The organism is Bradyrhizobium sp. McL0615 (assembly GCF_049993905.1).
Lineage (GTDB): Bacteria > Pseudomonadota > Alphaproteobacteria > Rhizobiales > Xanthobacteraceae > Bradyrhizobium.
The window spans coordinates 795,018-849,876 of sequence record NZ_CP188254.1; the positions used below are offsets into that span (position 1 = coordinate 795,018).

The following is a 54,859-nucleotide window of genomic DNA, read 5'->3' on the forward strand; positions in this document are numbered from 1 at the left end:
ATGGCGTATTCGAGCGGCGAAAGCTTCAACGTTTCGAAATAGGGATAAAACGCCTCGAAATTCTGCAACTGCAGGATTCTGATCAGGAATCCCGGGGTCTGCCGTAGCGCAGTAAGGTCGAGCGCCCGGCTCGCGTTCGGCTCGGCCGGTCGCGCTCCCCCGTTGCCCTTGCGCGTCGAAACTTTGGCGATTCTCCCCATGCCGATAGCTCGCACGGCATTACGTGAATTGACAATCCTCAAAGTAACTTGGAAGTGGTTACGATGGCGGCCTGTTCCGCGGCGACAGGAAATCGATCGTCGCTGTCCGCCGTTTATGTTGCCGAGGCAACTAATTTGTGCGAGCCTTCGCTGCAACAGGCGGCCGATGCAGAGCACAGAGATTGCCGGGTCGCGCAGGGAGAAACGGATGTTCTGGCGTGTCGGATTGCCACGACATGGTGCGGTACTGCGTACGCCGCGTGGCGGTGGCAGCGTCGATCAGCGCGGCACGGCCCGCGCCTTCCGCTCAATCCCGATCGTCGACTTCGCCCGCGCCTTTCACGGCGTCGAGATTGCCGTGCACCCGCAGCAGCAGGCCGATCAGGGTTTCCCGCTCCGGTTTGCTCAGGCAGGACAGCAGTCGGCGTTCACGCTCGAGCGCGACCGCGATGACCTGGTCGTGGGTGGTATGTCCCTTCGCTGTCAGCGAGATCGAATGGGTTCGCCCGTCCTGCCGGTCGGCCCGGATGCTGACCAGCCCGTGCTCCTCCATGCCGGCCAGCGTCCGGCTCACCGGTCCCTTGTCGAACCCGATCACGTGGCAGATGCGGGCCGCCGAAATTTCCGGCTCGATCGCCAGCAGCGACAGGATCCGCCATTCCGTGACGTTGACGCCAAAGCGCTTCTGATAGACCGCGGTCGCGCTGCGCGACAATTTGTTGGCAATGAAGGTGATGAGGGCCGGAACGTACCGATCGAGGTCGAGCACCTGTTCGGCCCGCCCGCTCCTGCCTGCCGCACCCGTGCGGGGGGCGCGCGCCTGTCTGTTCCTGCTCATGCTCTTCCGAAATCGCTCCAGCGTTCCAGACATAGAGACAGCACATACCGCTCCGCAAGAACATTATGCAGGAGACCCACATGAGCGCGATGTCCCGAACAGATCCTGTAGCCCCGGATCATGGTGCGCCCGTCGGTGTACCGAGGCTCGACGTCGATCCGTTTTCGATCGAATATTTCGACGATCTGCATCCCAGCCAGGAGCGGCTCCGCGAGGCCGGGCCGCTGGTCTATCTCGACAAGTGGAAGGTCTATGGGGTCGCACGTTACGCCGAGGTGCATGCGGTGCTGAACGATCCCGCCACGTTCTGTTCGAGCCGCGGCGTCGGCTTGAGCGACTTCTCGAAGGAGAAGCCGTGGCGCCCGCCAAGCATCATTCTCGAGGCCGATCCGCCCGAGCACACCCGCACCCGCACGGTGCTCAGCCAGGTGCTGTCGCCGACCGCCTTGAAGCAGGTCCGCGATCGTTTCGCCGCCGCGGCTGCAGCCAAGGTCGACGAATTGCTGGAGCGGCGGAGTTTTGACGCCGTTGCCGATCTGGCGGAAGCCTATCCGCTGGCGATCTTCCCCGATGCGCTCGGCCTGAAGCAGGAAGGGCGCGAGCATTTGCTGCCCTATGCGGGCGTTGTCTTCAACGCATTCGGACCGCCCAACCAGCTGCGCCAGGATGCCATCGAACGTTCGGCGCCGCATCAGGCCTATGTCGCCGAACAGTGCCAGCGCGAAAATCTCGCGCCCGGCGGCTTCGGCGCCTGCATCCATGCCCGCGTGGATGCCGGCGACATCACTGCTGCCGAGGCGCCGCTGCTGGTGCGCTCGCTGCTGTCGGCGGGGCTGGATACGACCGTCAACGGCATCGGCGCCGCGGTCTATTGCCTGGCACGTTATCCCGACCAATTGGCGCGGCTGCGACAGGATCCGTCATTGGCGCGCAATGCGTTCGAGGAGGCCGTACGATTCGAGAGCCCGGTGCAGACCTTCTTCCGCACCACGACGCGGGAGGTCGAGATCGGCGGCCATCGCGTCGGCGAAGGCGAAAAAGTCCTGATGTTTTTGGGCGCAGCCAACCGTGATCCGCGCCGGTGGGAGAATCCCGACAGCTACGACATCACGCGTCGGACCAGTGGTCATGTCGGCTATGGCTCGGGCATCCATATGTGCGTCGGCCAGCTCGTGGCCCGCCTGGAGGGCGAGACCATGCTGGCGGCGCTGGCGCGCAAGGTCAGCTCCATCGAGATCACGGGGCCGGTGAAGCGCCGCTACAACAATACGCTGCGCGGGCTTGAGAGCCTGCCGGTTGCCATCGCGCCGGTCTGATGCCGCCGCGGCGAACTGCGCCTTGCAAGCACAAAAAGAATCCGAGGGGAGAAATGGTATGAGGAGTTTTGGCAATCATCTGGCGCTGGCTTTATCCAGCGCTTTGTCGCTGGCCGCCGCAAGCGCCGCGCGCGCGGAGATTTCTGACCACGTCGTGCGCGTCGGCGTGCTCAACGATATCTCCGGCATCTTCCAGGACACCAACGGTATGGGCTCGGTGGAAGCCGCACGGATGGCGGCGGAAGATTTCAACGGCGGCGGAAAGGGTATCAAGGTCGAGATCGTCTACGCCGATCACCAGAACAAGGCCGACGTCGGACAGGCGATCGCCCGCAAATGGCTCGATGTCGAAGGAGTGGATGCCATCGTCGACGTACCGAATTCGGCCGTCGGTCTTTCCATCAATTCGCTGCTGCGGGATTCGCGGATGACATTCCTGGCGTCGTCCACCGCCAGTTCCGATCTCACCGGCAAGGCCTGTTCGCCCAACACCATTCAATGGGTCAACGACGCCTGGGCGACCGGTAACACGACAGCGGCGGCGATGATGGCGCGCGGCGGCAAGGACTGGTACTTCGTCACGGTCGACTACGCGCTCGGCAAGGGCATCGAGGCGGAAGCCACCAACTACATCGAGAAGCACGGCGGCAAGGTGCTGGGTTCGAGCAAGCATCCGCTCGGCACCTCGGATTTCGCCTCGTTCCTGCTGCAGGCGCAAAATTCCAAGTCCAAGGTGATCGGCCTGGCCAATGCCGGCGGCGACACCATCAACGCGGTCAAGCAGGCCAATGAGTTCGGTATCCAGCAGAGCGGCCAGACCATGGTGGCGTTCCTGCTGTTCGTCAACGACGTCCACGGCATGGGTCTCAAGGTCGCGCAGGGCCTGCAGCTTCTCGAAGCCTTCTATTGGGACATGGACGATGATACCCGCGCGTTTGCAAAACGCTTCGCGGCGCGGCCGGGCATGAACGGCAAGATGCCGAGCGGCAACCAGGCCGGCGTCTACGCTTCCACACTGGCCTACCTCAACGCGGTGGCGGCCACCGGCAGCGACCACGCCAAGGATGCCGTGGCGCAGATGAAGAAGTTCAAGGGCAAGGACAAATTGTTCGGCGACGTCACCATCCGCCAGGACGGCCGCGTCATTCACCCGATGTACCTGTTCGAGGTGAAGAAGCCGGAAGAGTCGAAATATCCTTACGATTACTACAAGCTGGTTTCGACCATTCCCGCTGACCAGGCGTTTCGTCCGATCGCGGATGGCGGCTGTTCGCTGGTGAAGTGAGGCCCCGACCCTCATGGTGAGGAGGCGCGCACGCGCCGTCTCGAACCCTGAGGCCTCGGTGCCCGCGGCCATCCTTCGAGACGCGGCCTGACGGCCGCTCCTCCAGCGATAACGGCGAAGCCGTTACGCAGGGATGAGGTCGCGTATGTAGCGGCGGCTGCCAATTCATGGCGCGCAGTAAAAGCTCGCCGCGAGATTGACCGGTCCCGATTTGTAATGCGGCCACGCCGGCCAGCGGCACAATGGCAGCGAACGCAGCGTTTCGAATGCCGGCGCTTCGACCTTCTGCTCGGTCACATCGAGATCGCCGGGCGCCTTGCCGTTCTCGACCCAGTCGACGAGCACGCCGAGCATATCGACATTGGCGGGCGCGCCAGAGCCGACATGATCGACGCCCGGCGCCGTATAGAGACGGGCGAATTCCGCCGTCTTCTCAGTCCCGAGCTTGCGCTGCACGTTTTCGAAGTAGCGAATTCCCGCGTACGGGCTCTGCGCGTAGTCGGCCATGTGCTCGAGAATCACGAGCTTGCCGCCGCGTTCGCTGAAGCGGCTGAGGTCGGGATTGGTCGAATCCATCAGCTTGGAAACCTGGAGCACGCGCTCCCTGTGGTCTTCGGGTTTGTATTTCGTGACGTCGAGCTGTGGGTCGCGCGCAAAGACGTATTGAATGCCGCCCGCACCATAGATCCAGGCGATGCCGTTGGTGGGCGAGGGCGGCTGCGTCGGTGCCGCCTTGCCGAGCCACCACGAGATCCAGCCGCCGGTCGGGCCGAAGGCGGCGGTGTTTTCGCCCGACACGCCCCAGCCCGGATAATCATCAAGACCGTTTTCCATGGCGAACGGAAACTTGTACGTCGAATGCAGTGTCTTGATCGCCGTGATCTGGGCGTCGGTCAGACACTGGTCGCCGCTTTGGCCCGCCGCGCAGCGCAGGGATTCCGGCTGGAATTTTGCCTTGCAGCCGACCGGATCCTGTACCAGCTGGTCGTCCGAACCGTCGGCCGTGTCGCAGGCCTGCAGGACTGCCTTCGCGACGAGTTCGACTTGGGCGGGACGGATCCAGCCGTCGCCCATCGTCGCCAGTCCCGACCGCGTTCCGGCATGCTGCAAGCCGACCCAATTGATGACAGGCACGCGCGCGAAAATGCCGTCGAAATCTTCCGGATAGCGCTGCGCCATCGTCAGCGCCTCGCGGCCGCCTTCCGACGATCCCATGATGTAAAGTTTGGAAGGCGGATTGCCGTAGGCGCGCACCATCAAGGCAACGGCAGCGTCCCGCACGCGCTTGTAGGATCGATATGAAAAATTCTCGAAGGCTTCGTCGTTGAGCGCAAACACCTGCGGCGACTCGCCCGGCTTGGTCTCATGGCCGGAATCCGTGCCATAGGTGACGAAGCCCTGCGCCAGTGGAGAAGGCGTGCCGAAAGGATAGGCCGGCGGAAGGGCGAGGCCGGTGATGAGCACGCCGTTGAAGCCGCCGCCGCCATATTGCAGCGAGCGGCCGTTCCATTCCACGGGAAGATTCACCTGGAATTTGATCGGCGGCGCCTTGGGATCGGACGGCGCGATCTGGCCAAGCACCTTGCAAAATTCCGGATTGGCCGGGGTGACGCGTGCTGACGGCGTCGGCCCCCGTTCGGCGACGGCGAGTGGTGCAGGGGCAACGATAGCGGCGGAGTCGATCCGGACGGCATTGTCGGCCGGTCGGATAAGGTCGCCGCATGTCGTGGCCGGATCGCCGGTCATCTTCGCGGCGGTTGCCTCGGCGGCAAGCAATGAGGTCACGGTGACCAGCGAAGCCACGCAAGCCCACGCGCCCGCGTTGATTTTGAGCCCTTGCATCGTTCCCTCACGCCCGTGTTGTGCCCCGCGTATTTGGCTCGCGGTCGCGCTACAATGGCCGGGCTGGCGTGGGCGTCAACTCAAATCAATCCATGCGCCGCCTGCCGTGCCGCAGGGGCTGTACCGGCGGGCAAGCCTATCCCGTGACCTTGCTCGAGCCCTGCGTGATCAGCCGCGCGGCGCGCTGGTCGCGGGCATGAATCCACAGCCAGCTCAGCGCCACGCTGAGCCGGTTGCGCAGGCCGATCAGGAAGTAGATGTGGGCAAGGCCCCAGATCCACCAGGCGAGGTGGCCGCGCATCTTCATCCAGCCGAAATCGATCACGGCCTTCTTCTTGCCGATCTGCGCGAGACTGCCGGCATGCTTGTAGCGGAACGGTGGCAGCGTGGTGCCGCCCAGCCGCGCCTTGATCAGCGCCGCCACATAGCGTCCCTGCTGTTTGGCGGCCGGCGCGATGCCCGGCACCGGATTGCCGTCGGGGCCTGCGATCGTCACGGTGTCGCCAACGGCAAAGATGTCGGGATGGCCGGGCACGGTCAGGTCGGGCTCGACCTTCAAGCGGTAGGCGCGGTCGGCGGGCGCATTCAGCCATTCCGCCGCGCGCGAGGCGCGTACGCCGGCGGCCCAGACGATGGTTCGGGCCTCCAGCTTGTTGCCGCCATAGACGACGCCATCGATGGCGCATTCGGTGACGGGTTGCCCCAACACCACCTCGACGCCAATCTCCTCCAGCGAGCGTTGCGCGTAGGTGGAGAGGTCCTCGGGAAAGCCTGCGAGCACGCGCGGGCCGGCCTCGATCAGGACGACGCGGGTCTTGTGGGTGTCGATGTTGCGAAAATCCGGCGGCAGCGTGTCCTTAGCGAGGTCGGCGATGGTCCCGGCCATTTCGACGCCGGTCGGGCCGGCGCCGATGATGACGAAGGTCAACAGCGCCGCGCGCCGCACCGGGTCGGTCTCGCGCTCGGCGCGTTCGAAGGCGACGAGGATGCGCCGCCTAAGCGTGGTGGCATCCTCCAGCGTTTTCAGGCCCGGCGCGAACGGCTCCCATTCGTCGTGGCCGAAATAGGCGTGGCGGGCGCCGGTGGCGAGCACCAGCGTATCATAGGCCAGCGCGTCGCCGTCCTCGAGCAGCACGCGCTTGCCCGCCGCATCGACACCGCTGACATTTGCGAACAGCGTCGTCACCTCCTTGCGCCCGCGCAGGAGGTAGCGGATCGGCCAGGCGATCTCCGACGTCGCCAGCGAGGCGGTCGCGACCTGGTAGAGCAGCGGCTGGAACAGATGATGGTTGCGGCGGTCGATCAGCGTGATCCTGACCGGCGCGCCGGCGAGGCCAAAGGCCGTTTCGAGGCCGCCGAAACCGGCGCCGACGATGACGATGTGATGGGGCTGTTTCAGCGCTGTTGTCATGGCATGCAACCCCGGTTTCGGATATCTCGACACACTGGATTATGTAATCATTTGCGCCGCCGGTCCAAGGCGCGTTTTCCGATCGGTCGATAGCGAAAGCGTATGATGCCGTCGCCCCGGCGCGAGGCCGGGACGACGACGAAAAAAAATTGCCTTCAGCCGCATCCTTTGGCCGATCCCAAACGTCCTTGGGGTCGAAGCGCTGCCTTCGCAGCCGCCAGGGAGGAGAGGGCAATGAAACGGACCGTGATAAGGTACAAAACCAAGCCTGATATGGCCGACAGGAATGCCGGACTGGTGGCTGCGGTGTTTGCGGAACTGAAGGCGGCGCGGCCGGAAGGTTTGCGCTATATGTCGCTGCGGCTGGAGGACGACACCTTCATCCATTTTGTCGAGACCGCTGCGGAGGATGGCGCCAGCGCCTTGCCCAAGCTGGCGGCGTTTGCCGCGTTCCAGAGCGGCATTCGGGAGCGTTGCGCCGAACCGCCGGTGGCCAAAGGCGCCACCATCGTCGGCAACTATCGCATGTTGAGTGAGAATTGATCCGCTTGCCGGAGGCCAAATGAGCGTGGTGCCCGAGCCGTCCGCCGCCTTCGACATCGAACGCCTGCTGGTGGCGATGCGGCCAAAACTGCATCGCTACTGCGCGCGCATGACAGGCTCGGTCATCGACGGCGAGGACGTGCTGCAAGACGCCCTGATCAAGGCGGTGGAGGCGCAGGCTGGCGCCGGCGCAATCGGCAATCCCGAAGGCTGGCTGTTCCGGATCGCGCACAACACCGCGCTGGATTTCCTGCGCCGGCGCAACCGCCAGGAGGCGCTCCGTTCGGCCGAGGAGGTGGACATGATCGTGGATCAGCTCGATGCCGTGGAGAGCCGCCAGATCGCCGCCACCTCGTTGCGCACCTTCATGCGCCTGCCGGTGGCGCAGCGTTCCAGCGTGATCCTGATGGACGTGCTCGGCTGTTCGCTCAAGGAAATCTGCGAGGTGATGGATTGCAGCCTGCCGGCCGCCAAGGCCGCACTGCATCGCGGCCGCGCCCAGTTGCGCGAAATCGCCGGCGAACCGGAGGACACGCCGCAACAGCGATTATCGGACGCCGATCGCGCGCGGCTTGGCGCCTATGTCGCTCATTTCAACGCGCGCGATTTCGACGCGATCCGCGCCCTGATCGCGGACGATGTCCGGCTGGATCTCGTCAGCAAGACCCAGATGAGCGGCAAGGCCGAGGTGTCGCGCTATTTCAGCAATTATTCCAAGGTGAACGATTGGCATCTGGTCCCGGGCCTGGTGGAGGGACATCCCGCCATCCTGGTATTCGATCCGAACGCGCCGGATTCAAAGCCGAAATATTTCGTGCTGCTCCGCTGGTCGGCCGACAAGGTCGCGACCATCCGGGATTTTCGCTACGCGCCTTACGTCATCGATGGCGCGGAATATCTGGTCTAAAGGGCAAAGCCCTTAAACTGCGCGGCGGCCGAATTCGCCATTGGCGACCCGCGCGACACGTGACGCGGTCGTGGCCGCGGGACTGCGCGACGGCAGATCGGGCATCCGGAACGACCCGCCGGATGGCGTCGCCGAATGGTCCTGCTCGCTGCTTGGCCAAAACAGCAAGGCGAGAAAGAGCGCGAGGTTGACGAGCGCGCCGACGATCGTTCCATGCTGCCCACCGAGTGCGATGGCCGGGATCTTGCTGGCAACGAGTCCATCGATGATCGCTACCGCGATCCATCCCGGAATCACGCAAACCGGATCCCACCCAATATCCCTGATCCGCATCGCGTGCAGCGTGAAGCTCAGCCAGATGAACAGGATGGCGGCGGTGATGACCTGCCACGAGGTCAGGTTGGGGATCATTCCCTGCGGCGCGTTTTGGAGCGCATGTCTGGCGATGGCGAAAGAGATCACCGTCATCAGGACAGCGGTCGCAATCGTTGCGAGGAAAAAATGCAATCGTCCGAGGCGCGCATTGAAGCCGAACAGGAAACCCAGCATGGCAGCCACCCTTTTCAGGGCACTTGGCCACAGATTGCTTTCCGGGCTGTGAACCGGGCGGGGTGCACGCGGAGGTCGGTTTCCAGCGGCTTCACGCAATCGGTAAAACCCGAACGGCTGCCCAGGGTGCGACAATTGTTGCCTGAGCAACCGGAACTATAATTCTTGCCATCGACAGCATCTGCGAACTATGGTGCAGGCCGCTGGGGTATGAGCCAAAGGTCCAAAGCGGGGCCGGCGGTTCATGCTTGCCGCTGACCGGCGATTTCGCGCACAAAATACCTCACCTGATAATGAGGCGCGCGACACGCGGGTCGCCCGGTTGATCCGGGTCTGGTTCGATAACGAGGAGGGGAGTGATTATGAAAAAGGCATTCTGGCTGGCAGGCGCGGCAATTCTGGCGCTGGCGCAGCCCGCATCCGCTGGCGACACCATCAAGATCGGCTTTGTCTCGACCTTCAGCGGCCCGACCGCTGTAATAGGCAACGACATGCGCAACTCGTTCGAGCTGGCGCTGGACCATCTCGGCCGCAAGATGGGTGGCAAGCCGGTCGAGGTGATCTATGAGGACGACGGCCAGAAGCCCGATGTCGGCAAGCAGAAGACGGAGAAGCTGATCCAGTCCGACAAGGTCGATTTCATCGCCGGCTATATCTGGTCGAACGTGCTGCTGGCCTCGCTGAAGACCGCGGTCGATTCCAAAACCTTCCTGATCTCGGCCAATGCCGGGCCCTCGCAGCTCGCCGGCGAACTCTGTTCGCCTTACGTGTTCTCGACCTCCTGGCAGAACGACCAGACCCCGCAGGCCATGGGCCAATACATGAACCAGAAGGGCGTCAAGTCGGTGTTCCTGATCGGCCCGAACTATGCGGCCGGCAAGGACATGCTGGCGGGCCTGAAGAGCACCTTCAAGGGCGAGGTGGTCGGCGAGGAATATACGGTGTGGCCGAGCCAGCTCGATTTCTCGGCCGAACTCACCAAGGCCAAGAACTCCAAGGCCGAGTCGATCTTCGTGTTCTATCCCGGCGCTGCCGGCGTGCAGTTCCTCAACCAATATGCCCAGGCCGGCCTCAAGGCGCAGATGCCGCTCTATACGGCCTTTACCGTCGACGAATTGTCGCTACCGCTGCAGAAGGACAACGCGATCGGTATTCCCGGCGCCCAGGAATGGGTCAACGATCTGCCGAACGCGGAGAACAAGAAGTTCGTCGAGGACTACCGCAAGAAGTATACCGGCCTGCGTCCGACCTATTACGGCGCGCAGTCCTACGACGCCGCGCAGCTCATCAACAGCGCGGTGGTCGCCACAAAGGGCGACACCTCGAAGAAGGACGAGATGAAGGCCGAGATGGAAAAGGCCAACTTCAAGTCGGTGCGCGGCCCGTTCAAATACGGCAAGAACCATATTCCGATCCAGAATTTCTACCTGCAGGACGTGGTCAAGGACGCCGACGGTCAGCTCTCGCTCAAGACGGTGGCCACCATCGTCAAGGACGACCAGGACCGCTTCCACGACAAATGCCCGATGAAGTGATGGTTGGCATGGCCGGTGCATGATCGGCCAAGGGGCTTGTCGAAAAATTACTTTATGTTTAAAGTAATTTCAAAGACCCGATGGCCTGCTTCGGAGGCGTGGATGTGTAAGCGGTTTGGCAAATGATCATGCGCCAATAAAAATAAGCGGCGGCGCCGACGCGCTGCCGCTGTTTTGTTTCGCGTTGAGGGGCACGATCTGAAAAGGGGAAACCGGTTTTCCCTCGCGACGAACGCGTGGCGTCGGCGTGGAGATCACGATCTGAGAGGGGTCTGGGTTGGTTCTCGTCGAACAATCGCTGAACGGCCTGCAGTTCGGGCTGCTGCTGTTTTTGCTGGCGGCCGGCCTGACGCTGGTGTTCGGCATCATGGACTTCGTCAATCTGGCGCACGGCTCGCTCTACATGATGGGCGCGTATTTCGCGGCGACCTTCGTGGCGTGGACCAACAGTTTTGTGCTCGGCATCGTGCTGGCGCTCGGCGCCACGTTGTTGTTGGGCATCGCGCTCGAATTCATCGCGCTCCGGCATCTTTACGGCCGCGACCATCTCGACCAGGTGCTGGCGACCTTCGGGCTGATCCTGTTTTTCAATGACGCGGTGCGGCTGATCTGGGGCCCGGCTGGCCTGTCGCTGCCGCTGCCGGCATGGCTGACCGTGCCGGTGCAGATCGTCCCCGGCGTGTCCTATCCGGCCTATCGGCTGTCGATCATCGTGGTGGCGCTCGCGGTCGCCGCACTTCTTTATCTCGTCGTCATGCGCACCCGCATCGGCATGCTGATCCGCGCCGGCGCCTCCAACCGCGAAATGATCGGCGCGCTCGGTATCAACATCAAGCTGCTGTTCACGCTGGTGTTCGGGCTTGGCGCCGCGCTCGCCGGCCTTGCCGGGCTGATGCAGGCGCCGATCCTCACCGTGCAGATCGGCATGGGCGAGAACATTCTCATCCTTGCCTTCGTCATCATCGTGATCGGCGGCATCGGCTCGATCCGCGGCGCGTTCCTGGCCGCGATCTTCGTCGGCATGATCGATACGCTCGGCCGCGCCTTCCTGCCTGACCTGCTGCGCATGGTGTTGAGTTCTTCCGCAGCCTCCACCGCGGCGCCCGCATTGTCCTCGATGCTGATCTATCTGCTGATGGCGATTGTGCTTGTCGTGCGGCCGGAGGGGCTGTTTCCGGCCGCCAAGCGATGAAATCTCACATCAACGTCCGCAACGCCGTCGTGGCGCTCGTCGTGCTTGGCCTCACGCTGCTGCCGGTCTATTCCGCGCTATCAGGCAACATCTTCATCCTGACGCTGTTCACCCGCATCGTCATCTTTGCGCTTGCCGCCGCCAGCCTCAACCTCATCATGGGCTATGGCGGCATGATGAGTTTTGGCCATGCCGCCTATCTCGGCATCGGCGGCTATGCGGTGGGCATCCTTGCTTTCGAAGGTATCGGCTCCGGCTTCATCCAGTGGCCGGTGGCGCTGCTGGCATCGGCGCTGTATGCGCTCGTCATCGGCGCGCTGTCGCTCCGCACCCGCGGCGTCTATTTCATCATGATCACGCTCGCCTTTGCGCAGATGGCCTATTACGTCACCTCGGGCATGTCGCGGTATGGCGGCGACGACGGGCTGACGATCTACAAGCGCAGCACTTTCGGTGGCCTGATCGACCTGTCGAACCGCGTGCAGTTCTACTATCTCTGCCTCGGCTGCCTGTTCGGCGGCATCTACCTGATCTGGCGCATCATCAATTCGCGGTTCGGCATGGTGGTGCAGGGCGTGCGTTCCAACGAGCAGCGCATGCAGGCGATCGGCTATCATGCCAACCGGTATCGTCTCGTCTGTTTCGTCATTGCGGGCACTATCTGCGGCCTTGCCGGCGCGCTATTGGCGAACAATACCGACTTCGTCAGCCCGGCCGGCATGTACTGGACGCGCTCCGGCGAACTCATGGTGATGGTGGTGTTCGGCGGCATGGGTTCGCTGTTCGGGCCGGTCGTCGGCACCATCGTGTTTCTGCTGCTGGAAGAGCTGTTGTCGCAGTTTACCGAATACTGGGCGCTGATCATGGGCCCGCTGTTGCTGCTGATCGTGCTGTTTGCGCGCGGCGGCATCATGGGGCTGCTGGGGAGGTTTAGCCGTGCCTGATCCCATGCTCCGCGTCGAAAACCTGGTGCGCAGTTTTGGTGGCATCAAGGCCACCGACAATCTGTCGCTCGATGTAGCCAGGGGCGAACTGCACGCCATCATCGGCCCCAACGGCGCCGGCAAGACCACGCTGATCAGCCAGTTGACCGGGCAGTTGATGCCGAATTCCGGCGCCATTCACTTTGCCGGCCGCGACGTCACGTGGCTGCCGTCCTATCAGCGCAGTCGGCTCGGCCTCGCGCGCTCGTTCCAGATCACCTGCCTGCTGCCGAATTTCACGGCCGCGGACAATGTCGCGCTCGCCGCGCAAGCCCATGACGGCCACTCGTTCCGCTTCTGGGGCGCTGCCCGCAAGGAGAAGCATCTGCGCGAGGCGGCGCAGGCCGCGCTGACGCGGGTCGGGCTTGCGAAACGCGCCGACGTGCCGGTGTCCGAATTGAGCCACGGCGAGCAGCGCGAGCTGGAGCTCGCGGTAGCGCTCGCGACAAAGCCGCAATTGCTGCTCCTCGACGAGCCAATGGCCGGCCTCGGCGTCACCGAATCCGCGCGCATGGTGGCGTTGCTGAAGGAATTGCGGAAGGAAGTGACGATCGTGCTGGTCGAGCACGACATGGAAGCAGTGTTCGCGCTCGCCGACCGCATCACCGTGCTGGTCTATGGCCGCGTGATCGCGTCAGGCGATCCCGACGCCATCAGGAACAACGAGGAAGTTAAGCGCGCCTATCTCGGCGAACAGCATGCGGTGACCAGCCATGGTTGAAACCAAAAGGGCTGAAACCTTGCTGGAAATCGACGGGATCGAGACCTGCTACGGCCTCAGCCAGGTGCTGTTCGGGCTTTCGTTGAAGGTCCAATCGGGCGAGATGGTCGCCCTGATGGGCCGCAACGGCATGGGCAAGACCACGACCATCCGCTCCGTCATGGGCATGACGCCGGCCCGATCAGGCACCATCCGCTTTGCCGGCGAGAAGGTGCGCAGCCTGCCGTCGTATAAAATTGCAAAACTCGGCATCGGCCTGGTGCCGGAAGGCCGCCAGATCTTTCCCAATCTCACCGTGTACGAAAATCTGGTCGCGGCTTCCGGCAATCGTCTCGGCAATCCCGATCCCTGGACCATCGACAAGATCCACGCACTGTTTCCGCGGCTCGCCGAGCGCAACAGCAACATGGGCGTCACGCTGTCCGGCGGCGAGCAGCAGATGCTGGCGATCGGCCGCGCGCTGATGACCAACCCAAAACTGTTGATCCTCGACGAAGCCACCGAAGGCCTCGCACCCCTGATCCGCGAGGAAATCTGGAATTGCTTGTCGATGCTGAAGGGCCGCGGTCAATCGGTGCTCGTCATCGACAAGAACGTCGCCAACCTCTCCAAGATCGCTGACCGTCACTACATCATCGAGCGCGGTCGCACGGTGTGGACGGGCACGAGCGAGCAGTTGGTATCAGAGCCCGATCTGCAGCACCGGTATCTGGGGATTTGAGTGCGTAGGGTGGGCAGAGGAGCGAAGCGACGTGCCCACCATCTATCACCGAGCGCGCTGGGGAATGGTGGGCACGCTTCGCTTTGCCCACCCTACGATTCCGGAATTTTGACGGCAGTCCGTCAGCCGTCATTGCGAGCGTGGCGAAGCAATCCATTCATCGGCTTGCTGAGGCATGGATTGCTTCGTCGCTGCGCTCCTCGCAATGACGACGAGAGAGCTGCGCCCCCTCAAAACATCTCGAAATATTCGCGATGCTCCCAGTCCGACACCTCGGCCTGGAAACGCTCGATCTCCGCATTCTTGATGTGGACGTAGTAGTCCACGAACTCCGCGCCCAGCGCCTGCCGAAAGAACGGATCGTCCTGCAGCGCGAACACCGCCTCGCGCAGGCTCTTCGGCAGCAGCGAGGCCTTGGTCTCGTACGGCGTATCCGCCGACGGTCCCGGATCGAGCTTGCGGTCGACGCCGTCGAGGCCGGAAAGAATCTGCGAGGCCATGTAGAGATAGGGATTGGCGGCAGGCTCGCCGATCCGGTTTTCCAGCCGCGTGGCGGCGTCGCCCGGCCCGCCGAGCACGCGGATCATGACGCCGCGGTTATCGCGGCCCCAGATCGCGCGATCTGGCGCCAGCGAATAGGAGCGGTAGCGCTTGTAGCCATTGATGGTCGGCGTCGTGAACACGGTGGAGGCGCGGGCGTGCTCCAGCAGTCCAGCGAGATAGGCTTTCGCGAACGGGCTTAGCGGTTCGCCGCCATCTTTCGCCATGAATACGTTCTCGCCGCTCGCGCGCGAAACGATCGATTGATGCAGGTGCCAGCCGGAGGCGAACACGTTCGGCAGTTTCGGCCGGCACATGAAGGTGGCGTGATAGCCGTGGCGGCGGGCGATCTGTTTTACGGCGCTACGAAACAGCACCATGTTGTCGGCGGGCGTCAGTCCCTTGGTCGGCGCAAAAGTGAACTCGCACTGGCTCGGGCCGAACTCGACCTCGACCGACCGCAGCGGCAGGCCGAGCGCCAGCACGTCGCGGCGGATGATTTCCAGCGCCGGCTCCATCTGGTCGTAGCGCTGCTCGGTCAGGTATTGATAGCCGTGCGACAGCAGGCTGACCGAAGGCGGACGTCCGGGCTGGCCGGCGTCTTCCGGCGCCATGTGCGGGTCTTCGAGCTTGAAGAGGTGGAATTCGACCTCCAGCCCTGCGACGAAATCGTAGCCGCGGCTTCCCAGTTGATCGAGCACCTTGCGATAGAGATGCCGTGTGGCGAACGGCACCGGGCGGCCGTCGCTGAAATGGAGGTCGCACAGCAGCCAGCCCGTGGTTGGCGCCCAGGGCAGCACGCGAAAGGTGGTTGGGTCTGCCACCATCAGCACGTCAGCGGCGCCTTCCATCTCCTTCATGCCGAAGCCGCCGCCGGCCGTGAACACCGGGAACACCGTCTTGTGCGAGGTGTCCTTGGCCAGCATCGTCGTGGTGATGGAGCAGCCACTCTCCAGCGAAGCCAGCGCTTCGGATGCGACCAGCGTTTTGCCGCGCAAAATGCCGTGCTGATCGGGAAATGAGAGCCTGATGACTTCGAGGTTTTTCTCTTCGACGATCTTGCGCAGGCGGCTGGCCGCCTCCTGCTGCTCTTTCGACCACAGCCCGTGACGTTCGACGAAACTCAACGCGTCAGCTCCCGGTTCGAGACTGGGGCGCAGTAGCCTCCCTCGCCCCGCACTTGCGGGGAGAGGGTTGGGGTGAGGAGCTCTCTCCGCGCAGTTGGTGTCAGTTGATAGACCTGTACCCCCTCACCCGGATAGCAAGTGCGATCCGACCTCTCCCCGCAAGCGGGGAGAGGTGACACGAACACCGGTGCTCGGGAAAGCATCATCACTCCGCCGCCGACAAATGCCGGATCTTGCCGGCGATCTCCTGCGGCACGGGCGCTGCCCACGGCGCGCCGCGGCGGCGCTTGACGTCGACTTCCATCCAGTAGATTTCCCAGCCGCGTGTCGGGCCAATGCCGTCCATGGTCGCCGGGCCCTGAATGCTGCGCGCATGCGCGGCGTCGAGGAACATGAACGGCTTCTCGCCTCCGGAAACCTTTTCGATCTCCTGCCGCAGCAGGCGACGATACTGCACGATCGCCTTGTCCGAGGTGCCCAGATGCTCGTTGGTGCGGTCCTGGATCGCGCCCATCGATTCCACGGCCCACTGGTCGTGCACGTTGATGTCGGTCCCCATGCCGGTATAGGTCTCGGTCGCCTGTTCATGCGGATCGAAGCCGTAATCGTTGCTCTTGTTCTTGCGCGATGTGTAATCCGGCAGTTCGTACAATTCGAGCCGCTGGTCGCGCATCTTCTGCTTGTCGACCGGCGCCGCGTAGCTGGTGAAGATCGCATACCAGTAGCAGTTCTCGTCATCGACCGGCACGTGCCACTGCGTGATTGTCATCTCCTGGCTCATCGGGATCACGAAGCCGTGCGGGAAGAGCTGGTTGGTGACGCGCACATGGGTGCGCTCCTCGTCGATTTCGCGCAGCGCGATCAGGCGCATCCCGTATTCGGTGTGCTCGACATTGATGATCGGGTTATCGTATTCGCGCAGGATTTTCGTCATCGGCATGTCGGAGCCCGCAGAAGCGCCGCGGAACTGCTTGCCGTAGGCCGTTGACGTATCCTCGTCCTCGAAGAAGCGATGCAGGAACGAGGCATGCGCCGGATCGATGCCGACTTCGAGCGCCTGCAACCAGTTGCAATTGATGTGGCCCTTGAACGCGAAGGTATGGCTGTCGGGCGCGACAAAGCAGTCGATCTCCGGAAACGCGGGCGGTTCGCCTTCGCCGAGATAGGCCCAGAGGATGCCGCTCTTCTCCACCACAGGGTAGGAGCGCTGCTTGATGCCCTGGCACAGCTTCGAGTCCTTTGGCTCGGCCGGCGTCTCCAGGCATTGGCCGCTGACATTGAACAGCCAGCCATGGAAAGCGCAACGCAGCCCACCATTTTCGAGGCGGCCAAAGGCGAGGTCGGCGCCGCGATGCGCGCAGTGGCGGTCGATCAGGCCGTAGCGGCCTTCCTCGTCGCGAAACAGAACGAGGTTCTCGCCGAGCAGTTTGACGGGGCGCACCGGCCGCGGCCCCTGTAACTCGTCGACCAGTGCCGCCGGCTGCCAATACATCCGCATCAGCTTGCCGCAGGGGTCTTTGCGCCCGGTACGGGTGATCAGGTCGTTGGCTTCCTGGCTCATCATGGCGAGAGGTCTCCGCGAGATTTGTTCGCCTATTGAACTTCTGTGCGATTTTAACGTAGGCTGGATCTTAGGCAAGCGGATTTTGGAGGTAGCGATGCCGAAGCTTAAGCGCCCGGACGACGGCGGCAACCGTAGCGGCACTGATTTCATCGAAAGCCTCGACCGTGGCCTGCGCGTGCTGGAGGTGTTCGGCGCCAGCCAACAGCCGATGACGCTGAGCGATCTCGCCAAGGCGGCCGACCTGCCGCGCGCGACCGCGCGGCGGATTCTCTTCACGCTTGAACGCGCCGGCTTCGTCGCCACCGACGGCAAGCTGTTCCGCCTGATGCCGCGCGTACTGGTGCTGGCGTCAGCCTATCTCGCTTCCAACCATGTCGTCTCGGTGCTGCAGCCGGCGCTCGACCGGCTGTCGGGCGAGGCGCAGGAAATTTCCTCAATGGCGATCCTCGACGGCAACGACGTCGTCTTCATCGCCCGCGCCAGCCCGACGCGGATATTTTCCTCAGGCATCGATATCGGCTACCGCTTGCCGGCGTTCTGCACCTCGGTTGGCCGTGTGCTGCTGTCGCGGCTGCCCGACGACGAACTGGCGAAAGCGCTTGGCAGGATGGACCTCGCGCCGCTGACGCCGCTCACCGTCACCGACAAGAAGCTGCTGCAAAAGACGATCATCGCCGATCGCGCCCAAGGCTATTCGCTGGTCGATCGCGAGGCCGAACCGGGCTTCCGCTCGATCTCGGTGCCGATCCGCCGCTATGACGGCACGATCGTCGCCGCCATCAACATGGGCGCGCATGTCGACCGCGTGTCAACGGCCGAGATGATCGAACGCTTCCTGCCACCCCTGCGCGAGGCGGCCGCCTCGGTGAAGTCGATGCTGGTGTGATTGCTCCATCAGCCGTCGTTGCGAGCGCAGCGAAGCAATCCATCTATCCCCGAGTCGAGAAATGGATTGCTTCGCTGCGCTCGCAATGACGGGAGATAGGGCGAGCGTATTGTCCGGCTTTAACGGTCGAGCCCGAAATGGCCAATGATCTTCCGCGCCGTCACATCAGCCGGATTGATGCTCGTATCCAGCCTCAAGCAATCGGGCCGCGGCACGGCGGTGAGGTCGTAGCGGTCGAGCTCCCGGATCAGGTGCTCTCCTGAGCTTATCTTGCGGCGCTCCACCCGGTCCGGATTGCCGACCCTGCGCAAGGCTTCTTCGCGCGAACAGTGCAGGAAGACCGGAAGCAATTTTGCGCCGTGACGCCGCATGATCTCCTCGATCTGTCCGAATTGCTCCCGGTCTTCAGGCTCGGCATAGCAGAAGGTCGTGACCAGCAGCGGCACGCGGTGTTCGGCGGCGGCGTTGAGGGCCGAACGCCTGACGTCATGGACGAGCTCCCAGAATCCGGGCGCGCCGAACTCGAAGACCGTCAGCGCCAGATCGATGGCGGCGTGATTATCCATCAGCCGCCCCGGCACCATCCGGAGCAGCGCCTTGGCGACCGTGAGCTTGCCGGCGGCCGGCGCGCCATGGAGGAAAAGCAGTTTCATGGGCCATCAATATCGTGACTGAGCGCAAAGTGCGAGGGGCGGGAACCGGGCCACGTGGCGGCGCGAGAACAGGCCGCATCTGATCGCGCCAAAACGCTTTCTCATCTTCCACGAGGAAGTCTGTCGCATCGGCCGATATGTGATCAGGCACGCCAGAGCGTTTTCAAGCGAAGTGGCGACCGGTTCGCGCCAAGAAAACGCGTCAAATCAAAATCTGGATCCGTTCCGATTCCATCGGAACGGATCTATGGCGCGGGCAAGCGCTTGAGCGCGGCTTCGATCGCCTCGAACTTGGCGACGACCTGCGGGGTCACGACATAGCGAAGGATGCCGGCGACCGACAGGCCGACGATCATCGTGACGATCGTGTACTGCGCCATCAACGCCAGCAATATCGAACGCAGACGGCGCCGCCGCGGTTTCGGCGTGCCGGCCACGGCAAGGATGGCCGCGTCTTCACCTTCAACTGCGCTCATGCGATCTAGCGTTCGGTCAGAAACTGATCGAGGCGCGACTGGAGCTGCCGGTTTGCCCGTTCGGTCGCGCGCAGCTTGCGCGCCAGGTCCAGCGGAATGACGTCGCTCGTCTCCCGGACGGTTTCCTGCACATGTGAAAACGCTAGGCCGGCCACGTTGCGGTCGCGCCAGACGAGGTGGGCCCGGCACGAGAGGCCCCTGCGCGCGATCTCGAAATCGACCCGATCGGGCAACATGGCCGAATTCTCGAATTCGATCTTGGCTCCGCGTCGGCTGAAATTGCGCACGACGCAGGCGAGCGTCGAATTGCGCGCGTTGAACGCGACCGTTCCGCCGTAATAGACGCGGTTTCTGGGATGCTGACGCCGGTCCAGCATGATGTGTCCTCCATACGATTAACGAATTGGTAACACACTTTGAGGGTGTATTGCAGCGGGCGCTCGCATGTAACTTGCGCGGTGGTTAACGGTGGTTTTTGTCCCCGGCCGCAACCGCACGGCCCGACCTGGCCCGGACTCCGGTGTTGCAGGTGGTCGTTCCGCCAAAATATTCAGGAGACCGCGCTGCGCAGCCCGAACGCGTGCTCGTCGGGCAGCACCGGCGCCACCGCATCCACAAAGATGCGTGGCGGCGGCAGTGGCGCATCACATCGCAGCGGAGCCTTCGGCCGTCGTCGGCGCGATCTGTCCTCCGCGGCGCACGCGCCGGCCGTTGAGCACCGTGCCGATGAAGCTGTAGCGTACCAGAAACTGGTAGCTGGCAAGCATCAGAGGCAGCGCGATCAGCAGAATCGTCCCGAATTTGACCGGCCATGGCCAGTCCAGGTTGGAGACCGCAACCTGCAGCGCCATCAGAATCGGCAAATGAATGAGATAGAGCCAATAAGACGCGTCGGCGAGGTAGCGGCGCGTGGCACTGTAGCCGGACAGGAAACGCAGGGCAGCGCCGATCGCGGCAAAAGTCGTGGTCCAAATCGCGAGTGCATAGCAGGCCGCACCTGCGAGCTTGATGGCGCTATAGCCGATCGGCTGGGGTTGCATCACGGTCGCGACGGCGAGGAAGAAACTCGCGGTGATCAGAACGATTGCCAGCACTAGATTGAGCAACCAGCGTTGCTCCAGAATTTTGATCAAATCGATCTGGCGATGCAGCAGCCAACCAAAGCCGAACGCCGTGCCGAAACCGATTAGGGCTTGTGGATTGGTGACGAGGGAGGAGTCCGGCGTTCGCACCCCGAGCCAGCCGAGCCATGTTGGATCGAGGCAAAGGGCGATTCCGATCGGCAGCGCCATGATCGCAGGAGCGAACCGGCTCAGCATCACCAGACCGACCACGCGATCGAGACGATCGCGGACACGTCCGTCCTGGTCGAGCCACGCTACGCCAGCGCGCAGTACCAGCAAGCCGGCGTAGAGCTCCAACAGCACATAGAGAAACCAGAGATGCGTAAGCGGAAATCTTGGTAGTACCGGCGGCCACCTTGGCTGGCCGAGCAGAGGCCCGCCATTGGGAAAGCCGGCGGCCCAGATCACGACCATCCCCATCGCCGTGAACAGAATTGGCCACCCGACCACCAGCGGCAGCGCGATTCGCTGTAGGCGATCCTTGATGAAGCCCCAAGTACCGCGGCGATGGAAGCTCAGATGGGCAAAGAAACCGGCGATCAGGAAGAAGGTCGTCATCCGGAAGACGTGGATGGCGAAGAACAGCACGCCAAGCGTTATGCTGGGATGGCTGTCCTGGATGATCCAGATCCGGGTTGGTGACGGGAGGAATGACACTGTTGCATGCAAGACAATGCCGAGCAGCAAGGCATAGCCCCTGACCGCATCGAGGGCATGCAGACGTTCCGGCTTTTGCTCGACATGCGTCATGGGACCCCCAACAGCGGAAACGAAGGAATCGGTCATCCAACCTACCGCACCGGGCCAATCCGTTCTCGCCGGATCGAGAAATCGGCTAGCCGATTTCTCGATCCGGTTGGTCGATTTGAGAAGTGTCGCCGCTTTTGGATGCACTCGCTAGCGATTCCGCCAGGGCGTCGCGCCGGAATTCGGTCGGCGTCAGCCCGGTATCGGCCTTGAAGGCGCGATTGAACGGGCCGATCGACTGGAAGCCGGCGTCCATGGCGATGGTCAGCACCGGGACGTCGCGTTGGCTCAAGTCGGAAAGTGCGGCCTTGGCCTCGTCGATCCGGTAGCGATTGAGAAACGCATTGAAGTTGCGGTGGCCGAGGCCCTCGTTGATCGCCTGCCGGAGCCGATGTTCCGGCAGATCGAGCTTGGCCGCAAGCGCGGCGATGGTGAGGCCTTCCTGCCGATAGATGCGCTCAACGGACATCAGATGGTCGAGCCGGCGCAGCAAGGCGGGTGCAACCGAATCCCGGCCGCCATCGGCACGAGGCTCGGTTCGGGCGATGCTGGTGGTGTCGCTGGATGGATTGATCGCCGTCGCTATGATCGCGGGCGTGGTCGGCGGTGGATAAAACAGGCTCCAGCTGGCCATGACCGCCAGGGGTAACAGACCAATCGAGCTGAGAAGGCTCCCGGAAATGCCGACACTCGCAGATGAGATCGACATCAGGTCTGAGCCGGCGAGAAGGCAGATGAACAGCACCGATAACGCCACGATCGCCAGTCGCAGCCGGCGCCGGCCGGCAACCAGATCGGCGCTCCATGTCCTGACCGTTTGCGCAATGGCCGACAGTGCCAGGATCACCGCCACCAGCGACAGCAATCGACCGCCGGTTCGGGCCAGGGACGGCCAGGCTGTCCATCCAAGAGACACCGCGAACCCGATGCAGACAACGATCAGCCATAGAGCGCCATGCCGGCGCCGAACCACGAAATCGTCATCGAACGTGGCCCGCGCCCAAAGCCAGACAACAACCGGATTGCCGGCCAGAATCGGCCAGGTCCACCACAGCGTCGATTTGGGCACGAACGGCGCGGTTGCGATCGTGTAGGCCGCGCCCGCGGCGGCCATGGCTGCGGCTAGAAGCTTGATCGCATCAAGGGGCCGAGCCCGCACTAATATGACCAGCATCGCCATCAGGAACAGAGCTGCGGTCGCGCCGCGAAGGCCGAGGTCGAGCGCGATGATGCCCATGCCGGTCACAGGTCACACAATATCTGCTGGGCGCAGCAGTTCTCTCGCGATCGTCGGTTTGCCGGTTGCGGGCGAGCCGCGGAAGGAAACTGACTTCATCATGATTAAGGTGTAATCCGCCCTACGGGCTCAGACCTCTTCGTCAACAACTGTAATTTGAGCGAGCTTCATGAACAGAGCGACAATTATTCCAACGAAAAACAACATGCTGAGCGCAAATGTCGTCCATGAAAAACTAAAGTAGAGTGGAACAAGGAAGATTGGCCAGCTGATGAACATCACAATAGCTTCTATCTGATAGAACCCAGAAACTTTTAGACGGGAGTTGCAGTTCGTACAGCTCAGTTCCTTGGTCCGTTTTAGAAATATCCTCGATATTGAAACGTTCATTCCGCATCTGTGGCATTTCATCGACAGACCTCGATAAATGGGAAGCTTACTTACGATTATGCATATCGCGAATGGACGGAGCGCGCGAGGTGCGAAAATCGGATGATAGGAGATATTATGACACCGCGCTGCGCAGGCTGAATGCGTGCTCGTCCCGCAGCACCGGCGCAACCGCATCAACAAGACGCGTGGCTGCCGCGTCGACCGAAAGCCCCGCGGTATCGACCACGGCGGAAGCGCGGGCGTAGAGCGGTTCGCGGCTGACCAGGATGTTGCGCAGCTCGGCCATCGCCGAACGATCGTCCGCCATCGGGCGCAAATCGCCCTGGCCGCGGACGCGGGCCATGTGCTCTTCCGGCTCGGCCTTGAGCCAGATGGTGTAGAACGAGGACAGGATCAGGTCGAAGGTCAAAGGCTCGGAAACGATGCCGCCGCCGGTCGCCAGCACCATCAATTCCTTTCGCGCCAGCAACTGGCTCAGCGCCGCCTGCTCCATGCGGCGAAAGCCTTCCTGGCCGTAGAGCGCGATGATCTCGGCGACCGACAATCCGTTCTGCGCCTCGACCTCCTTGTTGAGCTCAACGAACTTCCAGCCGATCTGCTTCGCCAGCATCCTGCCAAGCGTGGATTTGCCGGCGCCGCGCAGGCCGATCAGGGCGATGCCGGCGAACGAGATCCGTCGCTGCGCCGACATGCCTCCGCCGGCGAGCGCGTCCTTGGCCTGCGCGATCTGGGCGGGCGTCGCCTTGCGCAGGAGATCGCGGATGACCGCCCAATCCGGCGCCGGCTCGGAAGGAATCAGGTCTTCGAGATGCGCGCCCATCGCGTTCGATACGCGCCGCAGCAGCACGATCGAGACATTGCCCTTGCCGCTTTCGAGCTGCGCGATATAGCGCTCGGAAATTCCCGACACTTTGGCGAGCACCTTGCGCGACATGCCGCGCAGCGCCCGCATGGTGCGCACACGCTGGCCGAGCTGCTCGAGAAAGCCCGTTTCGGGATCGCTGGCCTCGGTCAATTTGCCTCGTTCGGCTCTGCCGGCAGTTGGACGGTTTTCGGAAACATAATGCCGATGAGGATTGACAGCAAGCGTAGCAGGTGTCTTTGTATGAATTATAATTCTTAAAACCTGGGGAGAAGCGTCGTGGGCGGCACGTCCGGTTCGTATAATGCGGTGACCTGGCTGCTCGATCGCAATATCGACGAGGGCCGAGGCGCAAAACTCGCCTTCACCGATACCGTCTCCGACCTCAGCTATGGCGATCTGCAGAAGCAGAGCCGTCGTGTCGCCAACATGCTGCGCCGGCTCGGCGTTCGCCGCGAAGAGCGCGTGGCGATGATCATGTTGGACACCGTGGATTTCCCGTGTGTGTTCCTCGGCGCGATCCGCGCCGGCATCGTGCCGGTGCCGCTCAACACACTCCTGACTTCTGATCAATATGCCTATGTGCTGGCCGACAGTCGTGCCCGCGTCCTGTTCGTGTCCGAGGCGCTCTATCCCGTCGTCAAGGACATCGTCGGCGGCATGCCGGACCTCGAACATGTCGTCGTGTCGGGCAGCAACGCGTTCGGCCACAAGAAACTCTCCGACGAGCTCGCAAAGGAAACCGATTCCTTTGCGACCGTGCCGACCCACGCCGAGGAGCCGGCATTCTGGCTCTATTCCTCCGGCTCCACCGGCATGCCCAAGGGCGTACGGCACCAGCATTCCAATCTGCAGGCGACGGCCGAGACCTACGGCAAGCAAGTGCTCGGCATCAAGGAGGGCGACGTCTGCCTCTCCGCGGCCAAACTGTTTTTCGCCTACGGGCTCGGCAACGCCATGACCTTCCCGATGTCGGTCGGCGCCAGCACGGTGCTGAATGCGGAACGGCCGACGCCGGCGCGGATGTACGAACTTCTGAACAAGTACAACCCGACCATTTTCTACGGCGCACCGACGCTGTTCGCCTCCATGCTGAATGACGAGGCGGCGAAGAACGCGCGTGCCGGCACGCGGCTGCGCATCTGCACCTCCGCCGGCGAAGCGCTGCCGGAGTCCGTCGGCAGTGCCTGGAAGGCGCGCTTCGGTGTCGACATTCTCGACGGCGTCGGCTCGACCGAGCTGCTGCACATCTTCCTGTCGAACGCGCCCGGCGACATCAAGTACGGCGCCTCCGGCCGACCGGTGCCCGGCTACAAGGTGCGGCTGGTGAACGAGGCGGGCGAGGAAGTGCCAGATGGCGAGGTGGGCGAGCTCCTGGTCGAGGCGCCCTCGGCTGCTGAAGGCTACTGGAATCAACGCAGCAAAACCCGGCAGACATTCCAGGGCCCATGGACCTACACCGGCGACAAATACACCCGCGATGCTGACGGCCGTTACACGTTCTGCGGCCGTGCCGATGACATGTTCAAGGTCTCCGGCATCTGGGTCTCCCCGTTCGAGGTCGAGAGCGCGCTGATCGCCCACCCCGCGGTGCTGCAGGCGGCCGTGGTGCCGGAAGCCGATTCAGATGGGTTGTTGAAACCGAAGGCCTTCGTGGTGTTGCGCCCGGATTGCGGGACTGACGGTCTGTTTGAATCGCTGAAGGAGCACGTCAAGCAGAAGATCGGCCCGTGGAAATATCCGCGCTGGATCGACGTGGTGGATTCCTTGCCGATGACCGCGACCGGAAAGATTCAAAGGTTCAAGTTGCGAGAGCATAATTGACGTCGTCATTCCGGGGCGCGCGATAGCGCGAACCCGGAATCTCGAGATTCCGGATCAGCTCGCTTCGCGATCTGTCCGGAATGACGGAGTGAGATGATCGCATGACCACCCTTTCGCCCTCGGGCTTCCTCACCGTCGGCGCCTCCCGTCTCGAATACCGCATGATCGGCCCGTCGCCCGAGAACGCGCCTGTTATCGTGATGCTGCATGAAGGCCTCGGATCGGCCGGACTGTGGGGCGACTTTCCCGAAAAACTTCAGGCCGCGACCGGCGCCGGCGTGTTCGCCTATTCGCGTGCGGGTTATGGCAATTCGACGCCCGTAAAGTTGCCGCGGCCGCTGGACTACATGCATGTCGAGGCGCTCGACGTGCTGCCAAAACTGCTCGAAAAGATCGGCTTTCGCCGCGGCCTTTTGCTCGGCCATTCCGATGGCGCCTCGATCGCGGCGATCTATACAGGCTCCCATCAGGATCACCGCGTCGAGGGCCTCGTGCTGATCGCCCCGCATTTCATCGTCGAGGATATTTCGGTGGCCTCGATTGCGCAGATCCGAAACGCCTACGCCACCACGAACCTGAAGGAGAAGCTTTCGCGCTGGCACAAGGATGTCGACAACGCCTTCTATGGCTGGAACGACGCCTGGCTCGATCCTGATTTTCGCCGCTGGGATATTTCCGAATACCTCGCCTATATCCGCGTACCGGTGGCGATCCTGCAGGGAGTGGACGATCAGTACGGGACCATGCGGCAGGTCGAGATCGCCAGGGAAGAATGCTATTGTCCTGTCGATGTGACGGTCATCCCGGGAGCGGGGCACCAGCCGCATCGTGAAGCACCGGGGCCGACGCTCGATGCGATTTCGGAATTCGCAAACGCGGTGTTGCACGCCGACGATGGCTCGCAAGGGCGGGCCGCGTAACGTATTTGGTCATCCGCTTCGCTTGCCATTTCTCCTGGCGACGTCCCGATGACCACACCACCCGCAGGCGCCGGCAATCTGCCGCTGCCGCGATGGGCCTATGTGCCGGGCGAGTCCGAGAAATCCAGCGCCGATTACCAAACGCTGGCGCAGATCACAGCTTTGGTGCCGCCACGATTTGGCGGCTACGTGCCGGCACGCCACCCCGCGCTGCGCTACGGCCTCACGCTCAACGACCGCGGCTATTTCTGGGCAGCGCAGGAGATCCTCGAAGCGGTGTGGGCGGCGGCGCCGCAGGGCGGCCGGGAGCGGATTCTGTTGCGTGCCTGCATCCTGATTGCGACCGCGAATTTGCGGCTGCGCATGCAGAAGCCGCATGTCACGGCGCGCCTGCTCGGCGAGGCGCTCGGCGAACTCGAGGCGCTGGGCATGCGCAGTGCGGGCCGCGATGGCTTCGCCGATTGCTTTCCGGTCGCGGCGCTAGCGGCGCTCATCAAGGCCAAACTAGCCCAGCCGCAGCTCGGAAAGGCCGATGGGGTGGCCTTCGCAGCTGCCGGCTGAACATGAAACAAAATGCATGTTCCTGCGTTTTGGGATAGACTTGCTCGAAAACATGCATTATTGTGCATCTAACGAACCAAGCAAATCTTGAGAAAACGACAGAGGGTGGCTCATGGCCGGTGAAGATCGCGTCCTTGCGGGGGGAGCGAAATACATCGATTTTCAAACCGATCCACAGCGCTACCGGCACTGGAAGCTGGGCGTGGAAGGTGATGTCGCAACGCTCACCATGGACGTCGATGAGAACGCCGGCCTGTTCGAAGGCTATCAGCTCAAGCTGAACTCCTACGATCTCGGCGTCGACATCGAGCTTGCGGATGCCGTGCAGCGGCTGCGCTTCGAGCATCCGGAAGTGAAAGCGGTGGTGGTCCGCTCCGGCAAGAACCGCGTGTTCTGCGCCGGCGCCAATATCCGCATGCTGGCGGGCGCCACCCACGCGCACAAAGTCAACTTCTGCAAATTCACCAATGAGACCCGCAACGGCCTGGAAGATTCATCGGAGAATTCCGGGCAGCGCTTCATCACCGTCGTCAACGGCACCGCGGCCGGCGGCGGCTATGAGCTGGCGCTGGCGACCGATCACATCATGCTGGCCGACGACGGCGCCGCCGCGGTGTCGCTGCCGGAAGTGCCGCTGCTCGCGGTGCTGCCGGGCACCGGCGGCCTGACCCGCGTGGTCGACAAGCGCAAGGTGCGCCGCGACCATGCCGACTTCTTCTGCACCATCGAGGAAGGCATCAAGGGCAAGCGCGCCGTCGCGTGGCGGCTTGTCGACGAGATCGTCCCCAACAGCAAGTTAGAGGCCAAAGTCGCCGATCGCGCCAAGGAATTTGCCGCCGCCTCGAAGCGCAACGGCAACGGCAAGGGCATCACGCTCTCGCCGCTCAACCGCACCATCGACGACAGCGGCATCCGCTACGGTTTTGTCAATGTCGACATCGACCGCTCGCAGCGGATCGCCACCATCTCGATCAAGGCGCCGGAAGCTGCGCCGCCGGCCGATATCGACGGCCTGATCGCGCAAGGCGCGTCGTTCTGGCCGCTGCAGGTCGCGCGCGAGCTCGATGACGCGATCCTTCATCTGCGCATCAACGAACTTGAGACCGCGATGCTGCTGTTCAAGTCGCATGGCGATGCCGCCAATGTAGTGGCGTGCGATGCCTTCCTCGACGCCAACAAGGCCCACTGGCTGGTCAACGAGATCAGGCACTATTGGAAGCGGGTGTTGAAGCGCATCGACGTCACCTCGCGCACGCTGGTGACGCTGGTCGAGCCCGGCTCCTGCTTCGCCGGCACGCTGGCCGAACTCGTGTTCGCCGCCGACCGCTCCTACATGCTGATCGGCTCGCGGCAGGGCGACAACCGCCAGCCCCCGGCGATCCAGTTGACCGCGATGAATTTCGGCCCCTATCCGATGTGCCACGGGCTGACGCGGCTGCAGTCGCGCTTCCAGGCCGATCCGTCCGATCTGGAGCGCGCGGAAGCCACCATCGGCACGACCCTTGATGCCGAAGAGGCCGAAGAACTCGGCCTCGTTACCTTCGCGCTCGACGATATCGATTGGGACGACGAGGTGCGGGTATTCCTGGAGGAACGCACGTCGTTCTCGCCTGATGGTCTTACCGGCATGGAAGCGAATCTGCGCTTCGTTGGCCCTGAGACCATGGAATCGAAAATCTTCTCGCGCCTCACGGCGTGGCAGAACTGGATCTTCCAGCGTCCGAACGCGGTCGGCGAAGACGGCGCGCTGCGCCGCTACGGCACCGGCCAGAAGGCGCAATTCGATATGACGCGGGTTTAAGGAGCACGCCATGAACTTCATGAATGTCGACTACTCCACCAAGATCCCCAACAACGTGAACCTCAGCGAGGATCGCCAGGTGCTGAAAGCGCTGGAGGGCTGGCATCCCGGTTACATGGACTGGTGGGGCGACATGGGGCCGGAAGGTTTCCAGCAGTCGCTGGTTTACCTGCGCACTGCCTATTCGGTCGATCCGCGCGGCTGGGCCAAGTTCGACTACGTCAAGATGCCGGACTATCGCTGGGGCATTCTTCTTGCGCCGCAGGAAGAAAACCGCGTCATTCCCTTCGGCGAGAATTACGGCAAGCCGGCCTGGCAGGAAGTCCCCGGTGAGCACCGCGCCACGCTGCGCCGCCTGATCGTGATCCAGGGCGACACCGAGCCCGCTTCCGTCGAACAGCAGCGCCATCTCGGCAAGACCGCACCCTCGCTCTACGACTTGCGCAATTTGTTCCAGGTCAATGTCGAGGAAGGCCGCCATCTCTGGGCCATGGTCTATCTGCTGCAGAAATATTTCGGCCGCGACGGCCGCGAGGAGGCGGACGATTTGTTGCGCCGCCGCTCGGGCGACGCGGATAGCCCACGCATGCTCGGCGCCTTCAACGAGGCGACGCCGGACTGGCTGTCATTCTTCATGTTCACCTACTTCACCGACCGCGACGGCAAGATGCAGCTGCACAGCCTCGCGCAGTCCGGCTTCGATCCGCTGTCGCGCACCTGCCGCTTCATGCTGACCGAAGAGGCGCACCACATGTTCGTCGGCGAGACCGGCATCAGCCGTGTCGTGCAGCGCACCTGCGAGGCGATGAAGGAAGCCGGCATCACCGATCCCACCGATATCGCCAAGGTGCGCGCGCTCGGGGTGATCGACCTGCCGACCATCCAGAAGAAGCTGCATTTGCATTATTCGCTGTCGCTTGATCTGTTCGGCTCGGAAGTCTCGACCAACGCGGCGAATGCCTTCAACGCCGGCATCAAGGGCCGCTACAAGGAAACCCAGATCGACGACGACCATCAGCTCAAGAACGCGACCTATCCGGTGCTCAAGCTGGTCGACGGCGTGATCAAGCGCGTCGACGAGCCGGCGCTGACCGCGCTCAACATGCGGCTGCGCGACGACTACACGCAGGATTGCGTCAAGGGCATGCTGCGCTGGAACAAGGTCATTTCGCTCGCCGGCTATCAGTACCAGCTGACGCTGCCGAACGTCGCGTTCCACCGCCAGATCGGCGAGTTCAGGGATATCCACGCTACGCCGGAAGGCATCCTGATCGACGACGCTACCTGGAACGCGCGCAAGAGCGAATGGCTGCCGTCGACGCAGGACGGCGACTTCATCGCTTCCCTGATGAAGCCGGTCACCGAAGCCGGCGTCTACGCCAACTGGATCTCGCCGCCGAAGGTCGGCATCGACAACAAGCCCGGCGATTTCGAGTACGTGAAGATCGAGACGTGATCGGTTCTTAACCTCGCCCCGCTTGCGGGGAGAGGTCGGATCGCACTTGCGATCCGGGTGAGGGGGTACAGGTATATCGATAGATCACGCTGGTGGAGAGAGCCCCTCACCCCAACCCTCTCCCCGCGAAGAGCGGGGCGAGGGAGTCCGACAACGCTACTGCTCCATCATCCCGCGATCTCAAGCCCCGCGTTCGCATAGACCACGCCGCCGTCAACCGCGATGGTGTTGCCGACCACATAATCGCCCGCGCGCGAGGCAAGATAGATCGCTACCCCCGCCATGTCCTCGTCGGTCCCGATGCGCTTCGCAGGAATGCGCTTGGCGACGTCGTCCGAGTGGTCGCGCGCGGCGCGGTTCATGTCCGACTTGAACGCGCCCGGCGCGATCGCCGTGACATTGATATTGTCCTTGACCAGCTTCGTTGCCATGCGCCGCGTCAGATGAATCACGGCGGCTTTGCTCGCGGCGTAGGAATAGGTTTCCCCGGGATTGACGAAGATGCCGTCGACGGACGCGATGTTGATGACCTTGGCCGGCCGCTCATGCGAGGCTGCGGCGCGCAGCGGCTTCGCCAGCGCCTTGGTCAGGAAGAACAGCGACTTGACGTTGAGGTCCATCACCTTGTCCCAGCCGCTTTCCGGGAATTCGTCGAACTCCGCGCCCCAGGCCGCGCCTGCATTGTTGACGAGGATGTCGAGCTTCGGCTCCAGCTTGATGAGTTCGGAGGCCAGCTTGTCGCAACCCGCGACGGTGGAGATGTCGATCGGCAGCGCGATGCATTCGCCGTCATAGGCAGCGGAGAGTTCCTTCGCCGTTGCCTCGCAAGGGCCGGCCTTGCGCGCGGTGATGTAGACCTTTGCCGCGCCCTGCGCGAGAAACCCGGCCGCGATCATCTTGCCGATGCCGCGCGAGCCACCCGTCACCAGCGCGACACGGCCGTTAAGCGAAAACAGATCCTTGAACATGCGCTCCTCCATTGCTTTGCCCGTGGTTTTGGGCGGGGGAGCGCGGCGAGTCAAGGACGCCAGTTTTCGTCGTCCCTGCGAACGCAGGGACCCATAACCACCGGCTTCAGTTGTTTTGGTAGGTGACTACTCCATCGCCCTAATTGATGGGCCGCGGCGTATGGGTCCCTGCGTTCGCAGGGACGACAGCTGCACCGCGATGACTTCTACGCCGCGTCGATGCGGCGAAAGCCGTTCCACATCGCGGTGGCGGCGCCGGAGGTCAGCACCGGGAGGATGCGCGCATCCTGGTAATTGCCGTTGAGCGAAACCCGCTGCAGCGCGGTCATGTGCTCGGCGCTCTCCGGAAAGATCATGCCCGGCCGCGTCGTCAGCGCGGTCTTGAATCCGGCCGCCTTCGCCAGGTTGAATTCGCGTGGACCCGCCGCGAAGCGGTCGCCATAGGGGTAGGCGAGGTGAAGCACCGGCCGTTGCAAGGCGGCTTCGATCCGCGCGCGGCCAGTGACCAGTTCGAATGACGCGGTCTCCTCGCTCTGCCGCACCAGATTGCAATGCGTAATCGTGTGCGCGCCGATCGTCACCAGCGGATCGTCAGCGAATGCCTTCAATTCGTCCCAGGACATGCAGAGCTCACGGGCGATCGAAGTCTCGTCCACGTCATATCGCGCGCAGAGCGCGGAGATTTCACGCTGCATGTCGTGTTCAGTCGGCAATGCGCGCAGCCAGTCGTGCATGCGGTCGAAGGCCGCTTGCTTCGCCGCCGGCGTCGAGGCGTCGAGGCGGGTCATGACGCCGCCAATCGGGACTTCGATCGCGGATGCCTTTGCGATCGCCCGCTCGAGCGCGACCCACCACAACCGGCCGGTGCCTTCAGCGAAATCGCTCGTGACGTAGACGGTGAGGGGCGCGTCATATTCGCGCATCACCGGCAGGGCGAAATCGCGGTTGTCACGATAGCCGTCGTCGAGGGTGAAGCAGGCGAAGCGCCGCGCGAATTTGCGCTGCTGCAGCCGTTGATGCACCTCGTCGATGGTGACGATGTCGATGTCGAGTGTGCGAAGATGCGCCAGCATCGCCCGCAGAAACTCCGGCTCGACCTCGAGATGACAATTGGGCTGAAACCCGCCGTCGCGGTGGGGGCGGACGTGGTGCAGCATGAAAATGACGCCGACACCTGCGAAGATTGGCCGCAGCAGGTAATGCGCTCCGGAGAAGTACAGCGCTTCCAGTCCGGCGCGGATGACGGTGTTGCGAAGCAGTTTCATCGAAATGCAGGGCTGCCCGGTTATTGCGGAGCGAAATTAGCGAAAGACCGCTGAAGAAACAGTTAGCCGGCCCAATTTCAGAGCGTTTCGGCCGCCGCGACATTTCGGGTTTGACAGCCTCGCAAGGGTTTGTTTTCTCTCCGTTCCGGACCCCGCAGGAACTCGAATGCACGGACTTTTCAGGTGGAGTGGCAAATGGTGGCCGGGTGTTATTCCTTTGGTCATCTTTTGGGCTATCGCGGCCTGGACCAGCACCGAACCGCTTGAAGCCGACCTGGCGCAGCGTTCGACCGCAGCCCTCAAGGACACCATCCTCGACAAACGGCGAATCTCGGTCGCAGGCCGCGACGTGAGCCTAGCGGCGGACGCTTTCTCGGAAGACGGCCGGGAGAGTGCGGTGGCGTCGGTGGAAGCGGTGCCGGGCGTGCGGTTGGTTAACGATGAAACAAGGCTTGTTCCCGAAGCCAAGCCGTTCGTCTGGTCGGCTGAGCGCGACGTCCTTCGGGTGACGCTGTCGGGCAGCTCGCCGCTGCCGGCGAGCAAGGGCCGCTTGATGGAGGCGGCCCGCGCCAATCTCGGCGGCGTCGAAGTGGTCGACCGGATGAATCTGTCGCGCGGCGCACCGCCGCGTTTCGATAATGCCGCGCTGCTGCTGCTCGACCAGGTCGGCAAGCTGAAGGACGGCAAGATTACGCTGTCGGACACCGCGGTCAGCCTGTCCGGCATGGCGCGCGAACTCGGCGGCCGCGAAGCCATCGCCGCCGCGCTGAAAAATCTGCCCGAGGGTTTTTCGGTCGCCACCAACGAGGTCAAGGCGCCGCCTTACATCTTCCAGGCCTACAAGGATCCGGTTGCGGTGACGCTGACGCTGACTGGCAACGCGCCGGACAGCAATGCTCACGCCGCGCTGGTGGCGGCGGCGGGACGCAAGTTCTTCAGCGAAAAGGTCGTCGACAACCTCAAGGAGAGCGTTGGCGCGCCCGCAGGGTTTGCTAACGCGGTGGTGCCCGCGCTCGGTGCGCTGTCGCGGCTGTCGACCGGCACCCTCGTCGTCTCCGACCGGGAGGTGAAGCTGTCGGGCGATGCGCTTTATGAAGCCGCCGCCGGCCAGATCCGCGCCGGCCTCGGCAAGGACTTTCCGCAGGGTTGGCAGTTCAAGCCGGAAATCTCGGTCAAACCGGCCGCGGCGCCGGTGGATGCGACCGTCTGCCAGCAACTGTTCACTGAACTGCTCGGCAAGGCCCGGATCCGCTTCGAATCCGGCAAGGCCGATATTGTCGCGGATTCCTCAGGCCTGCTCGACCGCCTGATCGAAACCGCGCTGCGCTGTCCGACCGCCAATATCGAAATATCAGGACATACCGATACCGACGGCGACGAGGCGGCCAATCAGGGGCTATCCGAGAAGCGTGCCCAGGCCGTCGCCGATTATCTGGTCAAGGCGGGATTGCCGGCCGACCGGTTCAGCGCGGTCGGCTACGGGTCGACCCAGCCGATTGCGGGCAACGATTCCGACCAGGGCAAGGCGCAGAACCGCCGCATCGATTTCGTGGTGAAGTGAGCATGGCCTATCTGACCACATTCTACTGGGGCTGGCTGTTGGGATCGGTGCTGCTGGGCTTCGCCATGGGCTGGATATCCGTGGTTCAGCACGGCGAAGGCGTCACGGGGAAGCTGCGCTGGGTGCTTTCGGCTTTGGTCGCGGCGCTGATTGGCGCTGCGCTCGCGCGCGTCGTGCCCGGCCGTTTCGGCTACTGGCTCGACCTCGGGCTCATCATGTTCGCGCTTTATCTCTGTGGTTGTGCGGTCGGATCGTGGTTGCGCGGCTGGGTGGTCTCGCGCAGTGCGCCGCCGGCCTGACCGCAGCATGAGCCGGCCAGCTCCACCGCCATCATTGTCACGGGTTGTTGACCGACCTCGGTTATGGTCCGGAACCCCTATCGGGCGGCGGGAATGCGGAAAAACTGTGCTACTGCCGTCATCGACTGCGCCTAATATGTTGAAGAAGCGCGTTTTATTGTCGTCAGGCGAATTCCACTCCGGCTCAAAACGCGCTACCAGAGGGGCGAGGGAGCAGCGTAGCGTCGGCGGGGTTCACGCCATTACCGTCGTCGCATAAGCGCAATTCGAGGTGTAGATGCTGGAAGCAATACGCAGGGCGATCTCGTTTCTGCGACAGAAGCAGGTCCTGCACAAGCTCGGGGTCTTGATCAGCATCACGGTGATCGCCGTTGCGTGCTACGTGCTCTATCACATGCTCCGCGGCATCGACACCGATGAGGTGATCGACGCCATCAAGGGTACCGAGCCGCGCCAGATCGCGCTGGCGGCCCTGTTCGTCGCAGCGGGCTATTTCACGCTGACCTTCTATGACTGGTTCGCGGTCCGCGCCATCGGCCAAGGCCACATTCCCTACCGCGTCAACGCGCTTGCCTCCTTCACCTCCTATTCGATTGGACACAATGTCGGCGCCAGCGTCTTCACCGGTGGCGCGGTGCGCTACCGGATCTATTCGGCCTGGGGGCTGAATGCGATCGACGTCGCCAAAATCTGTTTCCTCGCCGGGCTGACCTTCTGGCTCGGCAATGCCGCGGTACTTGGACTGGGCATCGCCTATCACCCGGAAGCCGCCGCCTCGATCGATCAACTCCCGGTCTGGTTCAACCGCGTCGCGGCGTTCGGCATCCTTCTTGGACTGCTCGGCTATGTAGCCTGGGTCTGGGCGCAGCCGCGTAGCGTCGGTCGCGGGCCGTGGACGGTCACGCTGCCGGGCGGGCCGCTGACGCTGCTGCAGATCGTCATCGGCATCGTCGATCTCGGCTTCTGTGCGCTGGCGATGTATGTGCTGGTGCCGGACGAGCCCAATCTCGGCTTCGTCGTCGTCGCTGTCATCTTCGTCTCGGCCACGCTGCTGGGCTTTGCCAGCCATTCGCCGGGCGGGCTCGGCGTTTTCGATGCCGCCATGCTGGTCGGGCTCTGGCAGATGGACCGTGAGGAACTGCTCGCCGGCATGCTGCTGTTCCGCGTCCTCTATTATATTGGGCCCTTTGTCATATCTGTAATCTTGTTGACGTTTCGGGAGATTATCCTGGGCGCGCGATCGAAGCGCCTGCGCCAATTGGCGCCCGGCGCCGACGCCGAGCCGACGAGGCATGAGGCCGCCGTCTATGTGCGCGAGCGTGGCGACACGAGCGCCTGATGACGCGGCGGGGGCTTCGCGATTAGAGGAAAAGAGCCTGCGCCATGGCGATCGAAGATTCCAGTTCCTCCTCCTTCTTTGCACCGTGGCCGGACCGGTTGCGGCATTCGGCCATCATCCTGCTTGCCGCCGGGCTTGCGCTTTGCGCGCTCGTCGTGCTGGCCGATCTCTCGCCGGCGCGCGCCGTGGCGGTTTTCATCTGTATCGCGGCTGCGGCGCTGGTGCCGTGGCGGCTGCATCATGTGGCGGCTTCCCGTGACGATGTCCGCGCCGTCACGCCGGTCGAGTCTGCGGCCGTCAGCGCCGTGGTTGCCGGCATGCCGGATCCGGCCGTGCTGCTCGACCGCGCCGGCCGCGTCATCCATCTCAACGCGGCGGCCGCCCAGCTCGCGCCCGCTTTGCGCAAGAACGAACTCGCGCAATTTGCGCTGCGCTCGCCCGAGATCATCACCGCGCTGCGCGAGGCGATCGCAACCAGCGAACCGCGCCGAACCACCTATCTCGACCAGGTACCGGTCGACCGCTGGATGGAACTGATCGTCACGCCGGTGCCGGTGCCGACACTGTTCGGCGGCACCGAGAAATGCATGCTGATGACCTTCCATGACCAGACGCCGCTGCGGCGGGTCGAGGAAATGCGCGCCGATTTCGTCGCCAATGCCAGCCACGAACTGCGGACGCCGCTTGCGGCGTTGTCCGGCTTCATCGACACGCTGCAGGGCCCCGCCAAGGAGGATGCCAAGGCGCGCGAACGCTTCCTGTCGATCATGCACACACAGGCGACGCGGATGGCGCGGCTGATCGACGATTTGCTGTCGCTGTCGCGGGTCGAATTGTCGGCCCACGTCCGGCCCGACGCGTCAGTCGATATCGTACCGATCATTCGCCAGGTCGCCGACGGGCTGGAGCCGCTCGCCCGGGAGCGCCAGGTCGAGATCGAGATCGATCTGCCGACCGAGCCGGTGACGATCGCGGGCGATCGCGAGGAACTGCTGCGGCTGTTCGAGAACCTGATCGAGAACGCGCTCAAATATGGCGCATCGGGCGGGCGGGTGATCGTCTCCCTGACCCAGGCCACCTCCGGCGAGGGCGGCGCGCCGGAAGTCCGTATCATGGTCCGGGATTTCGGCCCCGGCATCGCGCCGGAACACCTGCCGCGGCTCACTGAACGCTTCTACCGGGTCGATGTCGGCGACAGCCGCGCGCAGGGCGGAACCGGGCTCGGTTTATCCTTGGTGAAACATATTCTTAACCGCCATCGCGGCCGGCTTTTGATCGAAAGCGTGCCGAAAAACGGCGCCGTCTTTACCGCCTGTTTTCCTCAGACCAAGCCGCCCTCTGTGAACTAGGGGGTAGTGCCTCAGTTTGAAATCTGGCCTCTTGAAGGTCGGTCGTCTAACTAGCTGTGGTGCTATGCTCACCGGTAAGAGGCGACGCGATGCAGCTTCAATCGACGCTGACCTGCCCGGAGTGCGGGCACCAGGCCACAGAGACCATGCCGACCGACGCTTGCCAGTTCTTTTACGATTGCGGTGGCTGCGGTGCCCGGCTCAAGCCGCAACCGGGCGATTGCTGCGTCTTCTGCTCCTACGGGACCGTGCCGTGCCCGCCGATCCAAGAGAACGGCAAGGGCGCTTGTTGTAGCTGAGGCGACCGCCTTGGTGGCTGATACCAGGACGCAATGACCCACAACGGACGTCGCGCAGCTACGTCCGGCACTAAGAGAACTTCCCCCATGTCCGCTCTGTGGCCCACCATATGAGCCCGCTCCCGCCGACGATAAACACGCCCAAAGAAATCCATCCATAAATGCCTGCTGAAACGACCTCCATGCCCAACACGAAGACAGGTACGATCATCGCAAGATAATAAGGGCCGGTGTAGCGGCAGTGCGTGCGGTTGCATCGCCTCGCGTTCAATATGCACGCCGTGCCCATCCAAATGAGACCGATGATCCAGATCAGGGCGCGAACAGATACAGGAGCAAACAAGCCGGCAAGAATGGCTGCGCGAGGCAGCCACCACGCCAGCAAGTTGGTGTGCATACTCCCGAGCTAGTCGCGCGAGGTTTGGATCGGTGTGTTGGTCATCGCCTGCTACGCACAGCAGGAGGCAACACCCGGTTCGCCGCCGCGCACTGCTTGAATTGGCGGACACGGCACTGAGCCGTAGGAGCAAAACACGCAGCAATCGCCGGCCTTAGGCTTCAGCTTTGTGCCACAGCCGGTGCATTCATAGAAGAACTGACAGGCATTAGTCGGCATGGCCTCCGTTTTAGCTGTGGCGCAGTGCGGACAGGTGATGGTCGATTGAAGAAACATCGGATCAGCTCTTGGGGACGGACGGATAACCGGCCTTCGTGGTGGCCGAGGTCAGTTGGTTCACATCCGCTTTGGCGTCGTCATAGATGACCGTCGCGGTTTTTTCCTTAAAGGATACTGCAACCCTGGCGACGCCCGGAACGGCTTCCAGGCTGCCTTTGACGATGGAGGGGCATGCCGCACAGTCCATGTTGTTCACGGCTAATGTGACCGTTCTGTCTGCGGCCATCACTGCTGGCGAAGCAATGATACCGACGACAAAGGCCGTGTGGGCAAGAAACTTCTTCATAGGGGAATTCTCCGGTCACGCGTTGAGAAAGAGCGGTGCGATGAAGTCGAGGCCGAGTGCGGCGACGACGAGGATCGTTGCGACGATGAGGCTAGTTTTGACGATATGATTCGGCAGCGGGCGCGCACAGGCGTCGCCGTCGGCGCAGGCGCGCGTTGATGATCGGTAGACCAACCAATAACCGTACCCGAGGAACGCGAGCGTCGCGGCGATGAAGTACGGCTGATAGGCGGCAAGCCGGGTGAAGTTCCCGATCCATGCTCCGCTGACGCCCAGTCCGAACAGAACGAGGGGGAAGATGCAACACGACGATGCCGCGAGCGCCCCAAGCATGCCGCCTGCCGCCATTAGACTTTGCCGCCGCCGGTTGTCGGCAATGTGATCAGCCTGATCGATGGTCATGCATTAAACCTGCATCCTGTAGCGACTACAGGATCAAGGACTATTTCATGCCGACCATCACGTCTTCGGGAGCCGGGAACATCTCGATCGGTGAGCTATCCAGGCTCAGCGGTGTAAACATCGAGACCATCCGCTATTATGAGCGGATCAAAATGCTGCCGACGCCGACCCGAACGGCGAGCGGTCGACGGGTCTATGGGCCGACCGAAAAACGTACATTGGCCTTCATCCGGCGATCACGCGACCTGGGGTTCACGCTGGAGGAGGTTCGCGCCTTACTGGCCTTAGGAGGGCCAGAGCGCGCTCCGTGTGCCGACGTGCACAAGATCGCGAGCGCACATCTGGCGAACGTTCGTAAAAAGCTCTCTGACCTCGTCAAGCTTGAATCCATCCTGGCGGAAACTGTTGCGCAATGCTCCGACGGCGCTACCCCCGACTGCCCGGTGCTTGGTATTCTGGACGCCGGCCGTTCAGGAAACCCGGGCGCGCGCTCCCGCTAACGGCGGCCACAGAAGCGCGCGAACGATGAGCGGTATCCCGACGGCCAGAGGTATCAGCCAGTACATGAAGTGAGGCAGGTCCTTCCAAAGCGGAAGCTGCTTTCCGTTGTCGACGTAAAAAGCGACTAGCATCAGGACGTATGACAGGCCCATCCCCGCGATGTGAAGCCTGACCCAGTATCGCCAGCGATGCCGGAGCGCTGAGCGCCCGAACCAGGCGCAAGCGAACGACATCGCTCCAAGAATGAACAAGTGATAGTTTTCGGCCCAACGCATCAGCGACAGGAAAGTCGTAGAGGCGAACAGCGCCAGCAGACACCAGAAATAGATCGTTCCAAACTTCGAATGACGGCCGCGACGCTTTTCGCTCAACATCGCGATCGCGCCCATGGCAACACACGCAAGGCCAAGGGGGATATGCAATCCGAAAATGACTGTCAGAAAGACAGGATCGGTCGAGGGAATTTCGATGCCTGCCACAACGGTTGTTTCCCCTCCTGTCATGAAGTTCGCTCCGTCATCGGAGACGGAATCGTCGTCGTATCTGCCGTCGCTGATGGGCAACTGACGACGAAGGCTGCCGCCCCGCACATGAGGGAAAGTCCGCAGCAGACCGTCAGTACGGCTGTGTAGCTTTCCGTCCAGTCGATGCTTGCAGCGAAAGGAAGGGGTCCCAATGCCGCGCCCGCAACACCGAATAAGAACGAAGCTCCCCTGATTGCGCCGAGATGATCGCGGCCAAAATACTGTGCGTAGCCGGCGGCGTTGATCGCTTGCTGGGAGCCGTATGCACCGCCTAGGCTCAACGCGTAGAGCCAGCTTATGGCAATGCCGCCGCCGAACGCAGGAAGGGCGGACGCGAGCGCAAGCATGCACATTGCCAGCGGAATCAGACGTCGTGGTTCATAGCGATCCACCAGAAGTCCGGTACCAATGGTGGCAACCGCCTGAACGCCTCCAGTAAGCGCCAGCAGCGCTAGCGCATCCACATACGCTACTCCGGCGGTCTGCATGATCGAGAAGTGATTGAGCAAGAGCGCCGTGCCGACGGCATTGGTCAGGAAACCTGCGGCACACAGCAGCCAGAACACGCCGGTGCGGAGCGCCTGTAGCCGCGAAAACGACGGCTCCGGTCGCGGTTCTTTCGCTGTCGGCGCAAGCCCGGCGTCCGGGCTGAGACCAAATTTCTCCGGGCGATCCCGGAACAACAGAGCGGCGACTGGCAGAATGGTCAGCGCGACAAATCCGGCAAGCGCAAGGTAGGCGCCTCTCCAGCCGAACAGCGAAATGAGGAAATCGATTAATTGAGGAAAAACCATTGATCCTGCCGCGAGCCCAAGGCTGGCGGCGGCTGCCGCGATCCCGCGCCGTCGCACAAACCATAGATTGACGACTTGCTGGCTCACGAGACTGAGGCCGCCTATGGCAGCACCCCGCAGGAGCGCAAAGCCGATCAGCAGCAAGAGCGCGGATTGAACGCACGCCATGAACGCGCAGGCCAAAGCAAGTCCAACGGCGATGATGGTGGCAGTGAGCCGTGGTCCACGCCGGTCGATCCAGCGACCGATCGCCGGCGCCGGCAGAATTCCTGCGAGCGTACCGGCTGCATATGCGATGGAAGCCGCCGTGCGCGAGATGCCGAGTTCGGTGGTGATGGGATCGAAGAAAACGGAGACGCCCGCCGTCTGGCCGGGAAGCGTCATGAATGAGCCAAATGTGCCGGCCCCCAATATGACCCAACCATAGTGAATGGCCGGCAATTTTGGGCGGGCCGGCTGCGGTAGCTCAGCCTGCACGGCGCCCGGCCTCTGCCGGCAAATCGTCCTCAAACCCTTCGCAACAATGCTCCCGCAGGAACCCGATGATGGAGTCGATACGATGGTACTGAGCGCGGCAAATCACCTCCCGCCCGATCTTTTCCTGTGCAACGAGGCCTGCGCTGACAAGGCCTCGCAGATGGAAGGCCAAAGTCGATGCCGCCAGGTCGAGACGGGTTTGTATTTCGCTGATTTTGAGCCCCGGCGGGCCGGCGCGAACGAGAAGCCGATAGATGTCCAGGCGGGTGAGGTTGCCCAGTTCGGCGAGGCAGCGTGCGGCGAGTTCTCTGTCCATGGTCCTCAATATCGCAAGCCGCCGAAATTACAACCATAATACTGGTTTTATAGTTATATTTGATCTGGCCGTCGCTCCGCGGTTGATCGGAAGCGTGCCTGGGAACCGCGCGACCTTACCGCCTGTTTTCCCCAGGCCAAGACCCCGTCGGCGCAATAAATCAAAGCGATTTCAGTCGCTTAGATATGTCATCCAACTGTCATCGAACCTTCGTAAAAGCTCTATCGATCGCTCCTAGATGAGCGGCAAGTGAGCGCGATCGGGCGCAACAGGCGCTTCGCTCACCAGATGGAGACCACCATGAATTTCATGAAAGCTATCGTCGCAGCCGGCCTGGTCGCCGCCTCGACGTCGGCCTTCGCTGCCGATATCACCGGCGCGGGCGCGACCTTCCCCTTCCCGATCTATTCGAAGTGGGCCGACGCCTACAAGAAGGAGACCGGCAACGGTCTGAACTACCAGTCGATCGGCTCCGGCGCCGGCATCAAGCAGATCCAGGCCAAGACCGTGACCTTCGGCGCCACCGACGCGCCGCTCAAGCATGAGACGCTCGAGAAGGACGGCCTGGTGCAGTGGCCGATGGTGATGGGCGCGATCGTGCCGGTCGTGAACCTCGAAGGCATCAAGCCGGGCGAGCTCGTGCTGTCGGGCGAAGTGCTCGGCGACATCTATCTCGGCAAGATCAAGAAGTGGGACGATGCCGCGATCGCAAAGCTCAATCCGAAGCTGAAGCTGCCGGCCGACGCCATCACCGTGGTGCGCCGCTCCGACGGTTCGGGCACCACCTTCAACTTCACCGACTATCTCTCGAAGTCGAACGCCGAATGGAAAGCCAAGGCTGGCTCCGGCACCGCGGTCGAGTGGCCGACCGGCGTCGGCGCCAAGGGCAATGAAGGCGTTGCCGGCAATGTCGGCCAGACCAAGAACGCCATCGGCTACGTGGAATATGCCTACGCCAAGCAGAACAAGCTGACCTATGCGGCGATGATCAACAAGGCCGGCAAGACCGTGCAGCCGACCACCGAAGCCTTCCAGGCGGCCGCTTCCAACGCCGACTGGGCCAAGGCGCCCGGCTACTACGTGATCCTTACCGACCAGCCCGGCGAAGCCTCCTGGCCGATCACGGCGGCGACCTTCATCCTGATGCACAAGGATGCGACCGACAAGGCGGCCTCCCAGGAAGCCATCAAGTTCTTCAAATGGTCGTTCGAGAAGGGCGGCAAGATGGCCGAAGAGCTCGACTACATCCCGATGCCGGAATCGGTGGTCAAGCTGATCGAAAAGACCTGGACCGCCGAGATCAAGAGCTGACGGGGCCTTTCGCCTCGCAACACGATCGCTCAACCCGGGATGCCCGGGTTGAGCACCCCTCTCGGGACCGGAGAGGCAAGAACAATGCGCGAGCCAAAAAGCCGTGCACCGAAGTCCGGGTCATTGGGCTATAAGTACAGGGGATTGGCGTGGCAGAAATGGCGGTTGAAAGCGACGTAATGGATGCTGCCGGACCTTATGATCGCGCAAGGGCTCTCAGCGCGTTCAAGCTCGGCGACGTCACCTTCTACTGGATCACGCGCGCCTGCGCGATCTCGGTTCTCCTCATTCTCGGCGGCATCATCATCTCGCTCATTGTCGGCGCCTGGCCCGCGATCCGCGAATATGGCGCAGCCTTCCTCTGGACGCAGCGCTGGGCGCCGTCGGCCGATCCGCCTGTTCTCGGCGCGCTCGGCCCGATCTACGGCACGCTGATCACCTCCGGGATCGCGATGCTGATCGCCATTCCCGTCGGTCTCGGCATCGCCGTGTTCCTCACCGAGATCTGTCCGCTCTGGCTGCGCCGTCCGATTGGCCTGGCCATCGAACTGCTCGCCGGCATTCCCTCCATCATCTACGGCATGTGGGGCTTCTTCGTGCTGGGCCCGTTCCTGGCCAACACCTTCCAGCCCTTCATGATCAGCGTGTTCGACGGCGTCCCGGTGCTGGGCACTATCTTCGCGGGTCCCCCGTCCTATCTCAGCCTGTTCAACGCCGCGCTGATTCTCGCAATCATGGTGCTGCCCTTCATCACCGCGATCTCGGTTGACGTCTTCAAGACGGTACCGCCGGTCTTGAAGGAAGCCGCTTACGGCGTCGGTTGCACCACCTGGGAAGTCGTCCGCAACGTCGTCATCCCCTACACCCGCGTCGGCGTGATCGGCGGCATCATGCTGGCGCTCGGCCGCGCGCTCGGCGAGACCATGGCGGTGACCTTCATCATCGGCAATTCGTTCAAGATCCAGTCCTCGATCTTCGCGCCGGGCACCACGATCTCTGCCGCCATCGCTTCCGAATTCGCCGAGAGCGACGGGCTGCATCAATCCGGCCTGATCCTGCTGGGCCTGCTGCTGTTCGTGCTGACCTTCTTCGTGCTTGCCGCCGCCCGGCTGATGCTGATGCGGCTGGAAAAGAAGGCGGGGAACTGACATGAACCCGATCTACGCTTCCCGCCGCCGCTTCGACATCATCATCCGCACGCTGTGCGTCGGTGCCGCTCTGTTCGGCGTGACCTGGCTCGCGCTGATCCTGTTCACGCTGTTCTACAACGGCCTCGCCGGCATCAACCTCGCCGTCTTCACCCAGGATACGCCGCCGCCCGGATCGACCGATGGCGGTTTGCGCAACGCCATTATCGGCTCGATCATAATGACCGTGATCGGGGTCGGCATCGGCGCGCCGCTCGGCCTGTTCGCCGGCACGTATCTGGCCGAATACGGTAAGCACGACAAGCTCACCTCGGTGATCCGCTTCATCAACGATATCCTGTTGAGCGCGCCGTCGATCATCATCGGCCTGTTTATCTACGGCGCCATCGTGGTGCCGATGGGCGGCTTCTCGGCCTTCGCCGGCTGCCTGGCGCTCGCCGTGATCGTGATCCCCGTGGTGGTCCGCACCACCGAGGACATGCTGGGACTGGTGCCCAATCCGCTGCGCGAGGCCGCCTCCGCTCTCGGGCTGCCGCGCTCGCTGGTGATCCGGCGGATCGCCTATCGCGCCGCCCGCTCGGGCCTGATCACCGGCGTGCTGCTGGCGACCGCCCGCGTCGCCGGCGAGACTGCGCCGCTGTTGTTCACCGCGCTGTCGAACCAGTTCTTCAGCCTGAACCTGACCAAGACGATGGCGAACCTTCCCGTCACCATCAACAACTTCGTGCAGAGCCCCTATGTCTACTGGAAGCAGCTCGCCTGGAGCGGGGCGCTGCTGATCACGCTCACCGTACTTGCCCTGAATATTGGCGCGCGCATTCTCGGCGCCGAGAGGACATCCAAATGACCGAACTCTCCGTATCAGTGAGTACCGCGAGCGGGCCCGTTCCGCAGGTGGCGCTGCCCGAGGCCGCACCGAAGGTGACCGCCCGCGGCCTGAACTTTTACTATGGCGAGCACCATGCGCTGAAGAACATCAACCTGACGCTCGGCACCAACCGCGTCACCGCCTTCATCGGCCCGTCCGGCTGCGGCAAGTCCACGCTGCTGCGGATCTTCAACCGGATGTACGACCTCTATCCCGGCCAGAAGGCGACCGGCCAGTTGATGCTCGACCAGACCAACATCCTCGACCCCAAGCTCGACCTCAATCTGCTGCGGGCCCGCGTCGGCATGGTGTTCCAGAAGCCGACGCCGTTCCCGATGACGATCTACGAAAACATCGCCTTCGGCATCCGGCTCTATGAGAAGATCTCCAAGTCGGAGATGGACGGCCGGGTCGAGAAGGCGCTGCGCGGTGGCGCGCTGTGGAACGAGGTCAAGGACAAGCTGAACGCAAGCGGGCTGTCGCTGTCCGGCGGCCAGCAGCAGCGGCTCTGCATCGCGCGCACGGTTGCGGTGCGGCCCGAGGTGATTTTGTTCGACGAGCCCTGCTCGGCGCTGGACCCGATCTCGACCGCCAAGGTCGAGGAACTGATCCAGGAGCTGGCGGAGGATTACACCATCGCCATCGTCACCCATAACATGCAGCAGGCGGCCCGCGTCTCGGACAAGACCGCCTTCATGTATCTCGGCGAGCTGATAGAGTTCGACGACACCAACAAGATTTTCACCTCGCCGAGCGATCGACGTACCCAAGATTACATCACCGGCCGGTTCGGTTGAGGAGATAACACATGGCTTCTGAACACACCGCCAAGGCATTCGACAGCGACCTCCAGGAATTGACCCGTCTCGTCGCCGAGATGGGCGGCCTGGCTGAGCGCATGATCACCGAATCCGTCGACGCGCTGGTCCGTCGCGACGTCGCTCTCGGCAAGCGCGTCGTCGCGTCTGACGTCGAGATCGACCGGCTGCAGCATCTGATCGAGGAGCGCGCGGTGCTGACTATCGCGCGCCGCCAGCCGATGGCGATCGACCTGCGCGAGATCGTCGGCGCCATGCGGGTCGCCACCGATCTGGAGCGGATCGGCGACCTCGCCAAGAACATGGGCAAGCGCGTCGCAGCACTGGAAAACGATTTCCAGCCGCTGAAGCTGATGCGCGGCCTCGAACACATGACCGACCTGGTGCAGTCGCAGGTCAAGTCGGTGCTGGACGCCTATGCAGCGCACGATCTGCCGGCGGCGATGGCGGTCTGGAAGGGCGACGAGGAAGTCGACGCCATCTGCACCTCGCTGTTCCGCGAGCTCCTGACCTATATGATGGAAGACCCGCGCAACATCTCGTTCTGCATCCATTTGATGTTCTGCGCCAAGAACATCGAACGGATCGGCGACCATGCCACCAATATCGCCGAGACCGTGTTCTACATGATCGAGGGCCAGCAGATGCTCGACAAGCGCCCGAAGGGCGACATGACGAATTTTGCCACGACCGTACCGAATAGCTGAGGGATAGAAGATGAGCGCGCGCATTATGGTGGTCGAGGACGAGGAAGCGCTGACCACGCTGTTGCGCTACAACCTCGACGCCGAAGGTTATGATGTCGAAACCGTCGCGCGCGGCGACGATGCGGATACCCGGTTGAAGGAACGGGTGCCCGATCTCGTCGTGCTGGACTGGATGCTGCCCGGTCTGTCAGGCATCGAACTCTGCCGGCGCCTGCGCGCCCGGCCGGAGACCAAGCAATTGCCGATCATCATGCTGACCGCGCGCGGCGAGGAGAGCGAGCGGGTGCGGGGGCTGGCGACCGGCGCCGACGATTACATCGTCAAACCGTTCTCGGTGCCGGAACTGCTGGCGCGGGTGAAGGGCCTGTTGCGGCGCGCGAGCCCGGAGCGGCTCGCCACCGTGCTGACCTATGGCGACATCGAACTGGATCGCGAGAAACGCCGCGTCGCGCGTTCGGGCCGCCAGATCGATCTCGGCCCGACCGAGTATCGCCTGCTGGAGTTTTTCCTGGAGCATCCCGGCCGCGTCTTCAGCCGCGAGCAATTGCTCGACAGCGTCTGGGGCCGCGACATCTATATCGACGAGCGCACCGTCGACGTCCATATCGGCCGCCTGCGCAAACTGCTCAACCCCGGCCGCGAGCAGGACCCGATCCGCACCGTGCGCGGCGCCGGCTACGCGCTGGATGACCGGTTTGCGAAGGTGGAGCCGTAAGGCTTCAGCGTTCGCAACCGCCGTCGTCCCTGCGAACGCAGGGACCCATACCCACAAATCTCGATTGTTGAAAAACGCTGGAGCTCCAGCGAAGCATAACCACTGACATCGGTGGTTATGGGTCCCTGCGTTCGCAGGGACGACAAACCATTTGGTTCGTAGCCCGGGTTGCGCTGCGCTCCATCCGGGCTCGATAAATCGCAACTTACCGCGTCGGCTTCGGCTGCTGCCTGCGCCGGTCGGAGGCCGGCTGATACGCCACGCGCGAGTGATGCGCGCAATAGGGCAGGCCCGCGAGCGCCTTGCCGCCGCAGAAGAAGAATTCCGGGCTCGAGGGATCGCCGACCGGCCAGTGGCAGGTGGCTTCGTTCAGTTCGAGCAGCGACAGCCGCTGGCTCATCGGCACCACGTTGTCGAAGGCGATCGGATCCGGCTCCATCTCGACCTCGAAAGCGTGCGCCAGCGCGGTGTTGCCGCGCGATACCGGGCGCGATACCCGCATCATCTGCTGCGCCGGGCGCGCCTTGCGCTGCCGCGGGGCGGCCGAGGAGGGGCTCTTGGCGCGGCCGGACAGGCCCAGCCGGTGCACTTTGCCGATCACAGCGTTTCGCGTCACATTTCCGAGTTCCGCGGCGATCTGGCTGGCCGACAATCCGGCTTCCCAGAGCTTTTTCAGCTGTTCGACGCGATCGTCGGACCAGGTCAATACCGTCATCGCATTCTTCCCTTCGCATCGCGCCGGCCAATCAGGGGCAGCACTGGCGACGTCATTCGTCTCAAAAATCCCTGCGGTCAGAATCCCTTAGCCCTCGCCGGGCGCGAAAGCCGCGCCCGAACGTGTACGCTGTACAAAATGGACTCTTGGGATCAGATCCGCCGCACGAGATGTCGTACCCGACAGCCCAAAAGCTACAATATGGCGGGACTCGGGCGCAAGAGTCCGCGCCGATGCGTCCACATGTTCCGGCATCTCTGCATTGCAGTGCGTGTTTTGCACCACACCGCAATCCTACGGAATTAACCTTTCTTGCGCCGCAGGAAGGCCCGCTTTCAGTGCTGGAAACACAGCCTTGTGGCGTGTTGACAGCGACCGCCGCCCACATAGAATACCTCCTACGTGCCGCCCTTAAGAGGCGGCACGTTTCGTTTTCGCAAGACCGGCTGCTGCCGCGTTCGCGCTCACGCTCGCATGCTCCGCGGCCGGTCAAAACCTTCAGTGATTGCCATGACCCAAAGCGCCACGTCGCATCTGCTCCCCGTCTTCGCCAGGGTCGATCTCGGCTTCGAGCGCGGCGAGGGCTGCTGGCTGACCGCCACCAATGGCGATCGCTATCTCGACTTCACCTCGGGCGTTGCGGTGAACGCGCTGGGGCACTGCCATCCGTACCTGATCGCGGCGCTGCAGGAGCAGGCGACAAAGCTCTGGCACATGTCGAACCTGTTCAAGAGCCCGGACGGCGAAAAGCTTGCCGCGCGGCTCTGCGAGCAGAGCTTTGCCGACATGGTTTTCTTCTGCAATTCCGGCGCCGAGGCGATGGAAGGCGTGATCAAGGTGGTGCGCCGCTACCAATTCTCCAAGGGCCATCCCGAGCGCTATCGCATCATCACCTTCGAGGGCGCCTTCCACGGCCGCACCCTGGGCACGCTCGCCGCGACCGGTTCCGCCAAATATCTCGAAGGCTTTGGCCCGCCGATGGACGGCTTTGACCAGGTGCCGCACGGCGATCTCGAAGCGGTGAAGAAGGCGATCGGGCCGCACACCGCGGGCATCCTGATCGAGCCGGTGCAGGGCGAGGGCGGCGTGCGCTCGGCGCCGCAGTCCTTCTTCAAGGCGCTGCGCCAGCTCTGCGACGAGCACGGCCTGCTGTTGGCGTTCGACGAGGTGCAGACCGGCATGGGCCGCACCGGCGATCTCTTCGCCTACAAGCGCGTCGGCGTGACGCCGGATGTGATGTCGCTGGCGAAAGCGCTCGGCGGCGGCTTTCCGATCGGCGCGGTGCTGGCCACTGCGGACGCAGCTTCGGGCATGACGCCCGGCTCGCACGGCTCGACCTTCGGCGGCAATCCGTTGGCGATCGCGGCGGCCAATGCCGTGCTCGACGTGATGCTGAAGCCCGGCTTCTTCGATCACGTGCAGAAGATGTCGCTTTTGATCAAACAGAAACTGGCCTTCGTGGTCGACCGCTATCCCACCGTGCTCTCGGAAGTGCGCGGCGAGGGGCTTTTGGTCGGCGTCAAGGCCGTAGTGCCCTCCGGCGATCTCGTCAACGCGCTGCGCGGCGAGAAATTGCTCACCGTCGGCGCCGGCGACAATGTGGTGCGGTTCCTGGCACCGTTGATCGTGACCGAGGCCGAGATCGACGAGTCGGTTCAGATGCTTGAGCGCGCCTGCATCGCGCTGTCGGGCAATCAGTTGAAGAAGGCGGCGGGGTGATGAGCAAATCCGTCCGTCACTTCCTCGATATAAACGAATTGCCGCCGAAGGAGTTGCGCAACATGCTGGCGCTGGGCGCCGACATGAAGGCCAAGCTCAAGGCGCACGAGAAGGCCGGCAAGCCGCTCGAAGGCAAGACGCTGGCGATGATCTTCGAACGTCCCTCGACGCGCACGCGGGTGTCGTTCGATGTCGGCATGCGCCAGCTTGGCGGTGAGGCCATCATGCTGACGGGCGCGGAAATGCAGCTCGGCCGCGGCGAGACCATCGCCGACACCGCCCGCGTGTTGTCGCGCTATGTCGATGCGATCATGATCCGCATCCTCAACCACGATGCGCTGCTGGAATTGGCCGCGCACGCCACCGTGCCTGTGATCAACGGGCTGACGCGGCGCTCGCATCCCTGCCAGGTGATGGCCGACCTGATGACCTTCGAGGAGCATCGCGGGCCGATCGAGGGCAAGACCGTGGCCTGGACCGGCGACGACAACAACGTGCTGGCCTCGTGGGCGCACGCGGCGGAGCGTTTCAAGTTCCAGCTCAATGTCGCAACCCCGCCGCAACTCGCGCCGAACAAGGCGATGAAGGACTGGATCAAGGCGACGCAGGCGCCCATCGTGCTCGGCAACGATCCCGAAGCCGCGGTCCGCGGCGTCGACTGCGTCGTCACCGATACGTGGGTGTCGATGGGCGACAAGGACGGCGAGCACCGCCACAACGTGCTCAAGCCCTATCAGGTCAATGAGAAGCTGATGTCGCTGGCCAAGCCGGACGCGATCTTCATGCACTGCCTGCCCGCCCACCGCGGCGAGGAGGTCACCGATGAGGTGATCGACGGCCCGCAATCGGTGGTGTTCGACGAAGCCGAAAACCGCCTGCACGCGCAAAAGGGCATTTTGGCCTGGTGTTTTAACGAAGTGGCGTAGCATTTTCGTCGTCGTCGCTGCGGTAGCGTTCACCGTCGTCCCTGCGAACGCAGGGACCCATACCGCGTGATCTCGCGATTTTCGCTGTGTGTTAGACGTCGTTCGTAACAATGGAGGCCGGTGGCTATGGGTCCCTGCGTTCGCAGGGACGACTCGTGGAGGTGGTTTCGTCCTCTTCAACCCCCTTCAATTTTCCCTCTTAGCCCCCAGATAAAGCGCCATGGATTCACAATCAGACCCGAAAATCACGACCGAGGCGCCCATTCGCGCGCCGTCGTCCGTTCCCGTCGATGACGCGGCGCTGCCGTTCGAGGTCGCCGAACTCGACCTGCGCGGCCGGCTGACCCGGCTCGGCCCCGCGCTCGACGACATCCTGACCAAGCACGATTATCCCGCGCCCGTCGGCAAGCTGCTCGGCGAGGCGATCGTGCTGGCGACGCTGCTCGGCTCGGCCTTGAAATTCGACGGCCGCTTCATCCTGCAGACCCAGACCGACGGTCCGGTGTCTTTCCTGATCGTGGATTTCCAGTTGCCCGACCGGCTGCGCGCCTATGCGCGCTATGACGCGAAGCGGCTGAAGGACGGCCAGGATTCAGGCGCCCTGCTCGGCAAGGGCCATCTCGCGATGACCATCGACCAGGGCGCGGACATGAGCCGCTATCAGGGCCTGGTGGCGCTCGACGGCGGCAACCTGGAAGACGCCGCCCATGAATATTTCCTGCGCTCCGAGCAGATCCCGACCCGCGTGCGGCTTGCGGTCGGCGAGGAATGGCGCGGTGGCGACGGCAGCGGTCCGAAGCACCGCTGGCGCGCCGGCGGCATGCTGCTGCAGTTCCTGCCCAAGGCGCCGGAGCGGGCGCGGCAGGCCGACCTGCATCCCGGTGATGCGCCCGATGGCGCGGTGACGCATTCCGTTGCCGAGGATGACGCCTGGGTCGAGGGCCAGTCGCTGATCGGCACCGTCGAGGATGTCGAGCTGATCGATCCCGACCTGTCGGGCGAGCGTTTGCTGTACCGGCTGTTTCACGAACGCGGCGTGCGCGTCTTCTCGCCGCTGCCGCTGCGCGCGCAATGCTCGTGTTCGCGTGATGCGGTGTCGGCCATGCTGAAAACTTTTGCTGCAAAAGACCGCGCCGAGATGGTCAAGGATGGCAAGGTGGTGGTGACCTGCGAGTTCTGCTCCTCGGTCTACCAGTTCACCCCGCACGAAGCGGGCGTGGAGGAGTAGAGCTGCAGTCGTAGGGTGGGCAAAGCGCAGCGTGCCCACCATTCAGGACGCGTTTGTTGAAAGATGGTGGGGACGGCGCAGCGCACCTTTGCCCACGCTGCTAGGCGTTCCTAGCTCAACAGCGTACGGGTCTGGTTGGCCGCATCATAGATCTCGATCTGGAGCATCGGATAAGCCGACTTCAGTTTCCGGCCCGCCGTTTCGGCGGCCTCGGCGGTGTCAAACTCCGACTTGAAATGGCCGTCGACAACCGTCACGAAGCCCTCGGTCGGCGGCCGGTCGGCTCGTATCGCTTTTTTCGGTTCGGGTTCGTCAATAGTGAGAACGGGTTTTTTCATCATGGGTTCTTTCGGGTTCGTTGTGTCGGTTTGATCTGGGAGGCGCGGCTGGCCATCCCGAGCGGATGCAAGCAACGATTTTGCTTCCGCAATACCTGATACGGGCTTATGCCGCCGCCGAAGTCAGAGAAGCCATCGGCACGTCGAATGCGTAGACGAACCCGGTCGGCGCATAGGTCAGCCGCACGTCGCCCCGGAGTTGCCTGCCGAGCGTTTCGATCAGCCGCGTGCCGAAGCTGCGCTTTTCGGGCGGGCGGACTGTCGCGCCATTCCTCTCGGTCCATGTCAGGTGCAGGCGCTGCGCCTGTTGATCCAGCGTCCAGTTGATGTCGACGCGCCCTTGCGGGACCGACAGGGCGCCAAACTTCGTGGTGTTGGTGCAAAGCTCGTTGAGCGTCATCGCGATAGCGATGACGGCGCCCGACATCATCCGGATATCGGGTCCCGAAATCGAGAATTTCGGCTCGTCGGGATTATCGAAGGCTTCGGTAGCGCTGCGGACAATCGTGCCGAGGTCCGCGCTGCTCCATCTTGCCTGCAAAAGGAGGTCGTGCGCCCGCCCGAGTGCGAGCAGCCGGCCCTCGATGGCGTCTTGTGCGTGCTCAATGCCCGGCAGGCCGCGCAGACTTTGCGAGACGATGGCGCCGACGGTTGCAAGCGTATTCTTGATGCGGTGGTGCAGCTCCTCGAGGATCAGCTTCTGCAGCTTGTCGGACGCCTCGCGCTCCCTGGCATCGATGCCGGCCGTGGCCAGCAAACTCCGTGCATTGATCTCGGCCTGCGCCAGCAGAAGCCGCAGGCTGACGTTCTCTTCCGCGAGATCGTCCTGTTGCTGTGCTGCGCTGCTTGCGAGACGCGGGTCCGTTCGGAGATCGGCTTCAGACATCACCGATTGTATCATCATAGGCTGGGTACCGCACTGATCTTCGGTGGCTGGGTTTTTGCCGCAATCACGCGCTTTGAGCCGTATTTGGTGTGAAAAGGCTGGCGTCTCAGGCGTGGCCGATCATGTCGCGCATTTCAGCTATCACTTCCACGGCATCGAGCGGCTTGCCGAGAAACCTGCTAAGGGGCGGAAGATCGAGGTCCGGCAGCTTCAATTGCCCCGATACCACGATGATTTTGATCGCCGGCCAGCGCAAATGCACGGCATGGGCAAGGCCAACGCCGTCCATTTGGCCAGGCATCTGGATATCGGTGCACATCAGCGCGACGTCGGATCGGGATTCCAGGATGGCGACGGCTTCGGCGGCGTCCAGCGCCTCGAGTGGCGTGTATCCGGCGTCTTCCACCATGTCGACCGCGCGCATACGGAGTATCATCTCGTCCTCGACAATGAGAACGACGGCGGGAATGCATGAATGATCAAGTACCATCATAGGGGCACTCGCGGGGAACGACGATCGACTTGAATAGGGGTCCATCTGGGACAAGCATCTCGCGGCCCATATGATCCCGTCGGCCTGACAATGATCAAATAAAGTCGCCGCCAACGGAAAGGGCCGCGACCGTCATGCTTCCGGTGCGTCGCGCTTGCCGCAGAGCATCTCGTGAATTCTGGCGGCATTTCGAAAGACCGTTGCCTTGTTGATCGCCTCGATGCGCTCGTCTCCCGGCGGCATCTCTTTTGCCTCGTCTAGCGCGGCCGCTGCTCTGGCATCCAGATTGTGCGCCAGCGACGATTGGGATTGCTTGATTGGAGACAGGCCGTCCTGCGGCGTAACCGCGCTACGCGCGATCACCATTGAATAACCATCGCAGCGGCGACCAGCAGCACAAGAAAGATTGGCATCAATACCGGAGGCGTCAGCCACTCACGAAGATCGAATGCGGGGAGTTTTGACATATGACCGCCCTTTTTTTCGAGGCGGGAGCTCAACGCTCTCAGTCACCGATAACAGCCCGGGGCGCGCGGTGATGTCTCATGTATAGCGACTATCTGCCGAATAGCGAGGAGAATCGCAGTTTGTTTTCTGTGAGCTGCTTGGCAGGCTTGTAATGCGCCACCAAGTAGCCACTTGCAAAGGCAGCGCATCGTATTGCTTCAGCATCGCCCTTACGGCAGCGCGAAGCTTGGCCACGCCAAATCTCGTCAGCGACATTGACCAACCGCACATCGCTTCGATGTGCGCGTCCGCGATACCGTTGAACAAGGCCTCGGTACAGGCCGTACGAAAGCCGGTGAGACGCGCGGTTTGTCGGCTGATAAACTGATCGGTGGCAGTCCATGATTGCGTTTCCAAACCACAGTCGCTCATACGACCAGACCCGGCGCGCCGTGCGGTTCTGGGGGCACGACAGCGCGCTGGAGGCGACCTTCTTCATAGACGAGGGCGCATTGAGGCGAATTCAGCCTGATGCCTACTCCGACGAGTCCGGTTTCCTGGACGCGTTCGATCGCAACCGTGACGTGATATGCGCGGCGGCTGCGAAGGTTTACGTCCGTGGAGGCCGTGGCTCTTACGATCTGGTTGCCGCAGATTTTCGAACATGAATGTTTGATCTGATCAGCGAGACGACGTGGCAGACCGGGCGGGCGCTCCGTTAGTCGCGAACAGAAACTGCAAGCGCTCAACCCCTGGAGGACGCCATGGATATAAGTTCAGTGCCGCCGCTCGTTGCCTGCGGAGCATTTTTCGCTCTCTCGTTCGCTACGATCGCGGCCTTTTGGTTCGCGGAACGGCTGCGGGGAGCAAGCGCCCCTCGCTTGTAAAGCCGGCCAGGTTGAGCCGGCTCGATGTCGGCTGACCGCCCGCGCCGAGCGATTTAAGCTCGCACGCGAAAAAAGCCGCGGAGTAATCCGCGGCTTTACTCGTATTCTGACGGTTGTCTGCTTTCTCAGTAGCGATCGGTGCCGATTCCAACGCTGACACCGGGCGCGCGGATGCCGATGCCGCCACCTTCGCCGTAGCCCCGACGGTCGATATAGCGCTCGCGACGGGGAGCGTATCCGTATGAATCTCCGGACTCGCGGATGATGACCCGGCGCTCACCACGTTGGCGCCAGCACTGGCCTGCCTCATTGCAAACCATGCGGACGTTTTGAACGTTGCTCTCCGGAGCGCCCGATACGCTCGGGGAAAGCGGCGCCGCGGA

Annotated in this window: 59 protein-coding genes (2 of these 59 only partly in view); 31 read left to right on the forward strand and 28 right to left on the reverse strand. The window is 62.9% G+C overall.

Translation table 11 applies throughout. The features are described from left to right. Together ACPPVP_RS03635 and ACPPVP_RS03640 are read right to left on the reverse strand one after the other, a co-directional pair. Positions 1–200, reverse strand: partial view of a MarR family winged helix-turn-helix transcriptional regulator gene (locus ACPPVP_RS03635; protein WP_426531388.1) — the 5' portion only. The gene continues 316 nt to the left of window position 1, outside the view; 200 of the gene's 516 nt are visible here — the first part of the coding sequence; the start codon lies at positions 198–200; its stop codon lies off the left edge, out of view. Between the two features lie 307 nt (positions 201–507). After that, the gene (locus tag ACPPVP_RS03640; RefSeq protein WP_426531390.1) at positions 508–1,038 is read right to left on the reverse strand and encodes a MarR family winged helix-turn-helix transcriptional regulator; all 531 of its coding nucleotides are present in this window, start codon (positions 1,036–1,038) and stop codon (positions 508–510) included. Positions 1,039–1,118: 80 nt separating this feature from the next. Here ACPPVP_RS03640 and ACPPVP_RS03645 point away from each other — a divergent pair, with 80 nt between their 5' ends. Beyond that, the gene (locus tag ACPPVP_RS03645; RefSeq protein WP_426531392.1) at positions 1,119–2,354 is read left to right on the forward strand and encodes a cytochrome P450; all 1,236 of its coding nucleotides are present in this window, start codon (positions 1,119–1,121) and stop codon (positions 2,352–2,354) included. Positions 2,355–2,412: 58 nt separating this feature from the next. Beyond that, positions 2,413–3,639 (forward strand): ABC transporter substrate-binding protein, encoded by a 1,227-nt coding sequence (locus tag ACPPVP_RS03650; protein ID WP_426531394.1) that lies wholly within the window; start codon positions 2,413–2,415, stop codon positions 3,637–3,639. Between the two features lie 165 nt (positions 3,640–3,804). Here ACPPVP_RS03650 and ACPPVP_RS03655 read toward each other — a convergent pair whose 3' ends face one another. Further along, positions 3,805–5,385 carry a tannase/feruloyl esterase family alpha/beta hydrolase gene (locus ACPPVP_RS03655; protein ID WP_426537644.1) on the reverse strand — a complete coding sequence of 527 codons (1,581 nt, stop codon included), beginning with the start codon at positions 5,383–5,385 and terminating at the stop codon, positions 3,805–3,807. 232 nt (positions 5,386–5,617) lie between these two features. Continuing rightward, on the reverse strand, positions 5,618–6,892 hold the full coding sequence (locus tag ACPPVP_RS03660) for an NAD(P)/FAD-dependent oxidoreductase (RefSeq protein ID WP_426531396.1): 1,275 nt from the start codon (positions 6,890–6,892) through the stop codon (positions 5,618–5,620). Between the two features lie 234 nt (positions 6,893–7,126). Between ACPPVP_RS03660 and ACPPVP_RS03665 the strand changes: the two genes are divergently transcribed. After that, positions 7,127–7,435 carry a hypothetical protein gene (locus ACPPVP_RS03665; RefSeq protein WP_426531398.1) on the forward strand — a complete coding sequence of 103 codons (309 nt, stop codon included), beginning with the start codon at positions 7,127–7,129 and terminating at the stop codon, positions 7,433–7,435. Between the two features lie 25 nt (positions 7,436–7,460). Then, positions 7,461–8,342 carry a sigma-70 family RNA polymerase sigma factor gene (locus ACPPVP_RS03670; RefSeq protein ID WP_426537646.1) on the forward strand — a complete coding sequence of 294 codons (882 nt, stop codon included), beginning with the start codon at positions 7,461–7,463 and terminating at the stop codon, positions 8,340–8,342. A gap of 12 nt (positions 8,343–8,354) precedes the next feature. Here the strand turns inward: ACPPVP_RS03670 and ACPPVP_RS03675 are convergent, their stop codons facing one another. Next, on the reverse strand, positions 8,355–8,891 hold the full coding sequence (locus ACPPVP_RS03675; protein WP_426531400.1) for a DUF805 domain-containing protein: 537 nt from the start codon (positions 8,889–8,891) through the stop codon (positions 8,355–8,357). Positions 8,892–9,253: 362 nt separating this feature from the next. Between ACPPVP_RS03675 and ACPPVP_RS03680 the strand changes: the two genes are divergently transcribed. From ACPPVP_RS03680 to ACPPVP_RS03700, 5 genes are all read left to right on the forward strand, one after another. Continuing rightward, a complete protein-coding gene (locus ACPPVP_RS03680; protein ID WP_426531402.1) occupies positions 9,254–10,426 on the forward strand; it encodes an ABC transporter substrate-binding protein in 1,173 nt (390 codons plus the stop codon). Positions 10,427–10,703: 277 nt separating this feature from the next. Continuing rightward, entirely contained in the window at positions 10,704–11,618 is a 915-nt protein-coding gene (locus ACPPVP_RS03685) for a branched-chain amino acid ABC transporter permease (RefSeq protein ID WP_426531404.1), read from the forward strand. Next, complete coding sequence (locus tag ACPPVP_RS03690; RefSeq protein WP_426531406.1) at positions 11,615–12,562, forward strand: branched-chain amino acid ABC transporter permease; 948 nt, start codon at positions 11,615–11,617, stop codon at positions 12,560–12,562. The genes ACPPVP_RS03685 and ACPPVP_RS03690 overlap by 4 nt, the downstream gene beginning before the upstream one ends. Continuing rightward, positions 12,555–13,322 carry an ABC transporter ATP-binding protein gene (locus ACPPVP_RS03695; protein WP_426531408.1) on the forward strand — a complete coding sequence of 256 codons (768 nt, stop codon included), beginning with the start codon at positions 12,555–12,557 and terminating at the stop codon, positions 13,320–13,322. Before ACPPVP_RS03690 ends, ACPPVP_RS03695 begins: the two co-directional genes overlap by 8 nt. Then, a complete protein-coding gene (locus ACPPVP_RS03700) occupies positions 13,315–14,043 on the forward strand; it encodes an ABC transporter ATP-binding protein (RefSeq protein WP_426531410.1) in 729 nt (242 codons plus the stop codon). Before ACPPVP_RS03695 ends, ACPPVP_RS03700 begins: the two co-directional genes overlap by 8 nt. A 230-nt stretch (positions 14,044–14,273) precedes the next feature. Here the strand turns inward: ACPPVP_RS03700 and ACPPVP_RS03705 are convergent, their stop codons facing one another. Both ACPPVP_RS03705 and ACPPVP_RS03710 read right to left on the reverse strand, forming a co-directional pair. Then, on the reverse strand, positions 14,274–15,710 hold the full coding sequence (locus ACPPVP_RS03705; RefSeq protein ID WP_426531412.1) for a glutamine synthetase family protein: 1,437 nt from the start codon (positions 15,708–15,710) through the stop codon (positions 14,274–14,276). A 205-nt stretch (positions 15,711–15,915) separates the two neighbouring features. After that, positions 15,916–17,274, reverse strand: coding sequence for a Rieske 2Fe-2S domain-containing protein (locus tag ACPPVP_RS03710; protein ID WP_426531414.1), 1,359 nt, complete (start codon positions 17,272–17,274; stop codon positions 15,916–15,918). A gap of 94 nt (positions 17,275–17,368) precedes the next feature. Between ACPPVP_RS03710 and ACPPVP_RS03715 the strand changes: the two genes are divergently transcribed. After that, the gene (locus ACPPVP_RS03715) at positions 17,369–18,160 is read left to right on the forward strand and encodes an IclR family transcriptional regulator domain-containing protein (RefSeq protein WP_426531416.1); all 792 of its coding nucleotides are present in this window, start codon (positions 17,369–17,371) and stop codon (positions 18,158–18,160) included. Positions 18,161–18,279: 119 nt separating this feature from the next. On the opposite strand, the gene ACPPVP_RS03720 is transcribed toward ACPPVP_RS03715, so the two are convergent. The 6 genes from ACPPVP_RS03720 to ACPPVP_RS03745 all read right to left on the reverse strand — a co-directional run bounded on the left by ACPPVP_RS03720 (position 18,280) and on the right by ACPPVP_RS03745 (position 23,805). Continuing rightward, entirely contained in the window at positions 18,280–18,813 is a 534-nt protein-coding gene (locus ACPPVP_RS03720) for a hypothetical protein (RefSeq protein WP_426531418.1), read from the reverse strand. A 245-nt stretch (positions 18,814–19,058) separates the two neighbouring features. Beyond that, positions 19,059–19,289 carry a hypothetical protein gene (locus ACPPVP_RS03725; RefSeq protein ID WP_426531420.1) on the reverse strand — a complete coding sequence of 77 codons (231 nt, stop codon included), beginning with the start codon at positions 19,287–19,289 and terminating at the stop codon, positions 19,059–19,061. Between the two features lie 5 nt (positions 19,290–19,294). Beyond that, positions 19,295–19,666 carry a PilZ domain-containing protein gene (locus ACPPVP_RS03730; protein ID WP_426531422.1) on the reverse strand — a complete coding sequence of 124 codons (372 nt, stop codon included), beginning with the start codon at positions 19,664–19,666 and terminating at the stop codon, positions 19,295–19,297. A gap of 267 nt (positions 19,667–19,933) precedes the next feature. Beyond that, entirely contained in the window at positions 19,934–21,163 is a 1,230-nt protein-coding gene (locus ACPPVP_RS03735; protein WP_426531424.1) for an acyltransferase family protein, read from the reverse strand. Between the two features lie 85 nt (positions 21,164–21,248). Continuing rightward, on the reverse strand, positions 21,249–22,397 hold the full coding sequence (locus tag ACPPVP_RS03740) for a helix-turn-helix domain-containing protein (RefSeq protein WP_426531426.1): 1,149 nt from the start codon (positions 22,395–22,397) through the stop codon (positions 21,249–21,251). Between the two features lie 505 nt (positions 22,398–22,902). Then, positions 22,903–23,805, reverse strand: a complete 903-nt coding sequence (locus ACPPVP_RS03745) for a helix-turn-helix transcriptional regulator (protein WP_426531428.1) — start codon at positions 23,803–23,805, stop codon at positions 22,903–22,905. A 126-nt stretch (positions 23,806–23,931) separates the two neighbouring features. Between ACPPVP_RS03745 and ACPPVP_RS03750 the strand changes: the two genes are divergently transcribed. From ACPPVP_RS03750 to boxB, 5 genes are all read left to right on the forward strand, one after another. Beyond that, on the forward strand, positions 23,932–25,476 hold the full coding sequence (locus tag ACPPVP_RS03750) for a benzoate-CoA ligase family protein (RefSeq protein ID WP_426531430.1): 1,545 nt from the start codon (positions 23,932–23,934) through the stop codon (positions 25,474–25,476). Positions 25,477–25,577: 101 nt separating this feature from the next. Further along, the gene (locus tag ACPPVP_RS03755; RefSeq protein WP_426531432.1) at positions 25,578–26,396 is read left to right on the forward strand and encodes an alpha/beta fold hydrolase; all 819 of its coding nucleotides are present in this window, start codon (positions 25,578–25,580) and stop codon (positions 26,394–26,396) included. Positions 26,397–26,444: 48 nt separating this feature from the next. Beyond that, positions 26,445–26,957: a DUF309 domain-containing protein gene (locus ACPPVP_RS03760; RefSeq protein ID WP_426531434.1), complete on the forward strand. Its 513-nt coding sequence runs from the start codon at positions 26,445–26,447 to the stop codon at positions 26,955–26,957. Positions 26,958–27,069: 112 nt separating this feature from the next. Continuing rightward, entirely contained in the window at positions 27,070–28,758 is a 1,689-nt protein-coding gene (gene boxC / locus ACPPVP_RS03765) for a 2,3-epoxybenzoyl-CoA dihydrolase (RefSeq protein ID WP_426531436.1), read from the forward strand. 19 nt (positions 28,759–28,777) lie between these two features. Further along, positions 28,778–30,214 carry a benzoyl-CoA 2,3-epoxidase subunit BoxB gene (boxB, locus tag ACPPVP_RS03770; protein ID WP_426537648.1) on the forward strand — a complete coding sequence of 479 codons (1,437 nt, stop codon included), beginning with the start codon at positions 28,778–28,780 and terminating at the stop codon, positions 30,212–30,214. Positions 30,215–30,381: 167 nt separating this feature from the next. Here the strand turns inward: boxB and ACPPVP_RS03775 are convergent, their stop codons facing one another. Both ACPPVP_RS03775 and ACPPVP_RS03780 read right to left on the reverse strand, forming a co-directional pair. After that, on the reverse strand, positions 30,382–31,182 hold the full coding sequence (locus ACPPVP_RS03775) for an SDR family oxidoreductase (protein WP_426531438.1): 801 nt from the start codon (positions 31,180–31,182) through the stop codon (positions 30,382–30,384). Positions 31,183–31,388: 206 nt separating this feature from the next. Beyond that, positions 31,389–32,447, reverse strand: coding sequence for a polysaccharide deacetylase family protein (locus ACPPVP_RS03780; protein ID WP_426531440.1), 1,059 nt, complete (start codon positions 32,445–32,447; stop codon positions 31,389–31,391). A gap of 166 nt (positions 32,448–32,613) precedes the next feature. Between ACPPVP_RS03780 and ACPPVP_RS03785 the strand changes: the two genes are divergently transcribed. The 5 genes from ACPPVP_RS03785 (at position 32,614) to ACPPVP_RS03805 (ending at position 37,294) form a co-directional block, all read left to right on the forward strand. Continuing rightward, complete coding sequence (locus ACPPVP_RS03785) at positions 32,614–34,008, forward strand: OmpA family protein (protein ID WP_426531442.1); 1,395 nt, start codon at positions 32,614–32,616, stop codon at positions 34,006–34,008. 2 nt (positions 34,009–34,010) lie between these two features. Further along, positions 34,011–34,307 (forward strand): hypothetical protein, encoded by a 297-nt coding sequence (locus tag ACPPVP_RS03790; RefSeq protein ID WP_426531444.1) that lies wholly within the window; start codon positions 34,011–34,013, stop codon positions 34,305–34,307. Between the two features lie 277 nt (positions 34,308–34,584). Beyond that, entirely contained in the window at positions 34,585–35,646 is a 1,062-nt protein-coding gene (locus ACPPVP_RS03795) for a lysylphosphatidylglycerol synthase domain-containing protein (RefSeq protein WP_426531446.1), read from the forward strand. Between the two features lie 44 nt (positions 35,647–35,690). Then, positions 35,691–36,995: a sensor histidine kinase gene (locus tag ACPPVP_RS03800; RefSeq protein WP_426531448.1), complete on the forward strand. Its 1,305-nt coding sequence runs from the start codon at positions 35,691–35,693 to the stop codon at positions 36,993–36,995. 89 nt (positions 36,996–37,084) lie between these two features. Next, positions 37,085–37,294, forward strand: coding sequence for a GDCCVxC domain-containing (seleno)protein (locus ACPPVP_RS03805; RefSeq protein WP_426531450.1), 210 nt, complete (start codon positions 37,085–37,087; stop codon positions 37,292–37,294). Between the two features lie 448 nt (positions 37,295–37,742). On the opposite strand, the gene ACPPVP_RS03810 is transcribed toward ACPPVP_RS03805, so the two are convergent. From ACPPVP_RS03810 to ACPPVP_RS03820, 3 genes are read right to left on the reverse strand one after another with little or no spacing between them, the layout of a single operon-like run. Further along, positions 37,743–37,967, reverse strand: coding sequence for a GDCCVxC domain-containing (seleno)protein (locus ACPPVP_RS03810; protein WP_426531452.1), 225 nt, complete (start codon positions 37,965–37,967; stop codon positions 37,743–37,745). A 4-nt stretch (positions 37,968–37,971) separates the two neighbouring features. Beyond that, complete coding sequence (merP, locus tag ACPPVP_RS03815) at positions 37,972–38,256, reverse strand: mercury resistance system periplasmic binding protein MerP (RefSeq protein WP_426531454.1); 285 nt, start codon at positions 38,254–38,256, stop codon at positions 37,972–37,974. 15 nt (positions 38,257–38,271) lie between these two features. After that, a complete protein-coding gene (locus ACPPVP_RS03820; protein WP_426531456.1) occupies positions 38,272–38,658 on the reverse strand; it encodes a mercuric transporter MerT family protein in 387 nt (128 codons plus the stop codon). A gap of 47 nt (positions 38,659–38,705) precedes the next feature. On the opposite strand from ACPPVP_RS03820, the gene ACPPVP_RS03825 reads away from it, so the two are divergent. Further along, positions 38,706–39,158: a MerR family transcriptional regulator gene (locus ACPPVP_RS03825; RefSeq protein WP_426531458.1), complete on the forward strand. Its 453-nt coding sequence runs from the start codon at positions 38,706–38,708 to the stop codon at positions 39,156–39,158. Here the strand turns inward: ACPPVP_RS03825 and ACPPVP_RS03830 are convergent. From ACPPVP_RS03830 to ACPPVP_RS03840, 3 genes are all read right to left on the reverse strand, one after another. Then, a complete protein-coding gene (locus tag ACPPVP_RS03830; protein WP_426531460.1) occupies positions 39,129–39,638 on the reverse strand; it encodes a hypothetical protein in 510 nt (169 codons plus the stop codon). The genes ACPPVP_RS03825 and ACPPVP_RS03830 overlap by 30 nt on opposite strands. A gap of 20 nt (positions 39,639–39,658) precedes the next feature. Beyond that, a complete protein-coding gene (locus ACPPVP_RS03835; protein WP_426531462.1) occupies positions 39,659–40,861 on the reverse strand; it encodes an MFS transporter in 1,203 nt (400 codons plus the stop codon). Between the two features lie 82 nt (positions 40,862–40,943). Then, the gene (locus ACPPVP_RS03840; RefSeq protein ID WP_426531464.1) at positions 40,944–41,270 is read right to left on the reverse strand and encodes an ArsR/SmtB family transcription factor; all 327 of its coding nucleotides are present in this window, start codon (positions 41,268–41,270) and stop codon (positions 40,944–40,946) included. Between the two features lie 300 nt (positions 41,271–41,570). Here ACPPVP_RS03840 and pstS point away from each other — a divergent pair, with 300 nt between their 5' ends. The 6 genes from pstS (at position 41,571) to phoB (ending at position 46,837) form a co-directional block, all read left to right on the forward strand. Beyond that, the gene (gene pstS / locus ACPPVP_RS03845; protein WP_426531466.1) at positions 41,571–42,581 is read left to right on the forward strand and encodes a phosphate ABC transporter substrate-binding protein PstS; all 1,011 of its coding nucleotides are present in this window, start codon (positions 41,571–41,573) and stop codon (positions 42,579–42,581) included. A gap of 158 nt (positions 42,582–42,739) precedes the next feature. Next, positions 42,740–43,729: a phosphate ABC transporter permease subunit PstC gene (pstC, locus tag ACPPVP_RS03850; RefSeq protein WP_426537650.1), complete on the forward strand. Its 990-nt coding sequence runs from the start codon at positions 42,740–42,742 to the stop codon at positions 43,727–43,729. Position 43,730: 1 nt separating this feature from the next. Further along, entirely contained in the window at positions 43,731–44,576 is an 846-nt protein-coding gene (gene pstA, locus ACPPVP_RS03855; RefSeq protein ID WP_426531468.1) for a phosphate ABC transporter permease PstA, read from the forward strand. After that, positions 44,573–45,394, forward strand: a complete 822-nt coding sequence (gene pstB, locus ACPPVP_RS03860; protein ID WP_426531470.1) for a phosphate ABC transporter ATP-binding protein PstB — start codon at positions 44,573–44,575, stop codon at positions 45,392–45,394. Before pstA ends, pstB begins: the two co-directional genes overlap by 4 nt. 11 nt (positions 45,395–45,405) lie before the next feature. Then, complete coding sequence (phoU, locus tag ACPPVP_RS03865) at positions 45,406–46,122, forward strand: phosphate signaling complex protein PhoU (RefSeq protein ID WP_426531472.1); 717 nt, start codon at positions 45,406–45,408, stop codon at positions 46,120–46,122. A 10-nt stretch (positions 46,123–46,132) separates the two neighbouring features. Beyond that, a complete protein-coding gene (gene phoB / locus ACPPVP_RS03870; protein WP_057853529.1) occupies positions 46,133–46,837 on the forward strand; it encodes a phosphate regulon transcriptional regulator PhoB in 705 nt (234 codons plus the stop codon). 205 nt (positions 46,838–47,042) lie between these two features. Here the strand turns inward: phoB and ACPPVP_RS03875 are convergent, their stop codons facing one another. After that, complete coding sequence (locus ACPPVP_RS03875) at positions 47,043–47,552, reverse strand: GcrA family cell cycle regulator (protein WP_426531475.1); 510 nt, start codon at positions 47,550–47,552, stop codon at positions 47,043–47,045. A 510-nt stretch (positions 47,553–48,062) separates the two neighbouring features. On the opposite strand from ACPPVP_RS03875, the gene ACPPVP_RS03880 reads away from it, so the two are divergent. From ACPPVP_RS03880 to ACPPVP_RS03890, 3 genes are all read left to right on the forward strand, one after another. Continuing rightward, positions 48,063–49,271 carry an aspartate aminotransferase family protein gene (locus ACPPVP_RS03880; protein ID WP_426531477.1) on the forward strand — a complete coding sequence of 403 codons (1,209 nt, stop codon included), beginning with the start codon at positions 48,063–48,065 and terminating at the stop codon, positions 49,269–49,271. Beyond that, positions 49,271–50,197, forward strand: coding sequence for an ornithine carbamoyltransferase (argF, locus tag ACPPVP_RS03885; RefSeq protein WP_426531479.1), 927 nt, complete (start codon positions 49,271–49,273; stop codon positions 50,195–50,197). The genes ACPPVP_RS03880 and argF overlap by 1 nt, the downstream gene beginning before the upstream one ends. Before the next feature lie 220 nt (positions 50,198–50,417). Beyond that, positions 50,418–51,425 carry an Hsp33 family molecular chaperone gene (locus ACPPVP_RS03890; RefSeq protein ID WP_426531480.1) on the forward strand — a complete coding sequence of 336 codons (1,008 nt, stop codon included), beginning with the start codon at positions 50,418–50,420 and terminating at the stop codon, positions 51,423–51,425. Positions 51,426–51,535: 110 nt separating this feature from the next. Here the strand turns inward: ACPPVP_RS03890 and ACPPVP_RS03895 are convergent, their stop codons facing one another. The 5 genes from ACPPVP_RS03895 to ACPPVP_RS03915 form a co-directional block, all read right to left on the reverse strand. After that, entirely contained in the window at positions 51,536–51,838 is a 303-nt protein-coding gene (locus ACPPVP_RS03895; RefSeq protein WP_426531482.1) for a hypothetical protein, read from the reverse strand. Between the two features lie 31 nt (positions 51,839–51,869). Continuing rightward, complete coding sequence (locus ACPPVP_RS03900) at positions 51,870–52,649, reverse strand: sensor histidine kinase (RefSeq protein ID WP_426531484.1); 780 nt, start codon at positions 52,647–52,649, stop codon at positions 51,870–51,872. 106 nt (positions 52,650–52,755) lie between these two features. After that, positions 52,756–53,139: a response regulator gene (locus ACPPVP_RS03905; RefSeq protein WP_426537652.1), complete on the reverse strand. Its 384-nt coding sequence runs from the start codon at positions 53,137–53,139 to the stop codon at positions 52,756–52,758. A 135-nt stretch (positions 53,140–53,274) separates the two neighbouring features. Further along, positions 53,275–53,577, reverse strand: a complete 303-nt coding sequence (locus ACPPVP_RS03910) for a hypothetical protein (RefSeq protein WP_426531486.1) — start codon at positions 53,575–53,577, stop codon at positions 53,275–53,277. 108 nt (positions 53,578–53,685) lie between these two features. After that, the gene (locus ACPPVP_RS03915; protein WP_426538447.1) at positions 53,686–54,021 is read right to left on the reverse strand and encodes a hypothetical protein; all 336 of its coding nucleotides are present in this window, start codon (positions 54,019–54,021) and stop codon (positions 53,686–53,688) included. Between ACPPVP_RS03915 and ACPPVP_RS03920 the strand changes: the two genes are divergently transcribed. After that, complete coding sequence (locus ACPPVP_RS03920) at positions 53,991–54,257, forward strand: DUF1488 domain-containing protein (RefSeq protein ID WP_426531488.1); 267 nt, start codon at positions 53,991–53,993, stop codon at positions 54,255–54,257. The genes ACPPVP_RS03915 and ACPPVP_RS03920 overlap by 31 nt on opposite strands. 344 nt (positions 54,258–54,601) lie before the next feature. On the opposite strand, the gene ACPPVP_RS03925 is transcribed toward ACPPVP_RS03920, so the two are convergent. Next, positions 54,602–54,859: the 3' portion of a hypothetical protein gene (locus ACPPVP_RS03925; protein ID WP_426531490.1), read on the reverse strand. The gene runs 60 nt beyond the window's last position; only the last 258 of its 318 coding nucleotides appear in the window; the start codon falls outside the window, past its right edge; its stop codon occupies positions 54,602–54,604.

Bases quoted from the DNA above. Each gene is read 5' to 3' on its own strand.
- ACPPVP_RS03640 (WP_426531390.1), bottom strand. From the start codon at position 1,038: ATGAGCAGGAACAGACAGGCGCGCGCCCCCCGCACGGGTGCGGCAGGC.
- ACPPVP_RS03645 (WP_426531392.1), top strand. From the start codon at position 1,119: ATGAGCGCGATGTCCCGAACAGATCCTGTAGCCCCGGATCATGGTGCG.
- ACPPVP_RS03650 (WP_426531394.1), top strand. From the start codon at position 2,413: ATGAGGAGTTTTGGCAATCATCTGGCGCTGGCTTTATCCAGCGCTTTG.
- ACPPVP_RS03655 (WP_426537644.1), bottom strand. From the start codon at position 5,385: ATGACCGGCGATCCGGCCACGACATGCGGCGACCTTATCCGACCGGCC.
- ACPPVP_RS03660 (WP_426531396.1), bottom strand. From the start codon at position 6,892: ATGACAACAGCGCTGAAACAGCCCCATCACATCGTCATCGTCGGCGCC.
- ACPPVP_RS03665 (WP_426531398.1), top strand. From the start codon at position 7,127: ATGAAACGGACCGTGATAAGGTACAAAACCAAGCCTGATATGGCCGAC.
- ACPPVP_RS03675 (WP_426531400.1), bottom strand. From the start codon at position 8,891: ATGCTGGGTTTCCTGTTCGGCTTCAATGCGCGCCTCGGACGATTGCAT.
- ACPPVP_RS03680 (WP_426531402.1), top strand. From the start codon at position 9,254: ATGAAAAAGGCATTCTGGCTGGCAGGCGCGGCAATTCTGGCGCTGGCG.
- ACPPVP_RS03690 (WP_426531406.1), top strand. From the start codon at position 11,615: ATGAAATCTCACATCAACGTCCGCAACGCCGTCGTGGCGCTCGTCGTG.
- ACPPVP_RS03700 (WP_426531410.1), top strand. From the start codon at position 13,315: ATGGTTGAAACCAAAAGGGCTGAAACCTTGCTGGAAATCGACGGGATC.
- ACPPVP_RS03710 (WP_426531414.1), bottom strand. From the start codon at position 17,274: ATGATGAGCCAGGAAGCCAACGACCTGATCACCCGTACCGGGCGCAAA.
- ACPPVP_RS03715 (WP_426531416.1), top strand. From the start codon at position 17,369: ATGCCGAAGCTTAAGCGCCCGGACGACGGCGGCAACCGTAGCGGCACT.
- ACPPVP_RS03720 (WP_426531418.1), bottom strand. From the start codon at position 18,813: ATGAAACTGCTTTTCCTCCATGGCGCGCCGGCCGCCGGCAAGCTCACG.
- ACPPVP_RS03725 (WP_426531420.1), bottom strand. From the start codon at position 19,289: ATGAGCGCAGTTGAAGGTGAAGACGCGGCCATCCTTGCCGTGGCCGGC.
- ACPPVP_RS03730 (WP_426531422.1), bottom strand. From the start codon at position 19,666: ATGCTGGACCGGCGTCAGCATCCCAGAAACCGCGTCTATTACGGCGGA.
- ACPPVP_RS03735 (WP_426531424.1), bottom strand. From the start codon at position 21,163: ATGACGCATGTCGAGCAAAAGCCGGAACGTCTGCATGCCCTCGATGCG.
- ACPPVP_RS03740 (WP_426531426.1), bottom strand. From the start codon at position 22,397: ATGGGCATCATCGCGCTCGACCTCGGCCTTCGCGGCGCGACCGCAGCT.
- ACPPVP_RS03755 (WP_426531432.1), top strand. From the start codon at position 25,578: ATGACCACCCTTTCGCCCTCGGGCTTCCTCACCGTCGGCGCCTCCCGT.
- ACPPVP_RS03760 (WP_426531434.1), top strand. From the start codon at position 26,445: ATGACCACACCACCCGCAGGCGCCGGCAATCTGCCGCTGCCGCGATGG.
- boxC (WP_426531436.1), top strand. From the start codon at position 27,070: ATGGCCGGTGAAGATCGCGTCCTTGCGGGGGGAGCGAAATACATCGAT.
- boxB (WP_426537648.1), top strand. From the start codon at position 28,778: ATGAATGTCGACTACTCCACCAAGATCCCCAACAACGTGAACCTCAGC.
- ACPPVP_RS03775 (WP_426531438.1), bottom strand. From the start codon at position 31,182: ATGTTCAAGGATCTGTTTTCGCTTAACGGCCGTGTCGCGCTGGTGACG.
- ACPPVP_RS03780 (WP_426531440.1), bottom strand. From the start codon at position 32,447: ATGAAACTGCTTCGCAACACCGTCATCCGCGCCGGACTGGAAGCGCTG.
- ACPPVP_RS03785 (WP_426531442.1), top strand. From the start codon at position 32,614: ATGCACGGACTTTTCAGGTGGAGTGGCAAATGGTGGCCGGGTGTTATT.
- ACPPVP_RS03790 (WP_426531444.1), top strand. From the start codon at position 34,011: ATGGCCTATCTGACCACATTCTACTGGGGCTGGCTGTTGGGATCGGTG.
- ACPPVP_RS03795 (WP_426531446.1), top strand. From the start codon at position 34,585: ATGCTGGAAGCAATACGCAGGGCGATCTCGTTTCTGCGACAGAAGCAG.
- ACPPVP_RS03800 (WP_426531448.1), top strand. From the start codon at position 35,691: ATGGCGATCGAAGATTCCAGTTCCTCCTCCTTCTTTGCACCGTGGCCG.
- ACPPVP_RS03805 (WP_426531450.1), top strand. From the start codon at position 37,085: ATGCAGCTTCAATCGACGCTGACCTGCCCGGAGTGCGGGCACCAGGCC.
- ACPPVP_RS03810 (WP_426531452.1), bottom strand. From the start codon at position 37,967: ATGTTTCTTCAATCGACCATCACCTGTCCGCACTGCGCCACAGCTAAA.
- merP (WP_426531454.1), bottom strand. From the start codon at position 38,256: ATGAAGAAGTTTCTTGCCCACACGGCCTTTGTCGTCGGTATCATTGCT.
- ACPPVP_RS03820 (WP_426531456.1), bottom strand. From the start codon at position 38,658: ATGACCATCGATCAGGCTGATCACATTGCCGACAACCGGCGGCGGCAA.
- ACPPVP_RS03825 (WP_426531458.1), top strand. From the start codon at position 38,706: ATGCCGACCATCACGTCTTCGGGAGCCGGGAACATCTCGATCGGTGAG.
- ACPPVP_RS03835 (WP_426531462.1), bottom strand. From the start codon at position 40,861: ATGACGCTTCCCGGCCAGACGGCGGGCGTCTCCGTTTTCTTCGATCCC.
- ACPPVP_RS03840 (WP_426531464.1), bottom strand. From the start codon at position 41,270: ATGGACAGAGAACTCGCCGCACGCTGCCTCGCCGAACTGGGCAACCTC.
- pstS (WP_426531466.1), top strand. From the start codon at position 41,571: ATGAATTTCATGAAAGCTATCGTCGCAGCCGGCCTGGTCGCCGCCTCG.
- pstC (WP_426537650.1), top strand. From the start codon at position 42,740: ATGGCGGTTGAAAGCGACGTAATGGATGCTGCCGGACCTTATGATCGC.
- pstA (WP_426531468.1), top strand. From the start codon at position 43,731: ATGAACCCGATCTACGCTTCCCGCCGCCGCTTCGACATCATCATCCGC.
- pstB (WP_426531470.1), top strand. From the start codon at position 44,573: ATGACCGAACTCTCCGTATCAGTGAGTACCGCGAGCGGGCCCGTTCCG.
- phoU (WP_426531472.1), top strand. From the start codon at position 45,406: ATGGCTTCTGAACACACCGCCAAGGCATTCGACAGCGACCTCCAGGAA.
- phoB (WP_057853529.1), top strand. From the start codon at position 46,133: ATGAGCGCGCGCATTATGGTGGTCGAGGACGAGGAAGCGCTGACCACG.
- ACPPVP_RS03875 (WP_426531475.1), bottom strand. From the start codon at position 47,552: ATGACGGTATTGACCTGGTCCGACGATCGCGTCGAACAGCTGAAAAAG.
- ACPPVP_RS03880 (WP_426531477.1), top strand. From the start codon at position 48,063: ATGACCCAAAGCGCCACGTCGCATCTGCTCCCCGTCTTCGCCAGGGTC.
- argF (WP_426531479.1), top strand. From the start codon at position 49,271: ATGAGCAAATCCGTCCGTCACTTCCTCGATATAAACGAATTGCCGCCG.
- ACPPVP_RS03890 (WP_426531480.1), top strand. From the start codon at position 50,418: ATGGATTCACAATCAGACCCGAAAATCACGACCGAGGCGCCCATTCGC.
- ACPPVP_RS03900 (WP_426531484.1), bottom strand. From the start codon at position 52,649: ATGTCTGAAGCCGATCTCCGAACGGACCCGCGTCTCGCAAGCAGCGCA.
- ACPPVP_RS03905 (WP_426537652.1), bottom strand. From the start codon at position 53,139: ATGGTACTTGATCATTCATGCATTCCCGCCGTCGTTCTCATTGTCGAG.
- ACPPVP_RS03920 (WP_426531488.1), top strand. From the start codon at position 53,991: ATGATTGCGTTTCCAAACCACAGTCGCTCATACGACCAGACCCGGCGC.
- ACPPVP_RS03915 (WP_426538447.1), bottom strand. From the start codon at position 54,021: ATGAGCGACTGTGGTTTGGAAACGCAATCATGGACTGCCACCGATCAG.